48 protein-coding genes and 1 tRNA gene (1 of these 49 running past the window's edge) are annotated in these 57,671 nt (G+C 35.4%); 27 read left to right on the top strand and 22 right to left on the bottom strand.

Translation table 11 applies throughout. The annotated features are described in order from the left end of the window. From BW932_RS13195 to proS, 4 genes are all read right to left on the bottom strand, one after another. Positions 1 to 387, bottom strand: the 5' portion of a protein-coding gene (locus tag BW932_RS13195) for a nucleotide exchange factor GrpE (protein ID WP_076388351.1). 153 nt of this gene lie to the left of the window's left edge; only the first 387 of its 540 coding nucleotides appear in the window; it begins with the start codon at positions 385 to 387; the stop codon falls past the left edge of the window. Positions 388 to 716: 329 nt separating this feature from the next. After that, on the bottom strand, positions 717 to 2,057 hold the full coding sequence (locus BW932_RS13190; protein ID WP_076388349.1) for an Nramp family divalent metal transporter: 1,341 nt from the start codon (positions 2,055 to 2,057) through the stop codon (positions 717 to 719). A 115-nt stretch (positions 2,058 to 2,172) separates the two neighbouring features. Continuing rightward, on the bottom strand, positions 2,173 to 3,483 hold the full coding sequence (locus BW932_RS13185) for an OmpA family protein (protein WP_076388347.1): 1,311 nt from the start codon (positions 3,481 to 3,483) through the stop codon (positions 2,173 to 2,175). Positions 3,484 to 3,629: 146 nt separating this feature from the next. After that, the gene (gene proS, locus BW932_RS13180) at positions 3,630 to 5,105 is read right to left on the bottom strand and encodes a proline--tRNA ligase (protein ID WP_076388345.1); all 1,476 of its coding nucleotides are present in this window, start codon (positions 5,103 to 5,105) and stop codon (positions 3,630 to 3,632) included. 152 nt (positions 5,106 to 5,257) lie between these two features. Here proS and BW932_RS13175 point away from each other — a divergent pair, with 152 nt between their 5' ends. Both BW932_RS13175 and BW932_RS13170 read left to right on the top strand, forming a co-directional pair. After that, on the top strand, positions 5,258 to 6,283 hold the full coding sequence (locus BW932_RS13175) for a hypothetical protein (RefSeq protein WP_076388343.1): 1,026 nt from the start codon (positions 5,258 to 5,260) through the stop codon (positions 6,281 to 6,283). Positions 6,284 to 6,317: 34 nt separating this feature from the next. After that, positions 6,318 to 7,724 (top strand): OmpP1/FadL family transporter, encoded by a 1,407-nt coding sequence (locus tag BW932_RS13170; protein WP_076388341.1) that lies wholly within the window; start codon positions 6,318 to 6,320, stop codon positions 7,722 to 7,724. A 73-nt stretch (positions 7,725 to 7,797) separates the two neighbouring features. Here BW932_RS13170 and BW932_RS13165 read toward each other — a convergent pair whose 3' ends face one another. Next, positions 7,798 to 8,490 (bottom strand): ZIP family metal transporter, encoded by a 693-nt coding sequence (locus BW932_RS13165; protein WP_076388339.1) that lies wholly within the window; start codon positions 8,488 to 8,490, stop codon positions 7,798 to 7,800. Positions 8,491 to 8,499: 9 nt separating this feature from the next. Next, positions 8,500 to 9,246, bottom strand: coding sequence for a class I SAM-dependent DNA methyltransferase (locus tag BW932_RS13160; RefSeq protein WP_076388336.1), 747 nt, complete (start codon positions 9,244 to 9,246; stop codon positions 8,500 to 8,502). Positions 9,247 to 9,336: 90 nt separating this feature from the next. On the opposite strand from BW932_RS13160, the gene BW932_RS13155 reads away from it, so the two are divergent. From BW932_RS13155 to prmA, 3 genes are all read left to right on the top strand, one after another. After that, positions 9,337 to 10,500, top strand: a complete 1,164-nt coding sequence (locus BW932_RS13155; RefSeq protein ID WP_076388334.1) for a THUMP domain-containing class I SAM-dependent RNA methyltransferase — start codon at positions 9,337 to 9,339, stop codon at positions 10,498 to 10,500. A 79-nt stretch (positions 10,501 to 10,579) separates the two neighbouring features. Beyond that, a complete protein-coding gene (locus tag BW932_RS13150) occupies positions 10,580 to 11,611 on the top strand; it encodes a glycosyltransferase (protein WP_076388377.1) in 1,032 nt (343 codons plus the stop codon). A gap of 198 nt (positions 11,612 to 11,809) precedes the next feature. Beyond that, positions 11,810 to 12,637: a 50S ribosomal protein L11 methyltransferase gene (gene prmA, locus BW932_RS13145; RefSeq protein WP_076388332.1), complete on the top strand. Its 828-nt coding sequence runs from the start codon at positions 11,810 to 11,812 to the stop codon at positions 12,635 to 12,637. 30 nt (positions 12,638 to 12,667) lie between these two features. Here prmA and BW932_RS13140 read toward each other — a convergent pair. Continuing rightward, a tRNA-Arg gene (locus tag BW932_RS13140) sits at positions 12,668 to 12,741 on the bottom strand. A 45-nt stretch (positions 12,742 to 12,786) separates the two neighbouring features. On the opposite strand from BW932_RS13140, the gene BW932_RS13135 reads away from it, so the two are divergent. Genes BW932_RS13135 through BW932_RS13125 form a run of 3 tightly spaced genes read left to right on the top strand, consistent with a single transcriptional unit; the run spans position 12,787 to position 16,587 of the window. After that, entirely contained in the window at positions 12,787 to 13,833 is a 1,047-nt protein-coding gene (locus BW932_RS13135; protein WP_076388330.1) for an ABC transporter substrate-binding protein, read from the top strand. A gap of 55 nt (positions 13,834 to 13,888) precedes the next feature. Continuing rightward, positions 13,889 to 14,533, top strand: coding sequence for a monofunctional biosynthetic peptidoglycan transglycosylase (gene mtgA, locus BW932_RS13130; RefSeq protein ID WP_076388327.1), 645 nt, complete (start codon positions 13,889 to 13,891; stop codon positions 14,531 to 14,533). Between the two features lie 17 nt (positions 14,534 to 14,550). Continuing rightward, positions 14,551 to 16,587, top strand: coding sequence for a recombinase (locus tag BW932_RS13125; protein ID WP_076388325.1), 2,037 nt, complete (start codon positions 14,551 to 14,553; stop codon positions 16,585 to 16,587). On the opposite strand, the gene BW932_RS13120 is transcribed toward BW932_RS13125, so the two are convergent. The 4 genes from BW932_RS13120 to BW932_RS13105 all read right to left on the bottom strand — a co-directional run bounded on the left by BW932_RS13120 (position 16,565) and on the right by BW932_RS13105 (position 20,803). Then, positions 16,565 to 16,855 (bottom strand): hypothetical protein, encoded by a 291-nt coding sequence (locus tag BW932_RS13120; RefSeq protein WP_076388323.1) that lies wholly within the window; start codon positions 16,853 to 16,855, stop codon positions 16,565 to 16,567. The two genes, BW932_RS13125 and BW932_RS13120, sit on opposite strands and share 23 nt — an antisense overlap. Then, positions 16,852 to 17,958 carry a DNA replication/repair protein RecF gene (gene recF / locus BW932_RS13115; RefSeq protein WP_076388321.1) on the bottom strand — a complete coding sequence of 369 codons (1,107 nt, stop codon included), beginning with the start codon at positions 17,956 to 17,958 and terminating at the stop codon, positions 16,852 to 16,854. The genes BW932_RS13120 and recF overlap by 4 nt, the downstream gene beginning before the upstream one ends. 255 nt (positions 17,959 to 18,213) lie before the next feature. Further along, positions 18,214 to 20,016: a POTRA domain-containing protein gene (locus tag BW932_RS13110; protein WP_245820748.1), complete on the bottom strand. Its 1,803-nt coding sequence runs from the start codon at positions 20,014 to 20,016 to the stop codon at positions 18,214 to 18,216. 25 nt (positions 20,017 to 20,041) lie between these two features. Next, the gene (locus BW932_RS13105) at positions 20,042 to 20,803 is read right to left on the bottom strand and encodes a UbiA prenyltransferase family protein (RefSeq protein WP_076388319.1); all 762 of its coding nucleotides are present in this window, start codon (positions 20,801 to 20,803) and stop codon (positions 20,042 to 20,044) included. Between the two features lie 58 nt (positions 20,804 to 20,861). Here BW932_RS13105 and BW932_RS13100 point away from each other — a divergent pair, with 58 nt between their 5' ends. The 9 genes from BW932_RS13100 (at position 20,862) to BW932_RS13060 (ending at position 33,833) form a co-directional block, all read left to right on the top strand. Further along, entirely contained in the window at positions 20,862 to 26,714 is a 5,853-nt protein-coding gene (locus BW932_RS13100; RefSeq protein ID WP_076388317.1) for an alpha-2-macroglobulin family protein, read from the top strand. 245 nt (positions 26,715 to 26,959) lie between these two features. Beyond that, a complete protein-coding gene (locus BW932_RS13095) occupies positions 26,960 to 28,366 on the top strand; it encodes a TolC family protein (protein ID WP_084566528.1) in 1,407 nt (468 codons plus the stop codon). 73 nt (positions 28,367 to 28,439) lie between these two features. Then, positions 28,440 to 29,399 (top strand): HlyD family secretion protein, encoded by a 960-nt coding sequence (locus BW932_RS13090; protein WP_076388315.1) that lies wholly within the window; start codon positions 28,440 to 28,442, stop codon positions 29,397 to 29,399. A gap of 26 nt (positions 29,400 to 29,425) precedes the next feature. Further along, complete coding sequence (locus tag BW932_RS13085; protein ID WP_076388313.1) at positions 29,426 to 30,643, top strand: ABC transporter permease; 1,218 nt, start codon at positions 29,426 to 29,428, stop codon at positions 30,641 to 30,643. Between the two features lie 176 nt (positions 30,644 to 30,819). Further along, positions 30,820 to 31,719: a 3-hydroxyacyl-CoA dehydrogenase gene (locus BW932_RS13080; RefSeq protein ID WP_076388311.1), complete on the top strand. Its 900-nt coding sequence runs from the start codon at positions 30,820 to 30,822 to the stop codon at positions 31,717 to 31,719. A gap of 86 nt (positions 31,720 to 31,805) precedes the next feature. Next, a complete protein-coding gene (locus BW932_RS13075; RefSeq protein ID WP_076388309.1) occupies positions 31,806 to 32,366 on the top strand; it encodes a Crp/Fnr family transcriptional regulator in 561 nt (186 codons plus the stop codon). A 49-nt stretch (positions 32,367 to 32,415) separates the two neighbouring features. Next, positions 32,416 to 32,871: a DUF1569 domain-containing protein gene (locus BW932_RS13070; RefSeq protein ID WP_076388307.1), complete on the top strand. Its 456-nt coding sequence runs from the start codon at positions 32,416 to 32,418 to the stop codon at positions 32,869 to 32,871. A gap of 29 nt (positions 32,872 to 32,900) precedes the next feature. Beyond that, positions 32,901 to 33,371, top strand: a complete 471-nt coding sequence (locus BW932_RS13065) for a hypothetical protein (RefSeq protein ID WP_076388305.1) — start codon at positions 32,901 to 32,903, stop codon at positions 33,369 to 33,371. A 15-nt stretch (positions 33,372 to 33,386) separates the two neighbouring features. Continuing rightward, on the top strand, positions 33,387 to 33,833 hold the full coding sequence (locus BW932_RS13060; RefSeq protein ID WP_076388303.1) for a VOC family protein: 447 nt from the start codon (positions 33,387 to 33,389) through the stop codon (positions 33,831 to 33,833). A gap of 206 nt (positions 33,834 to 34,039) precedes the next feature. Here BW932_RS13060 and pcaF read toward each other — a convergent pair whose 3' ends face one another. The 5 genes from pcaF to BW932_RS13035 all read right to left on the bottom strand — a co-directional run bounded on the left by pcaF (position 34,040) and on the right by BW932_RS13035 (position 39,602). Next, on the bottom strand, positions 34,040 to 35,254 hold the full coding sequence (gene pcaF, locus BW932_RS13055) for a 3-oxoadipyl-CoA thiolase (RefSeq protein ID WP_076388301.1): 1,215 nt from the start codon (positions 35,252 to 35,254) through the stop codon (positions 34,040 to 34,042). 89 nt (positions 35,255 to 35,343) lie between these two features. Further along, positions 35,344 to 36,108, bottom strand: a complete 765-nt coding sequence (locus BW932_RS13050) for a hypothetical protein (protein ID WP_076388299.1) — start codon at positions 36,106 to 36,108, stop codon at positions 35,344 to 35,346. A 93-nt stretch (positions 36,109 to 36,201) separates the two neighbouring features. After that, on the bottom strand, positions 36,202 to 37,299 hold the full coding sequence (locus tag BW932_RS13045; protein WP_076388297.1) for an MBL fold metallo-hydrolase: 1,098 nt from the start codon (positions 37,297 to 37,299) through the stop codon (positions 36,202 to 36,204). A gap of 394 nt (positions 37,300 to 37,693) precedes the next feature. Continuing rightward, positions 37,694 to 38,527 carry a twin-arginine translocase subunit TatC gene (tatC, locus tag BW932_RS13040; RefSeq protein ID WP_185113923.1) on the bottom strand — a complete coding sequence of 278 codons (834 nt, stop codon included), beginning with the start codon at positions 38,525 to 38,527 and terminating at the stop codon, positions 37,694 to 37,696. Positions 38,528 to 38,642: 115 nt separating this feature from the next. Beyond that, the gene (locus BW932_RS13035; RefSeq protein WP_076388295.1) at positions 38,643 to 39,602 is read right to left on the bottom strand and encodes a KpsF/GutQ family sugar-phosphate isomerase; all 960 of its coding nucleotides are present in this window, start codon (positions 39,600 to 39,602) and stop codon (positions 38,643 to 38,645) included. A 225-nt stretch (positions 39,603 to 39,827) separates the two neighbouring features. On the opposite strand from BW932_RS13035, the gene recQ reads away from it, so the two are divergent. The 5 genes from recQ (at position 39,828) to BW932_RS13010 (ending at position 43,327) form a co-directional block, all read left to right on the top strand. Further along, the gene (gene recQ / locus BW932_RS13030) at positions 39,828 to 42,032 is read left to right on the top strand and encodes a DNA helicase RecQ (RefSeq protein ID WP_076388293.1); all 2,205 of its coding nucleotides are present in this window, start codon (positions 39,828 to 39,830) and stop codon (positions 42,030 to 42,032) included. Positions 42,033 to 42,041: 9 nt separating this feature from the next. Further along, the gene (locus BW932_RS13025) at positions 42,042 to 42,431 is read left to right on the top strand and encodes a hypothetical protein (protein ID WP_076388291.1); all 390 of its coding nucleotides are present in this window, start codon (positions 42,042 to 42,044) and stop codon (positions 42,429 to 42,431) included. 126 nt (positions 42,432 to 42,557) lie between these two features. Further along, positions 42,558 to 42,740: a hypothetical protein gene (locus BW932_RS13020; protein WP_076388289.1), complete on the top strand. Its 183-nt coding sequence runs from the start codon at positions 42,558 to 42,560 to the stop codon at positions 42,738 to 42,740. A gap of 27 nt (positions 42,741 to 42,767) precedes the next feature. Beyond that, positions 42,768 to 43,013 (top strand): hypothetical protein, encoded by a 246-nt coding sequence (locus BW932_RS13015; protein WP_076388287.1) that lies wholly within the window; start codon positions 42,768 to 42,770, stop codon positions 43,011 to 43,013. Then, positions 43,004 to 43,327 carry a hypothetical protein gene (locus BW932_RS13010; protein WP_084566527.1) on the top strand — a complete coding sequence of 108 codons (324 nt, stop codon included), beginning with the start codon at positions 43,004 to 43,006 and terminating at the stop codon, positions 43,325 to 43,327. Before BW932_RS13015 ends, BW932_RS13010 begins: the two co-directional genes overlap by 10 nt. Positions 43,328 to 43,402: 75 nt before the next feature. On the opposite strand, the gene BW932_RS13005 is transcribed toward BW932_RS13010, so the two are convergent. After that, the gene (locus tag BW932_RS13005) at positions 43,403 to 44,053 is read right to left on the bottom strand and encodes an NAD(P)-dependent oxidoreductase (protein ID WP_076388285.1); all 651 of its coding nucleotides are present in this window, start codon (positions 44,051 to 44,053) and stop codon (positions 43,403 to 43,405) included. A gap of 72 nt (positions 44,054 to 44,125) precedes the next feature. Next, positions 44,126 to 44,536, bottom strand: coding sequence for an Rrf2 family transcriptional regulator (locus BW932_RS13000; RefSeq protein WP_076388283.1), 411 nt, complete (start codon positions 44,534 to 44,536; stop codon positions 44,126 to 44,128). 169 nt (positions 44,537 to 44,705) lie between these two features. Here BW932_RS13000 and BW932_RS12995 point away from each other — a divergent pair, with 169 nt between their 5' ends. Further along, positions 44,706 to 45,779 carry a glycosyltransferase gene (locus BW932_RS12995; RefSeq protein WP_076388281.1) on the top strand — a complete coding sequence of 358 codons (1,074 nt, stop codon included), beginning with the start codon at positions 44,706 to 44,708 and terminating at the stop codon, positions 45,777 to 45,779. A gap of 79 nt (positions 45,780 to 45,858) precedes the next feature. On the opposite strand, the gene BW932_RS12990 is transcribed toward BW932_RS12995, so the two are convergent. Next, positions 45,859 to 46,053, bottom strand: coding sequence for a hypothetical protein (locus BW932_RS12990; RefSeq protein WP_076388279.1), 195 nt, complete (start codon positions 46,051 to 46,053; stop codon positions 45,859 to 45,861). Between the two features lie 451 nt (positions 46,054 to 46,504). Here BW932_RS12990 and lpdA point away from each other — a divergent pair, with 451 nt between their 5' ends. From lpdA to BW932_RS12975, 3 genes are all read left to right on the top strand, one after another. After that, the gene (gene lpdA / locus BW932_RS12985; RefSeq protein WP_076388277.1) at positions 46,505 to 47,908 is read left to right on the top strand and encodes a dihydrolipoyl dehydrogenase; all 1,404 of its coding nucleotides are present in this window, start codon (positions 46,505 to 46,507) and stop codon (positions 47,906 to 47,908) included. Between the two features lie 330 nt (positions 47,909 to 48,238). Then, positions 48,239 to 49,243, top strand: a complete 1,005-nt coding sequence (locus BW932_RS12980) for a T9SS type A sorting domain-containing protein (RefSeq protein WP_084566526.1) — start codon at positions 48,239 to 48,241, stop codon at positions 49,241 to 49,243. Between the two features lie 319 nt (positions 49,244 to 49,562). Next, a complete protein-coding gene (locus tag BW932_RS12975) occupies positions 49,563 to 50,453 on the top strand; it encodes a DUF4476 domain-containing protein (RefSeq protein WP_076388365.1) in 891 nt (296 codons plus the stop codon). Between the two features lie 107 nt (positions 50,454 to 50,560). Here the strand turns inward: BW932_RS12975 and BW932_RS12970 are convergent, their stop codons facing one another. Further along, the gene (locus BW932_RS12970; RefSeq protein ID WP_076388275.1) at positions 50,561 to 51,577 is read right to left on the bottom strand and encodes a catalase family protein; all 1,017 of its coding nucleotides are present in this window, start codon (positions 51,575 to 51,577) and stop codon (positions 50,561 to 50,563) included. A 101-nt stretch (positions 51,578 to 51,678) separates the two neighbouring features. Between BW932_RS12970 and BW932_RS12965 the strand changes: the two genes are divergently transcribed. Then, positions 51,679 to 52,512, top strand: coding sequence for a CvfB family protein (locus BW932_RS12965; RefSeq protein ID WP_076388273.1), 834 nt, complete (start codon positions 51,679 to 51,681; stop codon positions 52,510 to 52,512). On the opposite strand, the gene BW932_RS12960 is transcribed toward BW932_RS12965, so the two are convergent. Together BW932_RS12960 and BW932_RS12955 are read right to left on the bottom strand one after the other, a co-directional pair. Then, entirely contained in the window at positions 52,513 to 53,592 is a 1,080-nt protein-coding gene (locus BW932_RS12960) for a tetratricopeptide repeat protein (RefSeq protein WP_076388271.1), read from the bottom strand. It lies immediately after the preceding gene. Between the two features lie 3 nt (positions 53,593 to 53,595). Then, complete coding sequence (locus tag BW932_RS12955; protein ID WP_076388269.1) at positions 53,596 to 57,462, bottom strand: DUF7948 domain-containing protein; 3,867 nt, start codon at positions 57,460 to 57,462, stop codon at positions 53,596 to 53,598. Between the last annotated feature and the right edge of the window lie 209 nt (positions 57,463 to 57,671).

Here is a 57,671-nt window from a genome sequence, read left to right as displayed (position 1 = left end):
AGCGTTAACTTCCATTGGTTTCAATCCTTTTTCCGTCAATTTATTTCTGAATTTTTGATAGATCAGTTCTACGCCCTGCAAATCAGCTTCGTTGGCGTTTTTAGCCATTTCCTTTAATGCTCTTTCGAAATCATCCAGAACTCCAAGCATCGAAATCATCATGTCCTGATTCGCGTACTGGAAGAAATCCATTTTTTCCTTGGCCGTTCTTTTTTTATAGTTTTCAAATTCAGCAAAAAGACGAATGTAGCGATCTTTTTCCTCTGCCAAAAGTTCTTCCGTAGAAGGTGCAATTGTCACATTTTCTACCGTTTCCTTTTCAGTTCCCTCGTTCATTTCCCCAGAAGTATGCAATTGATCGTCCTGTATATCTTGATTTTCTGACATAATTTTATTTTTTTAATATCCATCAATTCGCAAAGATTTTGCCAAAGAACAATTTAGGACAATTCGGCAGACAATGGCTTTATGCACGCTCTAATAACAGGAAATTTTAGCAGAGAAAAGAGGTAGAATTTACCAATAAAGTTTTCACGGAAGTTAAAATTGAATGAACGACCGACATTATCTTAATCAAAAGGGAATCAATCGTGGTGAACTTTAGCGCGAAATATTTAATTATGATCAATGAGCAATCGAAGTTGAACTTTATGCCGCAAAAAGGAAAATTTCTCCATTGTCTTTAGTTGAAATATAATCCGGTGCGTAAAAAGCCTTTAATGGGAAGGGAAAAAAGTCTGAAACAGAAGATGTAAATTAAGAATAAGAATAATTCCTGCGATTACCCACACTAAAATTTTCAACCATAATTTATTCACAAATTCGCCCATTTTTAGCTTTGATCCAGTAAACATGACCAAAGGAATGACAGCGAAACTCAATTGCATAGAAAGAATAACCTGACTCAAAACCAGCAGATCAGTCGTTCCTTTTTCCCCGTAAAGAATGGTAACAATCAGCGCAGGAATTACCGCAATTAATCGCGTAATCAATCGTCTCAACCACGGTTTCAAACGAATATTCAGAAAACCTTCCATTACGATTTGTCCTGCCAAAGTTCCCGTTAAGGTAGAGTTCTGTCCAGAAGCGAGAAGGGCGACTGCGAAAAAGATACTTGCGAAAGTGGTACCCAAAATTGGCGTTAACATTTTGTGCGCATCATGAATATCAGCAACATCTTTATTTCCTGTCATATGAAAAGTAGCTGCGGCAACGATCAAAATGGCGGCATTGATAAAAAATGCCAGGAACAAAGCAACACTACTGTCAATCGTCGCAAATTTGATGGCTTCTTTCTTCCCTGAAGGAGTTCTTTCGTAATTTCTGGTCTGTACAATGCTGCTGTGCAAATACAGGTTGTGCGGCATTACGGTCGCCCCCAAAATCCCGATCCCAATATACAACATGCCTGGATTGGTGATGATTTCTTTTTGAGGAACAATTCCCGCTAAAATGGGAAAGATATCAGGTTTACTCAAGATGATTTCATAAGCAAAACACCCGAAAATCACGACGATCAGACCAGCAACAATACTTTCAATCACTCGAAAACCTTTGGCTTGCAGAAATAGAATTAGAAACACATCTACAATGGTAATCGCAACTCCCCAAGTTAGTGGAATGCCGAAGAGTAAATTTAAGGCAATTGCAGAACCGATCACCTCTGCCAAATCACATGCAGCGATTGCAATTTCGCAAAAAATCCATAATATAAAATTGGTCGTGGGATTAAAATGATCTTTACAGGCTTGAGCCAAATCTCTCTCCGCAACAATTCCTAATTTTAAAGATAAATGTTGAAGAATAATCGCAAAAAGATTTGAAATTAAAATAACCGAAAGCAAAGTATAGCCGAATTGGGCGCCTCCTGCAATATCTGTTGCCCAGTTTCCGGGATCCATATATCCGACTGCAACCATTAAACCAGGACCGGCAAAAGCCAGGAGTTTCCGCCAAAACCCTGCATCTTTGGGAACATTGACACTGGAGAAAACCTCAGGTAAAGAGTTTGAAGATCTTTCCTTTCTCCAACCCTGCTTGAGGAATTTTGAAGTCATAGAATTATTGAATGTTAGATTAGTCTAACAAATCTAAGGAATTATATTTAGGGCACAAAATTTAAACAAAAAAAATCCCGACCGAAGTCAGGATTTAATTGAAGTATTTTGAAGATTATTTCGAAAATCTTACGGCCATTTTTCTGTCAACTTTTCTTTCTTCGTTAGAAGCTGTTGCAGCAACAGTAGCTTGTTCGCTACCATATCCTTTAGCATCGAGTACTTGCGCACCTACACCTTTGTCAGATAACCATTTTTTAATATAATCTGCTCTTGCTTGAGAAAGTTTCACATTGCTCGCTTCATTGCCCACTTTATCAGTGTAACCACCGATTTTAATTTTTGCATCCGGGAAAGCTTTCAAGATGGCTAATAAATTATCCATTTGTTCTTGTGAACCAGCTTCTAATTCAGTAGAAGAACCCATTTTAAAGTTAACTTTATCGAAATTGTACCATGTACCTTTTAAAGCAGCGTCATCAGCAGCATTTTTGTAGCCTCCAGATTTCAAGAAAGAAATCATTGAATCTTCCATTCCACCTTTGTATCCTTTGATGGTAACACCATTCAAGTCGATTTCTGCATCTGTCTTTGTTGCAGTCGCTGTAGCAGCTGTAGCTGTAGAATCTGCGGCAACATTTGCAACAGTAGAGTCAGTTACTACTGCGGTAGAATCTGCTGTAGTAGTGGTTTCTGTTGCAGGTTTTTTATCGCATTGTTTCCATAAGAACCAAGCGGCAAGACCAAGTAATAATAGAGGCAATAACCATTTCCAAATGGATCCGCCTTCATTATTGTCATCATTTTTGTTCACATTTACGTGAGTGTTTCCACCTCTGTTTACGTCAATTTTCGGCGCATCAAAAGAAGATACAGAAACTTTCTCTTTTATTGCATCTACTTTATCACTTCCGAACCAGTTTCCTAATCCTAAAGTAGCCATTGAAAGACCTGCAGGAAGTAAAGAAGAAACAATTCCTTTTTGATCCCCTAATAATGAGGTTAATCCTGAAGCTCCTAAATTATTATCTGCTGCATATTTTCCTACGGATCCTAGAGTAGCTCCAGTTACCATATTTAATAAAGAACTGGATGATGAATTGCTAATTCCAGAAAAACTAGAAATTGCATTAACCAATCCTCCAACTTTATCACCAAAAATAGCAGAAAGTACTGTGGTAATCAGTGAATTATTAGACGAACCACCCAACAAGTTACCAAGGATTCCACTAGAAGCGGCTCCAGTAATTGCGTTTAATACCCCTGGTTTGTCAGCATTATTTGCCATACCACCAACAACTGCAGGTAATAATGCGCTAATTGCTTTAGAAATACCAGATTCACTTTCTCCTAACTGTGTGGCAGCTTGAGAAACTAGAGCAGGTCCTAATTGACCTTTAATAAGATCGATGATGTTTAAAGACATAATAGTTTAATTTTAAAATTAGTAAAACAAATATAAATCAATTTAATGAACAAATAGCAAATTCATAAAAATTTTTATAAAGTTTAGCATAATTATTCTTAATTCAGCTTAAACATTGAATTTTTAATAAAGTTAAATTATTTGTATTAATAGGCTTTTGCGAAAATAACTCTTTGTTTAGAGGGTTTTTTAGAAATTAATGAGATGCCGTCTTCAAATGTATTTTCTAAAGGAATACATCGAATGGTGGCTTTTGTTTCATTTTTAATTTGTTCTTCTTCTTCGTCGGTTCCGTCCCAATGTGCAGAAATAAAACCACCTTTTTCTTCTAGAACTTTTTTAAATTCTTCATAAGAATTCACCTCGGTAATGTGCTCCTCTCGATAATTTAATGCTTTTTTGTAGATATCTTCCTGGATTGTTTTAAGAAGATTTTCAATATAAACTTCGATGTTTTCTAAAGGTTGGGTTTCCTTGGTCAAATTATCTCTTCTTGCGATCTCAACGGTTTGGTTTTCTAGATCTCTTGCACCAATTGCAATTCTGATCGGAACACCTTTGAGTTCATATTCTGCAAATTTCCAACCAGGTTTATTCTCCGTTCGGTTATCGTATTTTACAGAAATTCCTTTCTCTTTTAATTTTCTTTGAATTTCAAATGCGACTTCATTGACCTGTTGTAATTGTTCATCCCCTTTGAAAATAGGAACAATCACAACTTGAATAGGAGCTAAACTTGGAGGCAAAACCAATCCCAAATCATCAGAATGAGTCATAATTAAAGCGCCAATGAGTCGAGTAGAGGTTCCCCAAGAAGTTCCCCACGCATGTTCGATTTTCCCTTCTTTATTAGTGAATTTCACATCAAAAGCTTTTCCGAAATTTTGTCCTAAAAAGTGCGAAGTTCCTGCCTGAAGCGCTTTTCCGTCTTGCATTAAAGCTTCAATACAATAGGTTTCATCTGCACCCGCAAATCTTTCAGATGGTGTTTTAATACCACGAATAACTGGAATTGCCATGAAATTTTCTGCAAAATCCGCATAAACTTCTAGCATTTTTTCTGTTTCTTCGATTGCTTCAGTTTTGGTAGCATGTGCGGTATGGCCTTCTTGCCACAGAAATTCTGCGGTTCTTAAAAATAACCGTGTTCTCATTTCCCAACGCACTACATTCGCCCATTGGTTAATTAAAATCGGAAGGTCTCGGTACGATTGGACCCAGTTTTTGTAGGTATTCCAAATAATGGCTTCAGAAGTTGGTCGAACAATAAGCTCTTCTTCTAATTTTGCCTCTGGATCTACAATTAATTTTTTGGGATCATTTGGATCTGTTTTTAAACGATAATGGGTGACAACGGCGCATTCCTTCGCAAAACCTTCTGCGTTTTTTTCTTCGGCTTCAAATAAACTTTTAGGAATAAAAATGGGGAAGTAAGCATTTTCATGACCCGTTTCTTTGAATTTTTTATCCATCTCATCGCGCATTTTTTCCCATATTGCATAACCGTAAGGTTTGATGATCATGCACCCGCGAACTCCGGAATTTTCTGCCAAATCTGCTTTAACTACCAGTTCATTATACCACTTGCTATAATCTTCTGCTCTCGAGGTCAATTTTGCCATTATAATATATTATTTTATCTGTTGATTTAACTTAGTGAAGCTCTTTGAATCTAATCTAAAAAGCGTAATTTTACTCAAAATTTATCCGTTTTAATTGGTATACTTTTGGTATAAATTGCAAATATAAATTAAATTAAACTTTTCACCTTATCATGAAAAAAATTACTTTTAAAAACTTAGTCAATTTGCTGAAATCCAATGGGCTTTTGGCAGTTGCGGGTGGATTACTCTTAATGTCCTGCGGTAGTCAAATGGGTTACACTGAGACCGATGGAGTATATTACGATCCAAGCAGAGATACGTTACCGGAAGGAACTGTGATGAACAGCGGAAATAGAGTAGGCGAATATTATGATTATCAAGCAACTGACAGTACCAATAAATATTTGAATACAGACAACAGGAATGAAAATTGGAGAGATAATTCCACTTCTGATTGGGGGACTTACAATGGTACAGACACCTATTATAATGATTCTTCTTGGGGTTATCCTTATGGTTTTTATTCAGGTTTTGGTTTTGGAATGAGTTTCGGTTGGGGTTCATCTTTCGGCTTTGGCGGAATGTATGATCCGTGGGGTTATAATCCATATTATGGGTATTACAGTCCTTTTTATGGGTACCACAATCCTTACTATGGTTACTACAGCCCTTATTATGGCTACTATAATCCTTATTATGGTTACAGTCCTTATGGTAATGGATATTACAACAGTTATAATGGAGGTTTCATAAATAAAAGAAGTGGCAGTGATGGTTCGTTTAACAATAGACGAAATTCTTCTAACAATGTACGATCAAACAATTCGGAAAATTCAGGTTTTAGAAATAACCCTTCCAATACAGGTATTAGAAATAACAATAATAATTCAGGCGGTTTCAGAAATGATGTGCCAAGAAACAATTCTCCAAGAATAAATAACGGCAATCAAAATCCTAGATACAACACGCCAAATAGCACAGATCCTAGAATAAGAACACAATCTCAACCGTACAATTCGCCGAGACCAAACAATTCACCGAGACAAGATGCTCCAACCTATCAACAACCTACTAGAAGCAATGATGGTGGTGGTTTCAGATCAGGTAACTCCAGCGGTGGATTTAATTCGGGAAACAGTGGTTCCTCAAATTCTGGATCCACAAGATCTTCTGGAGGTGGTGGATTTAGAAGATAATAGTTAAAAATTCATTTTAATAATATTTAAGAAAATGGTCAAAAAATCCTTACTGGTTTTGAGTATCTCTGTTGCATATTTTGCAAATGCTCAAGATGTTTCAACAATTAGAAACACGGTAGAAGTCTACTCTAATTCATCTCTGAATGGTTCTTCAAAATATAACTCGATGGCCGGCTCGATGGGAGCTTTAGGTGGAGATGTTTCTGTCCTCAATTCAAATCCTGCGGGTATCGCCGTAAGTATAGCGAGTGAATTTTCCGGAACTCTATTTATCGAAAGTAATACCAATAAAACTTCCTATGGTGGAAGTACTTTAGACTACAAAGTTAACAAGACCAATTTAGGAAACACCGGCGGAATCGCAGCTTTTCAATTAGATTCGACTTCTCCTTGGAAATTTGTAAACGTTGCAGTTAATTATTCTAATCAGTCCATTGAAGATTATTCTGAAACTCCCGGAAATAGCAATATAGTATATGATATTGAAGATAATACTGGTGCTGTAATAGACAATCTTTCTTTCGCCGGACATGCCTACAACAGATACGGAAATCTATCTAAAATGTCGGTCGGATTTGGTGGTAATTACGATAATAGAATCTATGTCGGAGCTGGATTGAATTTTCATAGCGCAGCGGTAGATCAATATGATACCGCCGCATTTACGGATAAAACAAACATTACCGATGTTTATAACAAGCAATACACTCCATTTTCAGAAACATCCAATGGTTTTTCTGCAACACTCGGAATCATCGGTAAAATTAATCATCAATTAAGAGTTGGCGCCTCGCTTGAATCTCCAACTTGGTGGAATATTGAACGGATTTATTCTGAATATGCAAATTCTGCATCCGGCGATGGAACTTACTCAGAGAGTAGAAACCTTTCTACACCATTGAAAGCTACAGTAAGTGCAGCTTTTGTCGCAAATAAAAACTTCGCGATCAATGTTGATTATTCATTAGGACTTACAAAAGCCAAATATACAGTAGAAGGACCTGCAGAAACCGATTTAAATCAATTGATATCAAACAACGCCAAGAATCTTTCTGAAATAAAAGTAGGTGCAGAGTACAGAATCAGTGATTTCAGATTACGAGGTGGGTACGCTTTTGCTTCGAACCCCTTCAATAGCATGCAGATCAGTTCCGTTCAAGATAATGGTGGAGCGGCAAATACTACTTATAACAACTTATTTGGTGGTAAAAGAAATACAATTGGTGCCGGAATTGGGTATGATTTCAAATCATTTTATATTGATGCAGCGTACCAAAATATAACTTCAGAATATAGCAGTCCTTTCATTCAAGGTTCTTTTGCGAAAAATACTGGTTATTTCTCCGATCAATATGTCATCAATTCAGATTCATCCATTGTATCGAAGGTGAAAAATAAAAAAGATAATTTCTTTATTACGTTAGGTTGGAAATTTTAAAATTGAAAACCCGTTTAAATTCTTAAATCAAAGCTTCGAAGAAATTCGGGGCTTTTTTTTTAGGTCTAAATTTTTAATGTTGATGAAAAAGGTGACCTGTCATAGCAAGCAAAATTCCGAGCGTAACAAATCCAATTTTCTGCCAGTCAACATTGTGATTCTTGTTGCTTTCAAAAATAATCACCGAGGAAATATGAAGGAAAATTCCACCCACTAAAGCAAGGAAATAAACTTTTAAGTTAGGATCGAAATATTTTCCCAACAGCAATCCAAGCGGTGAAGCAAGCGCAAAGAGTGCAATAATTAAAAAAGAGGAAGCCGAGAACGATTTGTTTTTAACCAAAAAAGCGCCAAGAATAAAAGAAATAGGAATGTTATGAACCAAAATCCCCGTAAGATAGGGACTCAACAGCTCCTTTTCATTGGCTAAAGGAATTCCCTCCAAAAATGCATGAACGAAAAGTCCAACCATTAAAGCCAAAGGAAGGATGTTTTTCCCTTCTGTATGATGATGGAAATGACCGTGTTCAAATCCTTTGGTCAAATTTTCGAGCAACATTTGCAATAAGACACCACCAATTACCCAAATTCCGATATTGTGATGTTCCCCAGAATACACTTCAGGAAAAACCTCATTCAAACAAATGGTAATTAAAAATCCTGCACTTACGATCAAAAGATTTTTCGCAAACTTCTCCCGTTCTCCAAAAAATTTCCCCAGAAAAACGCCAATCAGAACGCTTAAAATTAATAATAAAATAATCATCCTTTCGCCTTAATTTTGTTGCCTTTTTCGAAAAACATTGATGCAGCGTGGTGAATTTTCCAGATCAAAATCACTTAGCTGATAATTACCGAAGATTTTTACCCTTTCAAAACCAAATTCCTCCGCATAATTTTTTATTGCGTCTAAAGTATGGAGTTTTACTTTTTCAAAGTAATCAAAACGTTGTCCGTTATCTGTAAAACTGATGTCTTTAATGATGTGTTGGTTTTCAATTTTCTTTTTAATTGTAAATTCTATTCCTTCTTTTGTTTTTATTTCTTCCTTAAGCAAGGTGTTTTCTACCCATTTTGCATTCAGAAAGTCTAAAACAAAAAAACCACCATCATTTAAGATATTAGAGATTGATTGAAAAATTTTCTTGTCATCTTCTTCCTTTTCAAAATAGCCAAAACTGGTAAAAAGATTAAAAACTGCATCTGCTTTTTCGCTGGAAATTTGTGGATAAATTTCGTTTCGCATATCGTGAACCGCAAATTTTAAACCTGAATTTTCAAACTTTTTGTTGTGCGAAATGCTTTCTTTCGACAAATCTAAACCCAAAACTTCATAACCCAATTGATTCAAAAAAACAGAATGTCGCCCTTTTCCGCAAGCTAAGTCTATAATTTTAGAATCTTTAGGAATATTTAAGTAGTTGATTAATAGAGTAATGAAGTTTTCTGCTTCTGCAAAATCTCTATCTTTATAAAGAATGTGATAATAAGGAGTATCAAACCAAGTTTCAAACCATGCCATTGTGCAAAATTAACTAAATTTGCCGAAATAACTGAGCAACTTGATCGGAGGTTTTTACCAAAGCCAAACAGAGTGTGCCAATAATGAATTATGGATACAGAAAATATTAAAATACAGATCAAAACTTTTTTCGGTCTCGAAGAAATTTTAGCAGAAGAAATCAAAAAACTCGGTGGAACCAATGTAGAAGTGAAAAACCGCGCCGTGAATTGCGAAGGAGATCTAGGATTTCTCTATAAAATTAATTATTCGGCAAGAACTGCACTGAAGATTCTTGTTCCCGTTCTTACTTTCAAAGCTTGGGACGACAATCGTTTTTATGATAAACTTTTCGATTTTCCGTGGGATGGAATTATGACAGTTGATCAAACTTTCGCCATTGATACAACGATTTATTCGGATCGATTTTCGCATTCGCAATTCATGTCTCAAAAAATGAAAGATGCGATCGTTGATTTCTTTAAATTCAAATACAACAAAAGACCAAGCGTAGATACGCAACAACCTGAGATCAAATTACATCTTCATATCGATCGAGAATTGGTGACCATTTCTTTGGATTCTTCCGGCGATGCTTTATTTAAAAGAGGGTATAGAAAAGAGCAGGGTGAAGCGCCCATCAACGAAGTTCTCGCTTCCGGAATGTTGCAACTCGCAGGTTGGGACGGAAAAGGAAATTTCCTCGATCCAATGTGTGGTTCCGGAACTTTACTCATCGAAGCAGCCATGATCGCCATGGATTTACCAGCTCAAACCTTCCGCAAAAGATTCGGATTTCAGAACTGGTTGAATTATGACGAAGAATTATTTAAAACCATCAAAGAAGTTCGACTGAATCGTGTTCGCGAATTCACCGGAAAAATTGTTGGTTATGATATCGATTCCAACATGTTGCATGCGTCTAGAATTAATATCGAATCCGCCGAAATGGAAGATATAATCGAAGTAAAAGAACAAGATTTTTTCGAATCGAAGAAAGATTTATTTCCATTATTAATGGTTTTCAATCCGCCTTATGACGAAAGAATTGAAATTAATGATGACCAATTTTACAAAAAAATAGGCGACACCTTCAAAAAATCTTATCCAAACACTTTAGCTTGGCTCATTTCCTCCGATTTAGATGCCATGAAAAAAGTCGGTTTAAGACCGTCAAGAAGAATCAAACTTTATAATGGAAAGTTAGAATGTCGTTTCCTTCAATTCGAAATGTATGAAGGAACGAAGAAAATTCATAAATTAGAAGGTAAATAATTTGCTAATGTTTTGAGGTGTTAATGAGATGATTTTCAATCATCAAATCATCACATCGACAAATCAACAAATCATCACATTGAACACCATCTCAATCATCATCGCCATCTACAACCGAAAAGACGAACTTTTCGAACTCCTCAATTCCTTATCTCATCAAACCGATAAAGATTTTGAGGTGATTATTGTCGATGATGGTTCGCTGATCAATTTACGTCCAACTGCAGAACTTTTCCAGGAAAGTTTAAAGATAGAATTCTTTCGAAAAGACAATTCCGGTCCCGGTTTATCCCGAAATTACGGTGCAAAACGAGCGAATCCCGATCCCGAAAACTTTCGGGACTATCGGGAGAACTGGCTCGTTTTCGTCGATTCCGATGTGATTGTCGAAACGGATTACATTCAAAATATCAAAAAAAATCTTACCGAAATTCCGTGTGACGCTTTTGGTGGTGCAGACAAAGCCCACAAAGGTTTCAATCTCATGCAAAAAGCCATTTCCTATTCCATGACTTCCGTTTTTACAACAGGCGGAATTCGGGGCAGTAAAACAGCCGTCACCAAATTCCAACCACGAAGTTTCAACATGGGCGTAAGAAAATCGGCTTTCGAAAAAGTGGGTGGTTTTTCCGAAATGCGCATTGGCGAAGATCCAGATCTTTCCATGAAATTGTGGGAAAACTCTTTCACCACAGCATTTTTCGACAATATCGGAGTGTATCACAAACGTCGCGTCGATTTCGGGAAATTCTCCAAACAAGTGTATCAGTTTGGTTGCGCTCGTCCGATTTTGAATCAGCGTCACCCAAAATTTGTCAAAATATCATTTGCTTTTCCTTCATTTTTTTTGATTGGTTATCTTTTAGGTTTTATAGAATATTTTTTCTTCCAAAAAGGCATTATTTTAGGATTTTATGGTCTTTATACTTTTGTCGTATTTTTCCATGCTTTGCTTCAAACCAAAAATATCAGCATCGCTGCAATGGCGATTATTTCTACCTATATTCAAATGTTTTCGTATGGTTACGGTTTTCTAAAATCCTGGATTTTACTCAATATTTTCCGCCAAAAACCTGAAGAAGCATTTCCTTCACATTTTCATCAATCCTAATTTTTATTTGGGCGCACATCCCGATAGCAATCGGGACCGCCCTCCGTTCCCGCTTTTTTTATTTTTTTGCCAACGCGCAACCCTTTCAGCGTTTGGAACGCTGAAAGGGTTTTCCACCCAAAAAAAATAAAAAAGAGCTCCACTCAGGTCGGGTCGCAATTTTCGCTTAAAAACCCTATTTTTGCAAAAAGTTTTTACATGAATAATTATCTAGAATTTAATTTTAAAATAGAGCCTCTTCAACCTTGGAACGAAATTTTGATGGCAGAACTCATCGAAATCGGTTTCGACAGTTTTACCGAAGAACACGACGGAATTTTGGCTTATATTCAAAAAGAAACATTCAAAGAAGAAGAACTCAAAGAAGTTCATTTGCTTCAAAATCCAGAAATCCAGATTTCTTATACCTTTCAAGAAATGCCCAATATCAACTGGAATGAAGAGTGGGAAAAAAACTTTTCACCCATAAATGTTGAAGATAAAGTTTCTATTCGTGCAGAATTTCACGGGAATCAAAACTTACCACACGAAATCATCATTCAACCCAAAATGTCTTTCGGCACCGGTCATCACGCCACAACATATTTGATGATCCAACAAATGCTCGACATAGATTTCGAAAATAAAACCGTTTTAGACATGGGTTGTGGAACTTCAGTTTTGGCCATCTTCGCAAAACAACAAGGTTCCGGAAAAACCGTTGCAATCGACATCGATGAATGGTCGGTAGAAAACTCCATCGAAAATGCGGCGAGAAATAGCGTAGAACTAGAAATTTCGCAGGGAACAGCAGAACATTTAGGAGGCGAAAACTTCGATATTATTTTGGCGAATATCAACAGAAATATTTTAATTTCAGATATTCCAACCTATGTTTCTGTTTTAAATTCTGGTGGACAATTACTCCTTTCCGGTTTGTGTTTCTTCGATGTAGATGATATTTTGGAAGTTTGTACGGCTCAAAATTTAACTTTGCAAAAGAAATTGCAACGAGAAGAATGGGTTTCTCTGTTATTGGAGAAATAAAAAAAACCTAGCAAATTGCTAGGTTTTCAGTGACCTCGACTGGATTCAAACCAGTAACCTCCTGAGCCGTAATCAGGTGCGCTATTCAGTTGCGCCACGAAGCCGTTTTTCGGTCTGCAAATATAACAATTTTTTATCCCACCCCAAAAATGAAACGCTATTTTTTATTATTTTTTCTCATTTTTTTGCTTTTTGCCTGTAAAAAAGAAACCAAATTAGAGCAAAACGATTGGCAAAAAATATCGCAAAATGTTGAAATCAAAAGTGATGGCCATTTTTTGAAATTAAAATCTGGAAAATTTAATTATAAAATTCCCACTTCAAAACTGCCTTTTAAAAGAATAATGCTGCTCAATGCAAGTTTGGTAGGGTATTTTACAGAACTTTCTTTAGAAAATAAGATCATCGGAATTTCGAGCCCGGAATATGTTTATTCTAAAAAAATTCATCAATTATTAAAAGAAGGAAAAATTCAAAACATCGGTAATGAACAGAAGTATGATTTAGAAAAAATAATCGCTTTGAAACCAGATGTAATTTTTACCAATTATATTGCGAGCTTCGATAATACCTACGATTTAATAAAGAAAAACGGCATAGAAATTATTTTTCTGGATGAATATTTAGAGCAAAATCCTTTAGAAAAATCAAAATATTTACTTGTCATCGGCGAACTTTTAGGGGTTCAAAAAGAAGCCACTGTAAGATTTAACGAAATAAAGAATTCCTATGATTCGCTAAAAATTCTGGCTCAAAGCTCATCCGTTAAACCAAGCGTATTGGCGAACGAAATGTACGGAAATGAATGGTTTTTGCCCGGTGGAAAATCCAATTTGGCAGCCTTTGTTTTGGATGCAAATGCAAGTTACATCAATGCTGGAAATCCTGATTTTAAAGCAGTTCCCATGAGTTTTGAAGAAGTATTTGCAAAATCTCAACAAGCACAATATTGGATTAATGTCGGAAACCATCAAACCAAAAAAGAATTGCTACAAATCAATCCAAACTACGCCAAAATGAATGTTTTCAACACCGGAGAATTATATACGCTGACCGGAAAAGAGGAGCGAAAATCGAATGATTACTTCGAAAGTGGCGTGGTTAGAGCTGATTTGGTATTGAAAGATTACATCAAAATTTTTCATTCCGAATTGCTTCCGAAGTACAATTTAACATACATGAAAGCTTTGAAGTAAATTATATTTCTATTTTTGCACCATTAAATATTGATTACTCACAGACGAAACAACCATGTGGAAGAAAATTAAAAGACTTGTTTTTATTATTATTTTGGCGAATATCCTTTTTATTTTTTGGGGTAAATTTTTTAATCCTCCCATTACGCTGACTCAAATCGATGGTTTAATAGAATACGGGAAATTAGAACGAGATTATATTTCGTACGATGAAATGGGTTCTAACGTGAAAAAAGCCGTTATCGCATCAGAAGATCAGGCGTTTTTTAGTCACAATGGCTTCGATTACAAAGCCATTCAAAAAGCCATTGCGCACAATGAACAAGGAAAAAAATTACGCGGCGGAAGTACCATCTCGCAGCAAACCGCAAAAAATATTTTTCTTTGGCAAGGAAGAAGTTATATTCGAAAAGGTTTTGAAGCCATCTATACCTTCATCATCGAATTAATTTGGGGAAAAGAAGTAATCCTCGAAAGGTATTTGAATTCCATTGAAATGGGACGCGGTGTTTTCGGTGTTGAAGCTGCTGCTCACTATTATTTCAATAAAAATTCGAATGATCTTACCAAATCTGAAGCAGCCTGGATTGCCGCAATCTTGCCTAATCCAGCAAAATATGACCCGAAAAATCCTTCAGCATATCTAAACAAAAAGCACAACTGGATTATGCGCCAAATGAATAATGTGACTTTGAAATAAATTATCTTTGTTGCATTATGCCAATTTATAGTCAAAAAATAACCGATATTAAAACTTTGCTGGAACAATATTTCAGTTTCCGAAACGAGACGAAATCATTGGAGCCACTTTCTGAGTTAATTCGAAATCTTCGGCAAAATGATTTCGAAGAAATTCTGGGTTTTTTGCGGACTAATCACGAAATCACCAAAAATTTCAGTTACTACATTCATAACATCTTCAAGGATAAGGAATTTAACTTATCATTGACCGAAGCTAATATTCTATCCGAGAATGCTTTTTACCCGGAATTTAAAAAAAGGCTTCTGAATAAAATTTTACCTGCAGTTGAAAACGAAAATACCATTTGGTTTTTAGTCGACACTGTTTCGGTAAGACCTTTGCGGGATCTTCAATATTTTAGAAATTTAAAAGAAGAGCAATTATCAGCATTTTTTAAATTGTTGGAAATCGATGATTTCATTACGCATCATCAGGTAAAAATGGAACTGCTTTTCGCAATGAATATTTTAGCATGGCGCGTTATCGGAAACGCAATGGATGTTGAAGTGGTGAATATGGCACCCGAATATAAAAAGTTCGATAATCCTTTGGTAGCTCTTCAAAACGAGCTCGATATTCTGAATGAAAATTATAAAAGCAATCCCGATTTTTCACTTTCCACCAAAGATGAGCATTATAAGCAGATCAAGGTTTATCTGCAACAAGGTTTAGATTTTGTGAATCTGGCTTTCAAAAATGCATCGAAATACGGAATTTCTGGTAAAATTAACCAATCACTTCTCAAAATAAGACAACAACTCGACCGGATGTATGAAATTCTGGACGTAATGGTTGTGGTTGAAAATGAAGAACCGGTTGTGAAATCCAAACAGCTGTTTTTCAATATTTTAGAGTATAAATCTCACAAGACTAATCTGCGGGATTTGATTGCAGACAGCACGACTTTGATGTCTCATCTCATTACCAATCACACGGCGCAAACCGGCACGCATTACATTAGTTCGAGTCGTCGGGATTACCTGCAAATGTTTTTGAAAGCGAGTGGTGGTGGAATCATCGTTGGTTGTCTTGTGGTTCTGAAATTATTTTTTGGTTCTCTTCCTGGAAGTGATTTTTCGCACGCCATATTGTATGCTTTTAACTACGCGATGGGTTTTACCATGATTTTTCTGATGAATTTTACTTTAGCAACAAAACAGCCTGCAATGACCGCTGCGACGATGGCTAAAGTGCTTTCAGAAGGAGAAAATACGCATAAAAATTATGTTGATTTCGCGCATTTGGTTTCCAAGGTTTTCCGGACTCAATTTATTGCATTTATGGGAAATGTTTGGCTTGCTTTTCCTGTAGCTCTCATTCTGATTTATGGGTTAGATGTTCTTTTTCAACAAAATTTTGCAGCTGAAAAAGCGACCAAGTTGCTTCAGGATCAAGATCCATTTCATTCAAAAGCGATTTTTCATGCCTGTATCGCTGGATTTTTTCTCTTTGTTTCCGGGATTATTTCGGGGAACGTCGCGAACAGTTCTGTATTTTATCATATCCCTAAACGTATTGCCAAAAACCCTTTTCTCAACTATTTTCTTGGGGAAAAAAGAGCAAAACGCATTTCAGGATATTACACCCGAAATTGGCCAGGAATCGTATCAAATATTTGGTTTGGCTTTTTCCTGGGAATAACAGGACCGATTGGTTTATTTTTAGGATTAGATTTAGATATCCGACACATCACATTTGCCGCTGGAAACGTAGCTTTAGGATTTTACGGAAAAGGTTTCGATGTGGATTATTACACTGTTTTCTTAACCATAACGACTGTTTTTATCATCGGATTTTTTAATTTCGCCGTGAGTTTTGGGTTGTCGATGATTTTGGCATTTCGTTCGAGAAAGGTGAATTTTGGAGAAGTAAGAGAAATTTATCGCGAGATTTTCAGGTATTTTATGCGGAATCCGTTGCGGTTTTTCTTGCCAATAAAATCGGAAACATTAGATATTCGCGCACAGGAAATGGTCGATAGTACAGTGGCTACAAAATCTGAAGATCACTAAAATCTGCTTCCGGAAACTGTTCCTTAAATTTGTTAAGAAAAAATGTTTTCCGCATTCTGAAATCATTTTTTAGCAAAGGAGATTTAATTTTTATTTCTAATATTTTCTTGCGCAAATTTACGGATTCTATTTCCTGAAAAAGGGCATCATTCAAATATTCATGAAGAAAATCCTTTACTTCAAAAGCCAATAATTTATCTTCAAAACCGTATAATTTTGCAAATGATTTCACGAGTTCGGAAGATTGGTATTCTCTCTTTTTTTTCATGACAGTTCGAAGATTTTACTTTCCTCATTGATCCTTTTTACCACATTTTCTGTTCTTTCTTTGTTGGTATCCGTGATAAATATTTGTCCGAAATGTTCCTGATTCACGAGTTCGATCAGTTGAGAAACTCTAGAATCATCCAGTTTATCGAAGATATCATCGAGCAAAAGAATGGGCGTTTTTCCCGTCAGTTCTTTAATTCTGTTCATCTGAGAAAGTTTTAGCGCGATCAAAAAAGATTTTTGTTGACCTTGACTTCCGATTTTTTTTAATGAATTTCCATTCATTTCAAAGATCAGATCATCTTTGTGAATTCCTTTGGAAGTGTAGGTTAAAATTCGGTCTTTTTCTAAATTTTCGGCAAGTAAACTCCGCAATTTTTGATCGGGTTCCGATTCATCGAAACCTTCCTGCAAATGAGATTCATAATGCACCGTGACTTTTTCTTTCGCGTTGGAAATCGTTTCGTAATAACTCTGAATTAAAGGCAAAATAGACTGTATAAATTGCTGTCTTTTCTGAAATATTTTCGTGCCGAATTTTACCAATGGCTGGTTGTAAATTTCTAAATTATCAGCATCGAAATATCTGTTTTTTGCAAAACTTTTAAGCAGTGCATTTCGTTGCTGAACCGTTTTTTGATATTGAATGAGGTTGAAAAGATATTCAGAATCGGTTTGTGAAATCATTGCATCCAAAAATCGTCGCCGACTTTCCCCTGAATCTGAAATTAAATTCGAATCATACGGTGAAATCATGACGCTTGGTAGAAAACCAATGTGATCCGCAATTCGATCATAAGATTTATCATTTTTTTTAATGATTTTCTTTGCCTCTTTTGGTTGCTGAACTTTTATGATGTTTTGCTTTTCGCCGTCATCAATGGTTCCTTCGATGACAAAAAAGTCTTCGTCGGTTCTGATATTATTTAAGTCGGTATTGCCCAAGAAACTTTTTGCAACCGACAAGTAGTGAAGCGCATCGAGAATATTGGTTTTTCCGACGCCATTATTTCCGACGAAACCGTTTATTTGAGGTGAAAAATCAAAACTGCGTTCGGAATGATTTTTAAAGTTGATAAGGGTTAATTTTTTAATAATCATAATCCTAAAATGTTTTCGAGTTTTTCAGGGTTTTGATAATTTTCCCAAAATGAAATGATAAAAATAGTTTTCAGAGCGGATTTTATATTCTAAGCAATTACCAATTTCCAAGATTTTAAATCTGATTTCGTTCGGAAATTTCATGGATTATTCTGCTCGAATTACTTTTCAGAAATGTACTATTTTCTATCGCTCGAAATTTCGGTAAAGGTAAAAAATTCATTTTAGAATGCCTTAAGAAAAGCCTTTGAAATATTAATGATCAAAATTTACAAAATGCGGAATGTCGGTTCCAAATGAATTAATCGGAATCATATCGTTGCGATAACTGTTGAAGTCAAATGCAGGTTTGTTATCAAAAGGTACATTCGGATAATACACCAAGGAAACCTTAATGTTATTGAAAACCAAATACGGATTATTAATGATCACACCAATCCCGAATTTGGAATTTGTTTTCGCAGAGAATAATTTCTGGTTAGTTTGCGAAAGCCAACCTAAAGCGACAATACTGTACGGACTGAAGTGGAAGTTTTTCCAGGTTTTATTAATGTAAAATTGGGTTTGATATCTCAATATTAATTTTTTTGTACCAATGAAATCACCGCTATTAGTCGGGAATTCGTTTTGGTTAGAGATGGTAATACGGTCTTTGTAAGTAGAATTGTACATTTCGCTACCCCACGCAAAAGTTGGAGAAAAGAAATGTCTCACTTTGCCGAATTTCAAAGCGTGCAAATTGGTAAAGTATGCGCCTTCAAATCGAAAGGAATCGCTGTTTTCAGTGGCTTCATTAAAAAATCTTCCATATTCGGCTTTTACCGTAAAATATCCCCAATTGATAAAACTTCCCACGGCTGCAGAAATTCCAGCATACGGCGTTATTTTAGTGCTTCTTTTCATTAAACCCGACGTAATCCCAAACGATTTTCCGTAAGGAATATCTTCTGGTAGATTGTATTGGAAGATATTTTTTTTAACCGAAAATTTTCTTTCTACATAACTTGCGGAGGCTAAAAAACTGTTGTAGGTTGCAAAGAAGTTTTGCGAATCGGTAATCGGGCGATCTTTGTACTGGTAATTCTGAAATCGTCCCCAAACTGCGATATTCCTGGATATTTCAGTGCGGTCACCGAAAAACACAGGAAACTGATAACCGCCCCATAAATCTTGATTGTACACCTTGATCTGAACTTCAGGGAAAATATCGGTGTTTTCCACGGGCATCAAAACTTTTCGCATGAAATATTCAAAGGTAAATCCTCCCGCCCATCTCGTGAGTGGAGAAAATAAATCCCGTCGAGCACTGAAAGTAATTTTTTCATTTTTTAAAAAGTCCTGTTCTGCAGAAATTCCAGCATCGATAAAGGTTCCGAACATATTATAGGCGGTATAACTTCCGTAGATTTTGTTCTGTTTTTCTTTAAAATCATTCTCATACAAAAAACTAATTTCATGTCCTAAACCCAGAAGATTTTCTTCCGTAATTCCTGCGCCGATCTTACTTCCGGAGATGCTTAAGCTTGGTTTCAAACTCCAGGAATCTAAAACTTTTACCATCACATCCACAGAATCTTTCGTAGCAGTACTGTCGATAATACTGATGTTTACTCGATTCACAAACCGAAAGTTTCGCAAAGCTCGTTCAGATTCATATAATTTTTGAGCATTGTACGGTTCTCCTTTTTTAAAAAGAAGATAATTTTGAATGGTAGATTTTTTAGAATCAATATGAATGTGGTCTGCAAGACGATCGTACCATGTAGCATTTGAATTTTTATCAGAAATCTTATATCCAAACGGATCAATTGTTTTGATCACAATATTTCTGATTATTTTTCCATTATAGACATTTTGCGAATGTTCTTTGGTTCGCGATTCCACTGAAACCGAATCTGCTTCTCGCCGAAAGATGAAGCGGTGAATGAATTTGGTGGATTTTCTCTGATCTGAAAAATTTTCGATTTTGGTATAAATCGAATCCTTTTTCTCTTGTGAAGAAAACAAAGAAATACCGAATAAGATTAGAATTAAAGGAAAAATAAATTTAGATTGCAATGGGGAATTTTTGTGAAATTGAGTATCAATTAATGAGCCAACTCATCATTAAAAATAAAAACGGCATTCCGCTGCAACTCTCTACCCAAAATGAAAAATAGGAGTCTTTATTCGAATTTTCTGAAAAATAGATCAGAATAAACGTAAAAACAGCAGTGATGAAAAATGCGAAGGAATATTCCGTTTTCAACGCGTAAATGGAAATCATTAAACTGATGAAAATGAGAAAATATGCGAAATATTTGGTGTTCTGAACTCCAATTAATTGCGGAAAAGTGACGACCGTATCACAATTCATATCCCGAATATCAAAAGGCAAAACGAGAGCGGTAATGAAAAGCCAACTGATCCAAAAAATTTTCGCATTAAATTCGGGTAAAATCAACCAAGAATTGATCAATGCCCAAGTTAAACCCACATAAAAAATCTTGAAAAGCGGAATTTTCCTTACAAAAAATTTAAGAAAAGAACTGTCATATAAAAGTCCCAAAACCACGATGATCACCCATTTGATGAGTCGGTTTTCATTGTGATTATAAAGAATTAATGCTGCCGAAATGATTCCACAAATCACATTGAAAACTAGAATTTTATAAAAAAGCTTTCCCGTATTTTGATATTTCGTGTACATATAACCGCTGAAATAAGTGATAAAAATAAGCGCAATGGTCGGAGTTTTGATGATGTTCTGCTCGAACATAAAGAAGACTGCAAATAAAGTTCCCATTAAGGAAACAAATATTTGACTGTCGATGAAATATTTTTGTAGTAAATTTAAGCTGTACATTTTCGCAATCCTTCAAGGGAATCAAAACCGGCGAGGTTTCAAATAAGAAAACAAATCTATGAAAAATAAAATTTTTGCCATGATCCTTTTCTGCGCTACTTTCACGCAGGTTTTTGCTCAGAAATATTATGACGGGCAATGGAAAAAAGTCATTGAAAACTACCATTCCGGTCAATACAAATCTAATCTTCCGATCATTTTAGACATTCAAAAACAAGCCATGAAAGAAGAAAACGCCATTCAGTTAATTCGGTCTTTAAAAGCAGAATTCAGCATTATCAACCAAACGTATGATGATACGCAAAATGATTCTTCTACGAAATTCTTCAGTAAACTTCAGGGTTTGGATAAAAATTTAAAAGGTGATGACCGCTTGGTTTTTGATGTTTTATTAGGCGAATTTTTCAGTGATTTTTATCATCGGAGCCAGTGGGAAATCAATCAGCGAACCAACATCAACAATCAGGATCTGTCTCAAATTGAAACGTGGTCAAAATTGGATTTTAAAAATTATTTAGGCAAACATTTTTCAGCCTTGAACACAAAATCGGGCGACTTGAAAAAAGTCCCGATGTCAAAATACAAAATCATCTTCGAAGAAACCGAAGATCTGGATTATTTCCCGACTTTATTTGATTGGAATGCGATGAAAGAAATCGATTTTCTGAGCAATTCCCAACTTTTCACTCCCAATGAATTAAAAGAAAATCAGCCGAAAATTGGCGGAATTTACAGCGAATTGATTGCTAAAAATGAGGGGAATTCTAAACTCTATTTTCAGCATCAAAAATTAAAAGATGACTGTGCAATTTCTAAGTGTAAAGACAAAATTCAGCAGCTTCAAAATCTGGTACAATCGCCTGTAAAAGGGGATTACAAAGTGTTAGTTGTCGCCGAAATCATTGACCGATTAACCGCTGATCAAAAGTACAGTGAAGCTCTTGTTTTGATTAAAAATACCAAACAGGAATATGCAAATTCTACCTTTATAAACAGTATTTTAAATCGGGAAAATTCAATTCTTCAACCCAATTTGACGATTCATTTCGAAAATCACACCCAATCCGAAAAATCAATTCATTTGGTTGCCGAAGCGAAAAATGTTTCAAAATTCTCTTTAAATATTTTCGAGGTAAAAAACGATGAGCAGAATTTCTTAAAGTACGTCGCCAATCAATACGACAAAAGGCTTTTTTCTGCGGTGAAGAAAAATTTGGTCAGAAAAGAATCTTTCAATTTAGAAAATTTAAATGATTACAAAACGCACAAAACTTCTCTGGAAATCAAACCACTTCCTTCCGGAATTTATTTGGTTGAATATGTGGTAGAAGGCTCAATTCAGGAGAATTTCTATTTTATTGCAACCAAATCCAGAATTATTTACAGCAAAAAAAATGATCAGAAAGTAACTGATAATCAATTACAGATTGTTAACCGCGAAAATGGAAAATCTATTTCTAATAATGATCTGAAAATTTTCGAATCCGCTGACCAAAAAACGGCAACATTTTACAATACGAAAACGGATCAAAATGCAGTTTTTAAATTTCCGGTTTCCAAAGATCAACGGTATTACCGCACCTATTTGGTGCTTCAACCCGCCACAAATGACTATAATTTAATGCAGGTTTATGGCGATCAATATTACAATGAACCAAAAAAAGGAGAAGAAAAAAATCTTTCTCAGATATTTATTGACCGTGGAATTTATCGTCCCGGACAAATTGTGTATTTCAAAGTGATCAATACCAAACTGTCGATGGGTAAAGAGTCTGTTGCAGTTGGAACCAAGCAAAAAATAACGCTGAGTGATGCCAATGGCGAAGAAATTTCTTCTCAACAATTCACGACGAATGAGTTTGGTTCTTACCACGGAAGTTTTACTTTACCGAATGGGAAACTGAACGGTGAATTTTCTTTGGATGTTGATTCTGATAATTTAAACGATGATGCCACGAAATATTTCAAAGTTGAAGAATACAAACGTCCAAAATTTGAAGTGACTTTCGAACCCATCAAAGAAGAATATAAATACGGGCAAACCGTAGAATTAAATGGAAAAGCGATGATGTTTTCCGGCGTTTCTTTGAGCAACGCAACCGTGAATTATGAAATTAAAAAACAGAATATTCGATGGAGATATTTCTGGTGGTATCCACGCGGAAACGATAATCAAAATTCTATTTTGGGCGAAGTTAAAACCAATGATAAAGGTGAATTTACCATTAAAATTGACCTTAAAAAAGATGAAACATTAGAAGGAATTCAGATCGATAATTATGAAGTTAACGCTTCTGTGACGGATATCAATGGCGAAACGCAATCTGCGACGGAAAATGTAAAAGTCGCTTCCGTTTCTCATTACATCAAAACCGATGATATTAAAGATTCTTTCAACGATGAACAAATAAAGGTTAAAGTTGAGACGAAGAATTACAATGATCAGAATTTAAAGAAATCGTATCAAGTAAAATTATCTAAACTTCAACCAAAAGAAAGGATTTTCCGCACCAATTTTGAAAATGAAATTCAGGATATGCCGAAACTTTCGAAAGCAGAATTCATTCAGAAATTCCCACACGATTATTTTTCCAAGGAAGAGAAAGAATGGAAAACTCAATCTGTCATTCTGAACGGAGAGAAACGAAGTGAAGAATCTCTCGATCTTGGAAAACTTTCCGCTGGAAATTACAAACTCGAACTCTTCAACATTGAAGGAAAAGATACCATTAAAACAGAAAAAACTTTTGCGGTTTATGATAAAAAATCATTGTCAGATTCTCAAAAACCTTTTCTGAAAGTCATCCATCCAAAAACCGAATATCAACGAAACGAAAAAGCGAAGATCTATGTTTATTCGGCAATTCCGGATGCTTTGGTGAAAATTTATAAGCAAAATGGAAATGGCGAAACTGTCACGGAGCAAACATCCTTTAAAAATGGCGTTTTGGAATATGAAGTTTCGTTCCCGAAAGATGAAAGCATCGATCAGATCAATGTTCAGTTCCAGTTGGTAGCTTTCAACGATGTGAAAACCGAATCGGTGAATCTGAAAATTATGTCTGATAAAAAACCGTTGCGAATCGAAACTGTAACTTTCCGTGACAAACTACAACCGAATTCCAAAGAAAAATGGACGGTGAAAGTTCTTGGGGTAGATAAAGAGAAAATCAATGCTGAAGTTTTGGCGAATATGTACGACAAATCTTTGGATCAGTTTGCCGTAAATTCTTATTCGTGGCAGCAATTGTATCAGCGATATTTTTTGATGAATTCTTATGGAATTAATGAAAATCTTTCTCAGGAATTTTACAACAGACGCGTTCCTTATTTGGAGCAGAAAAGTGTGAATTTCCCAAATTTCAATTGGTTTGATGGTGGAATTTATGGAATCCCTTTGATAATGAAACAGTTGGAAACCTCTGCAGGCATAATGAATCAAGAAGGTGTGAAAAAAGCAAATTACGCTGCGCCGCCACCACCACCAAGTACAGCAGCCAAAGCAGAGGTCGCAATGGATGCTGTAATTGTTACCGCTTTAAGTGGAAAAGCGAGTGGAATTGAAATATCAAAGAGAGAAAATCTTGACAAAATCCCAGTTCGCCAAAACTTAAACGAAACCGCGTTTTTCTATCCCAATTTAATGACCGATAAAGACGGAAATGTCACCTTCGAATTTACGTCTCCAGAAGCATTAACGCAATGGAAACTGATGTTTTTGGCGCATACCAAAGATGCACGTTCTGCAACTTTAGAAAAATCAGTGGTTACTCAAAAAGAGTTTTCCGTAACGCCGAATTATCCACGTTTTTTACGCGAAGGCGATGAATTGAATCTGCAATCGAAATTGTCGAGTTTGGTGAGTAAACCTTTAAGCGGAACTGCGCAACTGCAGATTTTAGATGCGTTTACGAATGAAGATATTTCATCAAAATTTAATTTAAAGGATACTCAAAAATCCTTTGAACTAAAAGAAAACGGAAATGAAGTGGTGAACTGGACCGTGAAAGTTCCAAATAACGTTTCTTCCATTATATTTAAAATTGTGGCAAAAGCGGGTGATTTTTCCGATGGTGAACAAAAAGCAATTGCCATTTTACCAAACAGAATGTTGGTTACGGATGCAGTTCCGATTTTCGTAAAAGAAGGACAGACGAAAACGTTTACTTTAGAAAATCTGGCGAAAAACACTTCTACCACTGCAACAAACTTTTCAAACACGTTGGAATTAACAACCAATCCAATATGGGAAATTATGTTTGCGCTACCAAGTTTAAAAAATGACACGAATAATTCTGCAGATGTGGTCTTCAATAAATGGTTTGCTGATGTTTTGGCTTCCGAAATTTTTAAAGCCAACCCGAAACTAAAAACGGTTTTTGAAGAATATCAAAGCAAAGGTTTACTGAAAAGCAGTTTGGAGAAAAACCAAGAGTTGAAACAATTGTTGTTGGAAGAAACTCCATGGGTTTTAGAAAGTAAAAACGAAACCGAACAAATGGAAAAATTAGCGCGTTTGTTCGATGCGAATACGATGCGGAATTCCATTAACGATGATTGGAGCGAATTACAGAAATTGCAAAATCCAGACGGTGGATTTTCCTGGTATCAAGGTTATCCGAGTTCCTACTATAATTCGCTGTACATCCTGAAATCATTAGGAAAAATAAATGAATGGTTAAAAGGAAATGTCGCAGATTATCAATCTTCGGAACAAAAAGAAATGGTTGCAAAACTGATTGGTTATGTTGATTCAGAAGTGAATAAATATGGGCAAATTAACAAGAAAGACGTGGTGAATAATTTTGTACTCGATTATTTGGATACCAGAAATTATTGGGAAAAGCAGTATCCTTTAAATACCAAAGGAAAAGCGCTCAAAAACGCGGTCATTGCGAAAGCGAAAACAGAAAAGATCACCGATTTCACCTTCTTCGGATTGCACCGATTGGCGATGTTGTTTGATGATTACGGAATGAAAGATATTTCTAAAAAATTCCTGACTTATTTAAAAGAAACATCCACCGATAGTCAAACGCAGGGAATTTACTGGAAACAAAATCTGAACGATTGGGGATGGTATAATTCCAAAACCGTGAATCATGCAGGAGCTTTGGAAGCATTTAATAAATTGACTCCAAACGATGAAAAAATGATTGAGGAAATGAAAATTTGGCTCATCACGCAGAAAGAAGTAAATTCCTGGGGAAGTTCGCGCGGAACAGCAGAAGTTATTTTCACGATTTTAAATTCCGGCAAATCCTGGACTTCCGCAGAAAGCGATAAAGCCACGATAATTTGGGGCGGAAAAGAGCTTGTAAATCCTGATACGAAAGCGACAGGATACGTGAAATCTACTTTGAAAAATGAAGAGATTAATAAAAATTTAGCAACCGTTACGGTCACAAAACCCAGTCCTGGAATTGTGCAAGGTGGTTTATTCTGGCAATATTATGAAGATTTAGATAAAATAAAATCTTCTGAATCTTACCTTTCCATCACGAAAGAATTGTACAAAAAAGTAAAAACCGTGAATGGGGAAGAATTGGTAAAAATTGCAGAAAATGCTCCACTAAAAGTCGGCGATAAAGTGACGGTAAGAATGATTTTGAACACCGATAGAAACTTGGAATTTATTCATCTGAAAGACATGCGTGCTGCAGGATTTGAGCCGCTAAATGTGATTTCGGGATACGAATGGAAAAATAATTTAGGCTATTACCAAAGCACAAAAGATGCGTCCACGAATTTCTACATCGAATATATGCGAAAAGGAAAATATGTTTTCGAGTACGATTATATCTGCAATGCTTCTGGAACTTTCAGCAACGGAATTACGACTTTGCAAAATTATTATGCACCGCAAATGAATGCGCATACGAAAGGAACCACGGTTACGATTTCCGACTAATTGCTATTCCTTTTAATGATAAGTAAAGAAAAGAAAATAGATGAAAGATAAAAGAATTACAATCAGTCGTCTAAACCTCTAAAATATATTGTTAAATATTTGTTAGTCTTTAAATCCGTTTCAATTTTGAGGCGGATTTTTTTGGGTCTGAAAAATACGTGTATCCAATACGTTTTTGACAAATGTCAAAGGAATGCCTTTTTATTAGCCGCACCTTTGTACCATCAAACAAACAAATAGAGAAAATGAAAACCTTAACACATAATCTGGGCAAAATGCTGCTCTTTTTTCCGCTGGTTTTTTCTGCCCAACAAGCACCAAATTTACAGGAACTGATTCAAAGCGCTTTGAGTAGTGATGGAACTTTGACCCAACAAAAACTGGAAAATAAATACACCCAACTCGATGATCAAAAACTAAAAGATGTATTTCTTCCAAAAGTTGATATTTCGGGAAAAGCCGGTTATCTTTATGCAAGTGCGCATCTCAAATCTCCGGAAATTGGCATTCCACCAATTCCAGGTGTTTTTCCGGGTGCTCTCATTCCAGAAGGTCAACTCAATAATAACCTGAATATTTCCGGACTTTCTGCTTTAGCAAAAGCCGAAGCAAGCGTTCTTTTGTATTCTGGCGGGAAAGTAAAATATTTGAAAGAAGCCAATAAGGAAAAAAGTATTTCTGAAATTTTATTAATGGATAAAAGCCGCGATGAGGTCATCACAGAGGTTTCAAAAGCGTACGATCAAATTGCTTTGGTTCAGGAATCTAAAAAAGTGTTAGACGAAGCGAAAAAACGTTTAGATATCAATCGAAAAACGGCAGATAAAGCTTTAGGATACGGTTTGATTACACCATACGATCATAAAAAAATCGAATTGGCACAAGCAAATCTCGATTCTAAATTGGTGGAGTATGAAGGAAAAAAAGAATTGTTACTCACGCAAATCTATTTATTAACAGGCATTGAACGGGAAAGAATCGCGCTGATTGAACCAAAACTGCAAACGATTTCCTACGAAGTTCTCAATCAAAATATCGAAAATAGAGTAGAACTAAAAGCTTTAGACCACGGAATTAAAGCCACAGAATTTAAAATTAAAGCCGAAGAAAGATGGTGGATTCCAAAAGTTCAGGCACAAAGTTCACTGAGCTATTTTGGCTTGTTCAACAGCAATATTGCGACATCCAAAGAATTGTTACCGAATACCGGAAAGAAATTGGATATGAATCCTGCAAATACGAGTATCTTTCCTTTGTTTCAAGCAGGAGTTGGTTTTAAGTGGGATATTTTTGACGGAAATGAAGGAAAACATCAGGTTGAAAAAGCCAAAATCGAAAAAGAGATTTTAGAAAACAAAAAACGCGATGCTTCCAAAAAACTGAATCTGAATTTAGCCAACAATCAAACCAATTACACGATTGCAAACACGCAAATTAAGTTGAAAGAAAAATCCCGAGAAATTGCAAAACAAGGTTTAGAACAGGTGGAAAAAGAATTCCGATATGGAACCAAAACTTCCTCCGCTTTGATTGATGCGGAAAATGATTTGGAAAATGCAGAACTAGAACTGCAAACCGCCATTTTTAATCAAAGAAGAAGTGCAATTGAGTTGATGAAATCTACACAGAATTTACAGATTGAAAAGCTTTAATACAAAATAGACGAGTAGAAAATAGATTTTAAGAGAAAAGAAAAAGACGCAAAAATTCAAACAAACAAACAAAATGAAAAATACGGTATTAAAATCTTTAGCCTTGGTTAGTATCATCACACTTTGGGGCTGCAAAGAATCAAAACCTGAACGGGAAATTGTGGGGAAAACGAAAAAAGAAATCGTTTCCTTTTCCCCAAAAATTACAGGAAGAATTTTAAAAATTAATGTAGAAGAAGGACAAATCGTAAAAGTTGGCGACACTTTAGCAATTTTAGATGTCCCTGAAGTTTCTGCAAAAATTGCTCAGGCAAGAGGCGCAACTTCTGCTGCAAATGCTCAGGTTCAAATGGCGAAAAATGGTGCAACTGCCGATCAACTTCGCCAGTTGAAAGCCAAACAAAAAGGTTTGCAGGAACAGTTTCAGTTTGCACAGAAATCCTTTAACCGGGCAAAAAATATGTACCACGACAGTTTGCTTTCTCCCCAAAATTACGATGAATATTTTGCGAAATTTCAAGGGGCAAAAGCACAGTTGGATGCAGTAAACGCCGAACTTCACGATGTTGAAACAGGAACGCGTTTCGAGAAAATAGAAATGGCGCAAGGTCAGCAAAATCAAGCGATGGGTGCATTGCAGGAAGCAAACGTGGCCTATTCTGAAAAATACATCATCGCAACCAACGATATGGAAATTGAAACCATCGCTTTGAACAAAGGAGAATTGGCAACCGCTGGTTATCCGCTTTTTACAGGTTATATTCCCGATACTTCTTACTTCCGATTTACCATTCCGGAATCTAAAATCGAGAAATATAAAAAAGGAAGTACAGTAAAAATGATGGTGAATTACAGCAAAAAAGAATTTTCTGGTAAAATTGTAACGATCAAACAATTGGCAAGATATGCAGATATTACTACCGCTTTCCCCGATTACGAACCGGAAGAAGCAATATATGAGATTAAGGTAATTCCAGAAAATCAACAGGAAGCGAAAGATATTTTGGTGAACTCAAATGTGACTTTAAAATAATGGCAGATTAGATTAAATCTCACAAAATGAAACAAATAAATTATTTATTAAAAAGGGAATTTCGCCTGTTCTTCACCAACAAAACCATGTTGTCGGTTTTTTTTATGGCGCCTGTTTTTTATGCTTTGCTGATTGGTTTTACTTATCAATCGGGGAAAGTTGAAAATATTCCCGTGATTTTGGTGAACCACGACAATACTCCTTTGTCGAATCAAGTAGTGGAAATGTTGCAAGACAGCAAATCGCTAAAAATTCTTAATTACATCAGTGAACCAGCCAATCTGAAAGACGAAACCATCAAAACGGAAGCAGCCGCGGTGATTGTAATTCCGGAGCGTTTTGAAGCCATGATGCTGCAAAAAAAATATCCTGAAGTCAATGTTTATGTAAATACTTCGAATGTTTTAACCGCCAATTTTGCAACCAAAGCCATTCAACAAATATTGGGAACATTTTCTGCGGGTGCTGAAATTAAAGCTTTACAGAAAAAAGGAATGAACGCCGATATTGCAAAAACCCAGTTCGAACCGTTCAAAGCAAATTATATTACACTCTTCAACACGACCAGTAATTACCTGATTTTTATGTGGCCTGCAATGATGGCGGTTGTTTTGCAACAGGTAATTTTACTCGCAATGGCGGTTACATTTTCCGAGGAATTTAAAAGAGAATCTTTCCTAAAAGATTTTGCCGGAAAAGAAAAATATGCAATCGTGGTGATGACCATCAAATGTCTCCCAATCTGGATTTTTGCGAATTTCAATATTCTCTTTTTTTATCTGTGCAGTTTGTATTTCAAAATTCCAGCTCCGGATCATATTGGAAATTTTTTCTTGCTCACCGCAGCTTTCGTGATTGCAGCAACCAATTTGGGTGTTTTGGTAAGTATTTTAGTTCCAGATGCCTTGAAAGCGACACAAATTTTAATGGTGATTGCATCTCCAGCTTTTATTATTAGTGGATTTACTTGGCCGTCTTATGCGATGCCAGAATTTATCAAAAGTTTTACGGCGATCATTCCTTTAACGCCTTATTTAGAAGCTTTAAAGATCATGGTGGTACAAAATGGTTCTGATTTTTTAACCAAAAAGCATTTGGTTCACCTATTAATTTTAGGTTGGGTTTATTTTATTTTAGGATGGGTTGCTTTAAAAATTAAAATTCATTTTTTAATGAAAAAATATAAAATTTCTCAAGATTTGATTGAGAAAGATGGAGTGGAATTTATTTCTGTTGAAGAATGATTCCAAACTAAAAAGATAACAGTTTTCATGCTGTTTGTTTGTTGGGAGCGTCTGGATTTTTACAATCTGGACGTTCTTTTTTTTTGTACATTTTTGATATATATCAAGTGATTAACCTTTTATTAGTTGCAACTTTGAAGTACAATTTGGAGTAGAAAATAATAAAATTTAAAAAAATGAAAATAAAAAATGTGACCATTGCAGGAAGTGGAGTTTTAGGTTCTCAAATTGCCTTTCAAGCAGCTTTTCACGGATTTCATATCGTTGTTTTTGACATTAATGAGAAGGTTCTGGATAAAGCTAAAAATAGTTTTCAAATTCTAGCAGAAAATTTCAAGAAAGATTTGAATGCAAGTGACGGACAAATTGAAGCGGCCTTCGAAAGAATTTCTTATTCCACTGATTTAAAAGAGGCGGTAAGTGATGCCGATTTAATGATCGAAGCAATTCCGGAAAATCCCGCAATTAAAACAGAATTTTACACCAAATTGGCGCCACTTGCACCAGAGAAAACTATTTTTGCGACCAATACTTCTACCTTATTACCAAGTATGTTTGCAGCAGTTACGGGAAGACCAGAGAAGTTTTTATCGCTGCATTTCGCCAATGAAATCTGGAAACACAATACCGCAGAAATCATGAGTCACGCCACAACAAACCCCGAAGTTTTTCAGCTTGTTGTAGACTTTGCAAAACACATAGGAATGGTTACTTTGCCGCTCCACAAAGAACAACCTGGTTATATTGTGAATTCTCTATTGGTTCCGCTTTTGGATGCTGCGACCAGTTTATTGGTAAATGATGTCGCCGATGTAGAAACCATTGATAAAGCTTGGATGGTTTCAACTGGCGCTCCAATTGGTCCATTTGGAATTTTAGATGTGGTAGGAATTACAACAGCATACAACATCAATTCCATTAAATTCGAAAAAACCAAGAGTGAAACTGCCGGAAAAGTGGTCGATTTTTTAAAGAAAAATTTTATCGATCAAAATAAACTCGGACTTTCAACTTCGGAAGGTTTCTATCAATATCCAAATCCTGCGTTTAAGGAAGCAGATTTTTTGAAACCCTAGAAAAGTGTTGTGAATTTTCACCTATAAAAAGAACGTTCCTTATTTTAGAACGTTCTTTTTTCGTTAAATTCGCAAAAAAGCTTTCCATGGAACTTATCGACGCTCTTCCTCTAAATCTGAAAACCAATAAGGATATTGAAAAATTCTTATCCGAAGATTTTCAAACCAAAGATTTCAAAAAGGCAGAATTAATCAGTAAACAGGATCAGTATAATAGAAATGTCTATTTCATAAAGAATGGTTTGGTGCGCTCTTTTTACTACGAAAACGGAAAAGAAATCACAACCAAATTTTATACAGAAGGAAATTTGATGGCAAATACCGATACGCTTTTTCAAAACAATCCCACGAGATATAATTTTGAGGCCATCGAAGAAAGCACCGTTGAATTCTGCAATTATGCGAAACTCGAAGAATTGTGTGCTGTATCTTTAGAGAGTGCCAATTTCAGCCGTTTTGTTTTAGGGAATATTATTACGCAAATGACGGATCGCATTTCTACCCTCCAGTTTCACACCGCCAAAGAAAAGTATCTTCGATTAATCCACGAAAATCCCAATATTATCCTTCGTGCACCTTTAGGAATGATCGCTTCTTATCTTGGAATTTCTCAGGAAACTTTAAGCAGAATCAGAAGTGAAATTTAATCGAAATATTCCTCTAAAAAATTCTATTTTTGTTAGATAAAACTAAACTATGCAAGATATTTTTAACACTAAAGATGCACAAAATTACATCGACAGAATCAATAAACTTACCCCAGAAACAATAGGGAAGTGGGGAAAAATGACGGTGGATCAAATGTTGGCGCACTGCAACGTAACTTATGAAATGGTCTATGAACCGCAAAAACATAGAGCGCCGAGTGGAATTGCGAAATTCATTTTAAAGAAATTTGTAAAGCCCAAAGTCGTTGGAGAAAAATCCTATTCTCAAAATTCACCTACCGCACCCCAGTTTTTAATTAAAGAACGCCAAGATTTCGATTTAGAAAAAAAACGATTGATCGGCTTTATCCAGAAAACACAGCAATTGGGAAGAGAAGCTTTCGACGGCAAAGAATCTTTTTCTTTCGGAAAACTTACCGCCCAAGAATGGAATAATATGTTTGCGAAACATCTCAATCATCATCTCGACCAGTTTGGCGTTTAGTTTTTCCCCTCCATTTTAAAAACACGACCATGAAAAAATATCTACTCTTGCTCAGTTTCATTAGCGGTTTTTTCGCTGCTCAAATGCCAAATATTTCCAGCGTTTGGATGAACAATTCCCAACCTTATGTGGGAACAATCACTGCCCAGAAAATCCCGATGAAGGTGAAAATCAATATTTCTGAACAAGATAAGAAGAATGATCAGGAATATTTCATCTCTGGTTTTTCTTTGGTTGAAACGACGCACACCAATTTCGAAGGCAAACTGAAAATCACAAAATATAAAGTAGGCAATAAAAGAAATACTGTTTTCGGTGAATATCAATTTGCAGAAGAAGGCGCGGGAAAACATTCCGGCGTTTTGAAAGGAAAGTTTATTTACACCTTTTTATGGAACAAAAAAACCGAGAAAATTGAAAACCAATTCATAGAATTTATCGGGAGTTGGAAAAGCTATGACGGCAAATTAGATTACCCAACCAACTGGAAAAATCAATAATTAAATCAGAAAAAGATGGCAACAATCAACGCGTATTTAACCTTCGACGGAACTTGCGAAGAAGCATTCAATTTTTACAAATCCGTTTTCGGCGGTGATTTTCCGATGGTAGGAAAATTTGGCGATATGCCGCCACAAGAAGGAATGCCACCAATTTCCGACGAGGTAAAAAACAGGATTATGCACATGTCGCTCCCCATTTCTGCGGAAACCGTTTTAATGGGAAGTGATACCATGCCCGGAATCCACGATCACCAAGTCGGTAATAATATTTCCTTATCCATCAACACCGATTCTCGGGAAGAAGCGGATCATGTTTTCAACGGACTTTCTGCGGGTGGAAAAGTTTCGATGCCTTTATCAGACACTTTTTGGGGCGCTTATTTTGGTATGTGGACCGATAAATTTGGCATCAATTGGATGGTGAATTACGATGATCCAGCGAAAGTTCAGGTGCATTAATTTTTTTAGGAGCAAGAAATCCCGATAGCTATCGGGATCGTTTCTTACAAAACCCGTCCCGCTTTCCACTTTATCTTTTTTTCGTCGTACCGCCTCAAAAAAGGATGCCGTTGCAATCGGGGCTAAAACATCATTTTGGTGGTCTAATAAAAACAAAAGCTGCTGAAAATTTTCAGCAGCTTCTTTAATTTTTGAGGTTTGATATATTACCTATTTTCATTCTCCAAAATCACCGCGTAACCTTGTCCAACACCAATACACATCGTAGCCAATGCATATTTTCTACCGGATTTATTCAATTCCAAAGCCGCAGAATACGTAATTCTGGTTCCGCTCATTCCAAGTGGATGACCGAGTGCAATTGCACCTCCATTGATATTGACGCGTGGATCATCGTTCGCCAATCCCAGTTCTTTTAAAACCGCAATACTTTGCGCGGCAAATGCTTCATTCAGTTCGATCACATCAATCTGATCCAAAGTCAGATTGGCTCTTTTCAACGCTAATTTGGTAGCATCAACCGGACCAATTCCCATAATTCTGGGTTCAACGCCTACCACTGCGGAACAAACAATTTTTGCCAAAGGTTTTAAATTGTAATTTTTTACCGCTTCATCGGATGCAATAATTACTGCAGCTGCTCCGTCATTTAAACCCGAAGAATTTCCTGCCGTCACCGATCCATTTTCTTTCAAAAATGCAGGTCTTAGTTTTCCTAAAATTTCTAAAGTTGAGGTCGGTTTGATGAATTCGTCTTTATTAATGATGATCGGTTCTCCTTTTCGTTGCGGAATTTTAATTTCCGAAATTTCTTCAGCCAATCGTCCGCTTTGCTGTGCTTTGGTGGCTTTCATCTGGGAATTCAAGGCAAATTCATCCTGTTCTTCCCGGGAGATTTGAAGCATTTCAGCTAAATTTTCTGCCGTTTTTCCCATGGCATCAATTCCGTACATTTTTTCCATTGCAGGATTTACAAATCGCCACCCGAAACTGGAATCATACATTTTTTGATCCGTTGCAAAACCATTTTCAGATTTCGAAAGCACATAAGGCGCTCTCGACATTCCTTCTACACCACCTGCAATAAAAAGGTCACCTTCACCGGATTTTATCGCTCTCATCGCCTGAACAATCGCGCTCATTCCTGAAGCACACAACCGATTCACTGTTTCACCCGGAACATTCATAGGAATTCCCGCCAAAAGTAAAGCCATTCTCGCCACATTTCTATTATCTTCTCCGGCTTGATTGGCGCAACCAATGATCACGTCATCAATTTTATCGACAGGCAAATCCGGATTTTTTTCGATCAAACTTTTCAATACTGAAGCCATTAAATCGTCGGTTCTTACTGCAGCCAGACTTCCTTTGAAATTTCCAATCGCAGAACGGGTTCCGTCGATGATATATGCGTTTTTCATGTTTGTTTTTTAGTAAGCGTAAATTTAGGAAAATTTAGGAAGGAAACAATTTGAGAAAATCAGGTCGATTTTTATCCTGTGTCCAAATATTAATTCGCAGTTTTTTTGTAAAATATTTTGATGCCGCTGCTAAGAAATAATAGTCCTGCAAAAGCTAAAGCAGTACTATAAATTGCTGAACTTGCTTCTCTATTAGCAACTGCAATTGCGATCAATGCCCAAACTGCGACCAAAGCGAAGATCGGTGCATTTTTTTTCCAGGTCATGAAAAGATGAATGATAGACGCGATTACCATTAAAATAATCGTCCAGTTCACCTCCGAAATTCCCCAACCGTTCCAGCCAATTTTGGTGAGCCAAGCTGCGGTTGCCGCAATCAAAGCAACACTTACCCAACCGGAATAAATTTGAAACGGAATATTGATCCACCACTTTTGAGCTGCATTTTTATGATAAGGCAACGCTTCCTTTAAAATGATTAAGAGAGCAACTAAAGAAATAAGCAGCACAATCACCGACAAACCGGTAAATCCGTAAAGCCAAGTGACGATCCACGCGCAATTTGCGACGCAGGAAATAACAAACCACCAACCGATTTTTTCCACAAAACCATCGACCTCATTTTTTGTGGGATTAAATAAACTTCGACCGGTGTAAATTACAAATCCCAATAACAGCAGATAAATAAATCCCCAAATCGAAAAAGCATAACCAGCCGGAGTGAATAAATTGTGGTACTGATTGGAAACATTTCCTATCGTTTTTCCATTAAAAATCCCAGTATTGCTGAGATAATTGAAAATGACAGTAAAAATCAGAAAGAAACCGTTTGCAATTTGTAGGTATTTTTTCATTGTTTTGAATTTAAAATTGGTAAAAAAGAGGCTTAGAATAAAACTGAATCGAAAGTACCAATAATAAAGCGAAATTTCAAATGAGCACTTTACTTAATCATATTTTTTCCACCATTTTTCATAAACTTTCGCATCGTCTTCCCAATGTACCATTTCGCCGATTTTTGGGGTGATTAATCTTTGATTTTCCTTTTCATTTAAAGTAGTAATTTTTTCCAGTGGTTCTTTCCACGAATGAAGTGCGAGTTCAAATTTTGAATTATGAACCGCGATGACGCGTTTGGTTCGAAGGTTTTTAGCAGCGATCAAAAATTCTTCCGGCATCATGTGAATGTAGCGCCAATCTTTGTTGTACTGTCCGTTTTCGAGAATAGCCAGATCAAATCCGCCATATTTGTTTCCAATTTTTTCAAAATGATCATCAAAACCGGAATCTCCGCCTATGTAGATTTTTCTGTTTGGAGTTTCAAAAACAAAACTTGCCCAGATTGCCTGATTTCTTTTAAAAGTTCTACCTGAAAAATGTCGCGCTGTTTCTGCATACACCTTAAATCCATTTCCTAAATCGAAGTTTTCGCCCCAATCGAGTTCGATTATTTTTTTCGGATCATAATTCCAATATTCCAAATGTTCCCCGGTTCCTAATCCAGTGATGACCTGTTTTACTTTGGGATGCAGTTTTTTTACGGTTTCATAGTCTAAGTGATCCCAATGATCATGAGAAATTATCAAATAATCGAGTTCCGGAATATCTTCTGCGGAGTATAAATCAGCGCCATCAAATGCTTTCGTCGTAAAACTTACGGGTGAAGCATTTCCACTAAAAACGGGATCTACGAGAATTTTTTTGCCATCAATTTGAATAAAGTAGGAAGAATGTCCCATCCAAACGTAAATATTTTGGTTGGGATCAAGATTTTTCAAATCAGTTTTGGTGAACTGGAAATTTTGCTGAGGTTTTGCATGTCCATTTTTACCGAAAAGAAAACGAAACATCACTTTTGTCATCGAGGCATCTTCGGCAAGTTGCGGTGTAAAACTTAAATTATCAAACTGTCCTTTTTTGTAATGCGGCGATTTTTGAATGCGCTCCAAACGTTCTCCTGAAGGTGCTTTTCCAAATTGCGGTTGTTGCATGAAAATGAAAACAGCCACCGCGAAAAGTGCTGCAACAATAAGAAGTGTGATCATGGATTTTTTTAATAAATTCAAAATTGTAAATTAAATTTTTAGTCTTTGATAAGAACGATCAAGAGCGATTTTTACTTTAAAAAATATTTTCAAATGTAAATTAAATTAGAGAATTCCTACGGTTAGGTTTAGATTTTTTATTCTTGATTTCAATGAGGAGAACTTTAATCAAATCAAAAAAAAAGATGATGCACGAAAATGTAGGATTTACACAAAATGGAAATGCTGCTTTCGCTATGTTTTGATGCATAAAAGGGTGGAGAATTTTTCAAAACTCAGGAAAGATTTTCAAAAGCAAATTTTCACCAATAGCTGGACCGAAATTATCGGAAAAACACAGACAAATAGATAGCGAAATAGTAAAAAAAAACGGACTGAAAAGCCCGTTCTTATTTTATTTTTTTGGAAGATTGGATGTCGCCTCCAGATTCCGTCGTTCTAATTTTTTAAAGGTATATGCACTCATTAAAATACTAAATTCATATAATAAAAGGAGCGGCAAAGCAGCCATCACCATGCTTAAAACATCAGCAGGAGTTATGATTGCTGCAACAACCAAAATTAATACGATTGCATGACGACGGTAGGTTCTCATGAATTTTGGCGTCAAAATTCCGATCGTTGTAAGAAAATAAACAATCACAGGAAAAAGAAAAACAACTCCCATTCCTAAAACGACTTGCATAAATAGAGTGGTGTAATCACTCAAATCGAAAAGCTGTACGATGGAATCTGAAATCTTGAAAAGCAGTCCAAAATTAATGGCAAAAGGTAAAATAAGGAAATAGCCACATAATATACCCAACATAAATAGGATCCACACAAAATTGATGATAAACACAGAATTTTTTCTTTCGTTCGGATGCAATGCAGGTGAAATAAAACGCCATAATTCCCAACTGATATAAGGAAAAGACAAGACCATCCCGCCAAAAACCGAAACAGCCATCATGACATTGAACTGTTCAAAAAGTTTTTTCTGCTGTACTGCAAAATGACCGGGCAAAGTAATGCTGTCGTGACCAAGAATTTCGCGCGAATAGTGATTCACAACTCGAAAGGTAAAAAAGTCATTTTTGGTTGGACCGAAAAAAATATGATCCATAATCCAATTCACATTAAATCCAATAATAATCCCACCGATAATAATAGCGATCACTGAGCGGGTTAAGTGACCTCTCAATTCTCCAATGTGTCCCCAAAAGGACATTTCTTTTGCCTCGCCCACGAATTTTTTATTTTTAAAGTTTTAAAGCTGCGAAATTACTTATTTAAAAGTAAAGAATATCGTATCGCCCCCGTTTTTATTAATATACGAGAAGCAGGTTCGATAAGATTTTTTTTTAGATAATTCCTTCGTCTAAGAGACGGTGAATATCGATAATGCCGAAATATTTATCATTTTCGGTGACGATTAATTGTCCGATATTTTTATCTTTCAAAATAGCCATTGCTTCTTTTGCCAAAGCATTTTTATCAATGCTTTTCGGGCTTTTGCTCATAATATCTTTTGCAGAAATTTTTGAAACGTCTTGATCACTCATCAACATTCTGCGCAAATCACCATCAGTAATGACACCGATAATCTGGTCCTGTTCGGTCACCACCGTAATCCCGTGAGAAGAACTGCTGATAGAAATGATAATTTCTCGGATGTTCGCATTTTCGGAGACTTGCGGTTTTTGAGAAGACAGAAACTGGTCCACTTTTGCGGTAAGGTTTTTTCCTAAACTTCCACCCGGATGAAATTTTGCAAAATCACTTTCTTTAAAATTATTCATTTCCATCAAACAAACGGCTAAAGCATCTCCCAAAGCCATTTGAACCGTGGTAGAACTTGTAGGTGCTAATTTAATAGGGCAAGCTTCTTTTTTTACGGAACTGTCTAAAATAACTGCAGAAAATTCCGCCAATTTAGAATTTAAATTTCCGGTCATTCCGATTAATGCTGAAGAATAATCCTTTAAAAAAGGCAAAAGATTGACGATTTCTGGCGAATTCCCTGAATTAGAAATACAAAGCACAACATCGGTTTTTTGGATCACGCCCAAATCTCCATGAAGTGCTTCGGAAGCATGCAAAAATTGAGAAGGTGTTCCCGTTGAATTTAATGTAGCCACAATTTTATTTCCTACATGAGCAGATTTTCCAATTCCGACAATGATTAGTTTTCCTTTAGAAGAATTAATGATTTCTACCGCTTTCAGAAAATTTTCATCGATGCGTTGTTTGAGGCTTTCGAGTTCGGAAATTTCTATACTGATGGCTGTTTTAGCGATTTGAAGGATTTCGAGATGAGTCATTTCTGTAATTTACCAGTCAAAAATTTGTTATAAAGTAGAACACCCTTTTTTACATAACATTCAAATTAAAAAATCAATTATGTTTTTTTCGGGAATTATTCTTTAACTTTGGGTAAATGCAAATTTAACAAACAATTTTAGATGTAGCGCTAAAGACGAAAATAATTGTGTCACAATTGGGTTTCTTGGCGTTAAATCTGTAGCTATAACAGTGAAAACGATCAAATGAATACAAAAAATACCGATTTATCAAAAGAACTCAAAAAATATTTTGGCTTCTCCAAATTTAAAGGTCAACAGGAAGAAATTATAAAAAATTTACTTGAAGGTAAAGACATCTTCGTTCTCATGCCTACAGGTGGTGGAAAATCATTGTGCTATCAACTTCCTGCGCTTATTTCAGACGGAACTGCGATTGTAGTTTCGCCCTTAATCGCGTTGATGAAAAATCAGGTCGATGCCGTAAACGGGCTTTCTTCCAATGAAGGTGTAGCTCATGTGTTGAATTCTTCTCTTAATAAAACCCAAACCAAACAGGTTTTTGATGATATTAAAGCTGGTAAAACCAAATTATTATATGTTGCACCTGAATCTTTAATTAAAGAAGAATATATGGAATTTCTTCGTGATGTAAAGATTTCTTTCGTAGCGATTGACGAAGCGCACTGTATCTCCGAATGGGGACATGATTTTCGACCGGAATACAGAAACTTAAAAATAATTATCGATAAAATTGCTGATGTTGCCGTAATCGCTTTAACAGCCACTGCAACGCCAAAAGTTCAAGATGATATTCAGAAAACTTTGGGAATGAGCAATGCTTTAGTTTTTAAAGAAAGTTTTAATAGACCCAATTTATTTTATGAAGTTCGCCCCAAAGTGAATATTGATAAAGAAATCGTAAAATTTGTAAACACACACCAGAAAAAATCGGGAATCGTATATTGTCTGAGTCGCCGAAAAGTGGAAGAGTTTGCGCAACTTCTTCAAGTCAATGGAATCAATGCGCTTCCTTATCATGCAGGTTTAGATCAAAAAACCAGAGTTGCCAATCAGGATCGCTTTCTGATGGAAGATGCAGACATCATTGTAGCGACCATCGCATTCGGAATGGGAATCGACAAACCCGATGTTCGATTTGTCATCCATTATGATATTCCAAAATCTTTGGAAAGTTATTATCAGGAAACAGGAAGAGCTGGACGAGATGGTGGAGAAGGAATTTGTTTGGCGTTTTATGACCCAAAAGATATTGAAAAACTAGAAAAATTTCTCGCGCAAAAACCGGTTTCAGAGAGGGAAATTGGTCTTCAGCTGCTGAATGAAGTTGTTGGTTATGCCGAAACTTCGATGAGCAGAAGACAGTATATTTTAAATTATTTCGGTGAACAGTTTGATCCTGTAAACGGTGATGGAGCGATGATGTGCGACAATTCTGTAAATCCCCCGAAACTTAAGGATGCAACAAAAGAATTAAAATTGGTGTTGACTTTGGTTAAAGAATTGGAAGAAAAATTCCGAACCAAAGACTTAATTTTTATTTTGGTAGGAAAGGAAAATTCGGTGACAAAATCTTACAAATTAGAAGCAACAAAACATTTTGCAATCGGTAAAAATGAAAATGAAAATTACTGGAAAACCATCATCCGACAAGCAACAGTTCAGAATTTTTTACAAAAAGATATTGAGACGTACGGCGTTTTAAAATTGACAGAAAGAGGTCTCGAAGTCGTTGAAGGAAAAGACAAGAACTCTTTTATGATCGCAGAAGACAGAGAGTATGATTTGGCGCAATCCAAAGCAGATTCTGATCAGGTTCAGGTTCAACAAAGTGGTGGTTTAGATCAGGTTTTGTTCGGTCAATTGAAAGAACTTCGAAAAACCGTGGCGAAGAAAGCCGGAATTCCACCTTACACCGTTTTTATGGATCCGAGTTTAGAAGATATGACGGTTCAATATCCGACCACCATTGAAGAAATTGGAAAAATTTATGGGGTTGGAGAAGGAAAAGCCAAAAAATTCGGGAAAGATTTCGCTGATTTTATTAAGAAATATGTAGCGGACAATGCAATCGAAAGAACGCAGGATATGGTTTTGAAACAAGTTGCCAATAAATCTTCACACAAAGTTTTCATCATTCAAAGCACCGACAAGAAAATTGATCTTGAAGACATTGCAAAAGCTAAGAATCTTTCAATGGACGATCTTTTGAAGGAAATGGAACGCATTGTTTATCAGGGAACTAAATTGAATATCAATTATTACATTGACGAAAATTTTGATGAAGATGTGGTGGAAGAGTTCATGGATTTTATGAAAGGAAGTGAAAGTGACAGTATGAAAGTTCTTTTGGCAGAATTCGGTGACGATTTGAGTGATGAAGAAGTGAGAATGCTGCGAATTAAATTTATTTCAGATGTAGCCAATTAATAAGTTGCCATGGAAAATTCAATGATAGAAATAAAAAACGATTTAATTGATTGGATTGAAAATACTTTTGATTTAGAAATTCTTCAAAAGGTTTTGGATTTAAAAAAAGATATTGCATCGTCTTCATTAATTTCAGACATCAATTCTGAGACGATTGAAAAAGATGATTTCGATCAACAATTTGCTGCGGGAATGAATTCTGATGAACTTTTGGAAAATATCGTTGCTCACATTGAATCGATCGCCTCGGAAGAACCTTCTTCAGTGGTTTCTGATGTTCAACCGAAATATCCTGTGAAAGATGATTTTGATGAGCGATTTTCCCAAGGAATAAGTGGAGATGAGCTTTTGGAAGACGTTTTTGCACACATAGATTCATTACCTTGTAAAGAAAAATAATTTTTTCTAAAAGTATTAAAATCTATCTGAAAGATTTGGTAGATATTCTTTATTATCAAAATTATTTTGGTTTCAAGAAAGATGCTAAATTATATGTGCAAGAAATTGTTTTATACATTAATAATTATGATTTCGAAATTAATAATAAGAAATACTCCCAAAAAATTTCAGAAATTAGGTAAAAAATATCTTCGCTACAAAGCCAATAATCAAACATTCTGGTATATTTTCTTCGATCAAAAAGAAGGAAAATTTCTCATTAATTATATTTTGAATAATCATTCACAAGACTTTCCGGAATTATTGTAAATTTGCTCAAAGTCAAAAATTTAAATCATGGAAAATCCAATTTTTGAAATTAAAAAAGAACTCATCGAATGGATAAAAAACCTTGATGAATTGGAAATGATGCAGGAATTATTAGATTTAAAAAATTCTGAAAATTCTGTTTCAATAGTTTCAGATTTGAAAAAAGAATACGCTGTGAAAGATGATTTCGATGAGAGGTTTGCAAAAGGAATTTCAGCTACAGAAATGCGAAGAAGAACGATGGAGCACATCAACAATCTGCCTTGGAAGTAATTATTGTTTACAAAGATGAATTTGAATATCAAATTAATGAACTGATTGATATTTTAATAGAGCGAAAATATTTTGCTTTTAAAGATTCAGCAGTAAATTACACCAATAAAATATATGATTTTATTGAAAACAAGATCAACTTTCTAATTTCCAAAAAATCTCCCAAAAAATTTGAAAAATACGGCAAGAAATATCTTCGCTACAAAGCCAATAATCAAACTTTCTGGTACATTTTCTTCGATCAAAAAGAAGGAAAATTTCTCGTCAATTATATTTTAAATAACCATTCACAAGACTTTCCGGAATTATTGTAAAAAAAAATCTCTCAAACGTTGTCAAAAGTAAATGATAGACAAAGTTTAAGAGATTTAATTATAAAATATTTCTTTCTAATAACCCGCTGTGAAACGTTTTTTCAAAAATTTATTTTGTTCCAATTCATCAACCAAAGCAACGGCAACATCTTCCACAGACAAAACGCTTCTTCCGTTTTCATCAAAAACCGGATTTTCCAAAGCCGTTCTGTAAACTCCTTTTCGAATTCCCGCAGTTCCGGGATGCATTTCTATTGCAGGCGAAAAGAAAGTCCAATCTAAAGTTTCATTTTGTTTGATTTCATTCAAATAATCTCTCGCAGCCAAAGCTCCGGGTTTAATGTCTGCCGGAAAATCCGAACCATCAACTATTTGATTTCCATCGATAAACAAACTTCCTGCACCACCAACAGTGATAAACCTTTTTACACCAGATTTTTCTACCGCTTTTTCGATATTTCTGCTTCCGTTTAAAAAGTCGTTGTACAAATTTGGGTTGGTCCAACCTGCATTAAACGTGTTGATTACGGCGTCATTGCCTTGTAAAGCTTCAGCAAGTTCATCAGTATTATTTACATTGACGCTTTTTGCCGTTACATTTGCATTTTCCGATACTTTTGAAATATCTCTCACAATCGCTTCCACAGAATAACCTCGGTTTGCTAATTCTTTTACAACTTGGGTTCCAACAAATCCTGTTGCGCCAATTACTGCTACTTTTTTCATATTTAAAAATTTATTTTGTTAATAATTTAGATTAATTGTAATGCGTTTTGTTACATTTATGTTAAAAATTTTTTAGTCGAATTGATTCATAAAATCAGAAAGTTTTTTATTCATTAAAAACTGTTGAACTACATTTTCTGTTTCTGAAAATAATACATTCAAATTTTTATTAATGTCTTTCCCAACAGTGCATTTCGGGTTTGGATTTAGATTTTTCTTTCCCAAAATTTCCGAGTTTCTCACTACTTCGTAGATTTCTGTAATACTAATTTCTACTGCATTTTTTAAAATTCTCGCACCGCCATCTTTTCCTTGTCGGCTTTCTATCAGACCAAATTTCTTCAGAATAATCAATTCTTTTCTTACAATTACGGGATTAATATTTATGCTTCCTGCAATCCATTCCGATGTTAGAAATTTTTCTGGCTCTTTCGCCAAAAGCGTCATGATATGAATGTTCGTTGCAAATCTTGTGTTGTTCATCGAGTGCAAATGTAAGAAAAATATTTAATGTAACAAATTTTATTACAATTTGGTTTAGTTAAAATTTTAACCGAAAAGAAAATCAATTTCAAATAAGTGAAAATGCTTTGATAGCAATCTAATTTTTTACTATTCAAAAAACTTCGAGTATTTTTGTTATTTACAACTTATGAAAAAAATCTCCATCATTTTTATTCTTCCCGATTTAGAAACCGGCGGCGCAGAAAGAATTGCAACCACGATTGCGAATCATTTGCCCCGCGAAAAATTCGAGCCGAAAATACTTTTATTAAGGAAAGAAGGCGGTTATTTGGAATTGCTAAAAGAAGATGTAGAAATTATCGACCTTAAAATTCAAAGAATCCGAAATTCTTTAATCCCAATTTTAAAGGAAATTAAAATCCGAAAACCTGATATTGTTTTCAGTGGTTTTGGCGAAATTAATGCGTATTTGTCTTTATTCATAAAGCTTTTCCCGAAAACGAAATTTATTGCCAGAGAAACCAATGTTGTTTCGCAACATGTTACGAGAAAAGAAATTCGTTTTTTCTATAAATTTTATAGCAATTTTCACAAAATCATTTGCCAAAGCGACGATATGCAAAATGATTTAATTGAAAATTTTAAAATAAAAAAAGAAAAAATCATTAAGATTAATAATCCTGTCGATTTTGATTTTATCAATGAGAAATTGGAGATTTCAGAAAAGCCAGAATCTTTCAAAGAAGGTTTCAAAAATGTTGTATCCATCGGAAATCTGTCTTCTAGAAAAGGTTTTGATAATTTACTGAAAGTTTTTAATCATTTAAAAAACGAAAAAATTCTGCTTCATATTTTAGGCGATGGACGGGACAAAGAATTGCTGCATCAAATGAAAACCGATTTGGGTTTAGAAAATGTGCTTTTTCACGGACAGCAAAAAAATCCATATCAGTTTTTAAAATTCGCCGATCTTTTTATCCTTTCCTCGCGCTACGAAGGTTTTCCAAATGTTTTGTTGGAAGCCGGAGCTTGTGGAACGTATTCTTTAGCGAATAATTGCAAAGGTGGAATTACGGAAATTATTCAGCCGAAAATTAACGGTGAAATTTCTGATATCGAAAATCCGGAAAAATTTGCAGACAAGATTGTTTCTATCTTAGCGGAAACGCATGATTCGGAAGAAATAAAAAATTCAATAAAATCGCGGTTTTCGAAGGAATTGATTTTGGAAAGGTATGAGAAATTGTTGCTTGATCTGTAGGTAGTTATTAAGGGAAATTTTCCGTTTTATATTACTTATTTTTCTGATTCGCTTTGCTATTCGTGTTCAATATTTGTCATCAATAAAGCGTTGGGATTATAACAAAAACCAAGTAGAACAAGATTAAAAATATTCCAGCCCAAAAAATAATTATTCCTGTATCTCCACTTGATGCATTTCCATAAGTATTTACTGACCAAAATATATGGGTCAGGATAAGCGCTAAAAATCCAAATAAATGAGCAATTAATGTTTTCTGAATATAGTTTTTCATCGTTTTAAGCAGTATTTGTAAATATATGAATTTTAATAATTTTTAATAGGAGTTGCTTTTTAGTTATACCTTGACTCAAGTATATTACAGAGCTTAAATTTTTATAAAAAAGAATTCATTTTCTAAGAATTCCCAATCTTATAGCCCTGATTGCAGCGGCATCCTTTTTTGCATTGCTCACATTTTTCTTTTGATCAATAAACTTTCTTGCAAAAAAGATATAGCGGAAAGCAGGTTCCCGGCTCCTCAGAATTATTTGCAATTAAATTCTGAGATTGCTTCGTCATTCGTGCCTCATTCCTCGCAATGACAAAAGCCTTATTCCTGGCGATGACAAAAGCCTCATTTCTCACCAAGACAAATGTTGCAAATCTCCAAATAATCCCACCTTTGAAAGCGAAAATATTTCGTAAATTTGTGCTACTTTTAATTCAATCATAAAAAGATAAATATGAGTCAATTCGATGTTACCATAATCGGTTCTGGTCCAGGTGGATATGTTGCTGCGATAAGATGCGCACAATTAGGTTTCAAAACTGCAATAATCGAGAAATATTCCGTTCTGGGTGGAACTTGCCTGAATGTGGGCTGTATTCCGAGCAAAGCGCTTTTGGATTCTTCAGAGCATTTTTATAACGCCAAACACGATTTTGCCAATCACGGAATCATCATCAATGATCCTGTCGCAGATTTGGGCAGAATGATTGAGCGCAAAAGAGAAGTGGTAGATCAAACTACAAAAGGCATCAACTTTTTGATGGATAAAAACAAAATCACCGTTTTTGAAGGCGTTGGAAGTTTTGAATCCGCAACTCAAATCAAAGTGACAAAAAATGATGGTTCAACAGAAATGTTGGATTCTAAATATACCATTATTGCAACAGGTTCTAAACCGAGTACTTTGCCTTTTATTACTTTAGATAAAGAAAGAATTATTACTTCCACAGAAGCATTAGAACTGAAAGAAATTCCGAAACACCTGATCGTAATTGGTGGTGGTGTAATTGGATTGGAATTAGGTTCTGTTTACAAAAGACTGGGTTCAGAAGTAACCGTGGTAGAATTTATGGATAAAATTATTCCAACCATGGACGGTGCTTTATCGAAGGAGCTGAACAAAGTGTTGAGAAAACAAGGCATGAAATTCAACCTTTCTACAGGCGTTCAGTCTGTTGAAAGAAACGGCGATACCGTAAAAGTAACGGCGAAAGATAAAAAAGGCGAAGAGGTTGTTTTCGAAGGTGATTATGTGTTGGTCGCAGTTGGTAGAAAACCTTATACAGAAGGACTTGCTGTTGAAAAAGCAGGTGTTGATCTGGATGAAAGAGGAAGAGTAAAAGTTAACGAACATTTACAAACCAATGTTTCGAATATCTACGCGATTGGTGATGTTGTAGTGGGTGCAATGTTGGCTCACAAAGCTTCTGAGGAAGGAACTTTGGTGGCAGAATTAATCGCTGGACAAAAACCACACATCAATTATAATTTAATTCCGGGCGTAGTTTACACATGGCCAGAAGTTGCAGCTGTTGGAAAAACAGAAGAGCAATTGAAAGCGGAAGGTGTTGCCATAAAAATTGGTAATTTCCCGATGAGAGCTTTGGGAAGAAGCCGTGCTTCAGGTGATGTTGATGGTTTCATCAAAGTAATTGCTGACGAAAAAACCGACGAAATTTTAGGCGTTCACATGATCGGAGCAAGAGCGGCAGATTTAATCGCAGAAGCGGTTGTAGCGATGGAATACCGAGCAAGTGCAGAAGATATTTCGAGAATGTCTCACGCACATCCAACGTATGCAGAAGCGATGAAAGAAGCGGCTTTAGATGCGACGGGGAAAAGAGCGTTGCATTTTTAGGTTGGTAGAAAGTAAAATGTACAAAGTAGAATGTACTATTAATATTTTAGATATTACAAAAGAGAAGTTTCGGCTTCTCTTTTTTTTTGTTTTCTATTAATGAAAATTACGACTGCAAAAATCAATCATTTTGAATCATTTCGGTTGGTGCGGCTGAAAAAGATGATTGTGCTTAAAGGGTTAAAAATTCGGAAAGTTTCCGATGTTATTTTCCCTTTGATTATCAAATCTTTCATCTGTTTAAAGCTGTAATTGTTAAAAATTCACAAATAAATGCATAATTTTATAAGGGAAATGTAATTATGTAGTAACTTCGTTGTAAATAACAAAATGATGAAAAATATTTATTTACTGGCGATGACTGCGTGCAGTTGTTTAGCCTTTTCCCAGACCACGCTTACCAAAGCAGCAAATGATTACTTAACCGGAAACTCGGTAAATAGCAAAAATCTTCTCGGAACCCCCGATAATTCTTCTTCTGGTGCAAACACTACGTTTGACAACAGTGCATTGACCGATGGTACGAATGTGATCGCGCAGGTTTCTACGCCAACTCCCGCGGATATTGCAACTTTTCCTGGAACCACCGTAAAATTCGATGATGGAAACGCAAACTTGATTTACTACAAATCTTCTGCGTCGCAATTAGAAATTACTGGCGCAGTAGTAAGCGGCGCAACTTTAAATTTTATAGGAGATAACGGGATCTTTCTGAAATTCCCAACAAGTTTCGGAAATACCTACACCGATACCGCAAAAGGTACCTTTACCAGTACCGTTGCATCGGGATTATTCAAAGGAACGATAACCACTACCGCAGACGGAACGGGGTTGCTTTTACTCGGTACAAAATCCTATTCGAATATTTTGCGCTTAAAAACCGTGCAGACTTATAACCTTTATCAAAGTACCGATACCAATTATCTTTTCGCAATCGGAACGTTGGTAAGTACCTTTTACACGTATTACGATAATTTAAACAGATATCCGCTTTTCACTGCCACTACTGCTACGATTTCGGTACCACTTCTGAGCATAAACCAAACTTCAAATGTCGCGGTAGGACAAGCAAGTCCGACCTTGGCAACAAATGCTGCCACTGTGAAAAATAAAGTTCTGGTCTTTCCAAATCCTGTCATCGATGAGCTTTTTTTCGCCGGAAATTTCAGCAATTTCGATACCCTGAAAGTCCGAAGTATTGATGGTAAATTATTAATGATACAACCAATTAATTTAGGAAAAACAAACTTAAGTGCTTTACCGGCTGGAACTTATATTTTGCAACTTTCTGGTAAAAATGAAAAAGACCAAACCATTCAAATCATTAAAAAATAATTTTAGATTTCGTGGGATTAATTTTTTTCAGTCTTTCGATGGTTATAATAACGAATAATGAAAAAAAGTTAATGAAAGTAAGAGAAGTTTCGGCTTCTCTTTTTTTTTGTTTTGAAGTGATGGGAATTGAATTTGTAAATTGTAAAATTTCACGTGTTGAATTCGCTTTGATGAAGTTTTTAAAGTAAGGTTAAAGTGGTTTTGAACCAATTCGTAAATAATTTGTTTATTTGCATTTATTCAATGAAATTAGGGGGTAGAAGTGTTTTTTGGCATCATAATAGAGGCGTGTTTTACTACAACTTTAAAAAGTAAAAAAATGAAAACAATCTTTACTATTGCCATCTTATTATTGAATCTTACCGTTTTTGCACAAGAGGCTGGAAAAGCGGGAGAACTTCTAAAAAATGAAGCGAAAAGTTCCGAAATGCAAACACAACGCAATGATGGATTTCGGAAAAGCAACGACAAAATTTCGGAGCAATCCAACAACAGAATCACTCCAAGTTTTAAAAATCAAAAACCGACTGGAAGTACTGATTACCGCTGGAATTACAACTACGGTAATTCTGAAGTATTTGTAAGAATTCCACTAAACGGAAATTTTACCATAGAAATTGGTGAGCAAATGATGAGTAATTCTACAGGGAAATTCAGGTTTTTTGAATTAAGAGCGGGAAGTGTTCCGATTTCGATTTATGATAACAATTTTTTGATCTACAGAACGAGGCTCAACGTGAAAAACAACATGCGATTGGTTCTGGATTTCTTTCCAAACCAAGGATTGTATCTTCTGGGGAACTATCCCGTTCAAAACCAATCTTATGGCGTGAATGAATGGGACGATATTTGGAATAATCCTTACGGAAACCAAAACGGAAATTGGAACGGAAATGAGGGCAACGGAAATTACTACGCAAACGTGATGAATAATGGGGAATTTGTAAGGTTCATTAATGCTCTCAAAAGAAATGCGAGTTTCGACAAAGATAAAATCGCAATGATTTCATCTGTATCGAGAAACACTAATTTTACCTCATTGCAAATTCAAACTTTGCTAAAAGCGATGTCTTTTGATGATAATCGATTAGAAGTTGCAAAAATGTTATACCAAAATTGTGTCGATCGCCGCAATTATTTTGTGGTTCATGAAGCCTTTGATTTTGATAGTGCAAAAAGAAAACTCGACGATTATATTTCTAGATTTTAATTAAAAAAGAGAAGTTTCGGCTTCTCTTTTTTTGGTTTTTATCTAATGATGTTCCTTTTAAAGTAGTGACTTTTTCAGTTTTGAAAAACTAATTGGTCGATTATCCTTCAGCTTTTTCCTTTTCCATTGATACGGTTTCGTGTTGCAATCGAGGCTTCATAAATTTTTTTTCTGATTTGCTGTATTTTTCCGACCGGCTGCAGATTTTCAGCATTTTCAAACGGATTGAAATTGAGATTTTCAATTTCTGAATTTGCGGAGTCTAAAGCAGATTCCTGTGGAATTACAATGGTACCCAAAATGTGTTCTGGCGCGTTTTTCCACTTTTTCATTAAATCATTTACAGGTTGATCGGCTAAATTTTCGCAGAGTTGGACCGTCAATAAAAAATTTAAATCTTGCAGGGAAATGCATTCATTAATTGCATCTCGCTGTTTTTCATTTTTTCCAATACCGGAAAGGTTACGAACTGGTTTTAAGCCAATCTTCATGATGTAATCGCCGATTCGAAAGCATCCAATTCCGTCGAAAGGAAAGGAAAAGAAAAAGTCGTTTCGTTTCGGGATAAATTGGAGAATTTCCTTTACCAAATCTACAGAAAACATGGAACCGAAAAGAGCGACACTGTTTTTGATCAGCGACGGAACATCGAGGATTGAAACTAGAAAATTATCATGTTTTGTCACCAAAAATGTATTTACTGATCTGAAGAAATTGAGAAATACTGAAGGAGAATTGGTAGGAAATAAAGGAAAATTCACCAGTGGAAAATTCGCATCCTGTCCGTTTACATTTTTTATTTTTAAAGAAAATCCATAGAGCGGCGCATCTCTTCCTTTTTTATTGATCACCAAATTTCCATTGGAAAAGCGGGCGAAAAGTTCGTATTCCTTTTGATCAAAGATCTCCGTCAGAAATTCCGGTAAGTCGTCTGAACGCTTTAAAAACCCTTTTGCAGTCGCATATGTTTTCGCATGAGCATCTCTTGTTGCGTAATCGACTTTACTAATTTTTGAAGAGCTTTCGATGAATTTTTCCACAGATTGAACGGCTTTATTTAAATCGGCGGTTTCTGCTGCAGAAAGTTGGTCGAACTCGGGTTTATATTTCAGGAGGGTATTCATGAATTTTTTCTTTGGAAGTAGCAACAACCATTCCCGAAAATTCGCCAGAAAATACGTTATCTTTGCACTTTATTATTACTCACTTTTACTAACTAGTCATCATGAACATCGGAAAAACTCAATTATTAAAAATCGCGGAAAAAAATTATTCAGGTTTATTTCTGGAAGATGCAGAGGGTGAAAGAGCTTTTCTCCCTAAAATATTTGCCTCCGAAGATGCAGAAATAGGTGATGAAATGGAAGTTTTCGTTTATCAAGATGATGATAAATTAAAAGCGACGACTGAAAAACCCAACGCGGAAGTGGGCGAATTTGCCATCATGACTTGTGTACAAAGTTTACCAACGGGTGCTTTTATGGATTGGGGAATTATCAAGGATTTATTTGTTCCTTATAAACAGCAGAAAGCGAAAATTATTGAGGGAAAAAGATATTTGGTTTACGTTTATGTGGATGAGTTTCTGGATTTGATTACCGGAACTACAAGGTATAAAAGAAATCCACACTACGAAAATCTGCCTTTGCAAAGAGGAGAAAAAGTGCATTTAATGGTTGCAGGTGAAAGCGAATTGGGGTGGAATGTGGTGATCAACAAACAATATATTGGATTGATTTACACTTCTGATGTGTACAAAAAACTCTTTCCTTTGAGCGAAGAAGTAGGCTTCATTAAATCCATTCGCGAAGATGGAAAAATCGATGTTTCTTTACAACCAGAAGGCTACGAAAACATTGATGAATTCCAGAAAATCATTTTAGATAAACTTGAAATCAATTACGGTTTGCTTTACCTTTCCGATCAATCTACGCCAGAAGAAATTAAAGACGAGCTTCAAATGAGCAAAAAGAATTTCAAAAAAGCAATTGGCGGTTTGTATCGCGATAAAAAAATTGAGATCTTGGAGGATAAAATTAAATTGATTGCAGAAGCGTAATTATTTTACACATTTTTGATTGAATTCTTTTATTGCAGGTTTTTGACCTTCATCGATTAGAAATTGGTAAATCTCGCAAGCTTTTTCTATGTTGTGAAGTCTAAAACTGATTTCTGCAAAATTATAATAAGCATTTAAATTTCTTTCGTTGCTTTGAATTGATTTTTCGAAAAGACGAGCCGCATCTTTCAATTTATTCTTTTTATAAGCTTTTACTGCAGCTTCGAAATAATCTGCACTTTCTACGTTTGGACTTCCGAGGGTGATTTTATTACTGGGAACTAAGTCGTAATCTGCAATATTTAAAGAATATATTTCACCGAAAGAAATAAGGGTTTTTTCAATTTGGTAGAATTGTAAATACGAAAATGGAACTTTTATAAATTTAAAATCACGGAACTGCGAAACATCCCAGTCATTAAAATTACCGGTCAGATTACTTAATACATTTTTATTTTCTACCTTAAATTCAGGATTGAAATCTTCTAAAAAACCTTCTGCTTTTCTATTTTTTACATCTAAAAGTATAAATCCATTGAGTCGAAAATTCTTTCGCTTATTTTCTGGCAACGAAACCATTTTTGCAGATTTAATATCTTTTTTTGAAAGTTTATTTTTGAAAGGCGGATTGAGAATTGGATTGGAAATCAAAGTGTCTTTTCCTTTAAATTGCGCAAGACGTTGTTGTTTTAATTTTTTTAAAGACACCAAATAATATCTGGTTAAATCATTCTCAGCTATGTTTTTAATGCTTTGAGAAAGAATTAAGGAATCTTTGTTCAATTTTTCTATTACCAAAGCTGATTCTGGTGAGGTTTGCATTTCGTCGTTCCGTAAAACATAGGGAATTGGAGAACTTTGTTTTTGCTGCAATTTGTTTATTTCATCAAAGCGATACGAGTCTTTATCGATTCGGAAACCGTAATTGAGAAAATAAGTGGGTTTTTTCAAAAACGGTTTACTGCCATCTTTCATTTCTATTTTTACAGCATACCAATCTTGATACAAATTTTTAGAATCTATTTGTGCAGAAAGAAAACCAATTTTTACTATCAAAAATAAATAGAAGATCTTTTTCATTGTTTAATTTCTGTTTTTAAGAAGCAACCAACCGTTTAGCAATCGGCCATCCGAAACTTTGATGACATACCAATAATTTCCCGTCGGCAATTTTCTAGAGTTGAAAGTTCCGTCCCATTCAAAAGCTCCGTTTGTGATTTTCTGTAAAACGGTATTTCCGAAACGGTCAAAAACTTTAACTTCCGAATTGGGGTAATTTTCTAAACCCGAGATTTCCCAAGTATCATTCATTCCATCTGCATTTGGCGTAAAAATATTGGTGACATTAAAAATGCTAAAATTCATAGACCCAATAATGCAACCCAATTTTGTTTGCACATAAACCGTGTAATTTCCGTTGGCTAAATTTTGAAAAACATTAGAATTTTGCCAGTTTAACTGATCTAAAGAATATATGAAATCGCCAACAGCAGACATTTGTACGGTTGCCGTATTATTTACAATTTGAACTCCGGTAATATGTGCCAAAACAGATTTCGTAACTTTGATAATGGTAGAATTTTGACAGCCAAACGTATTTTCAACTTTCAAAATATAATCTCCTGGGGTAGAAACTACCAAAATTTGTTGGTTAGAAATCACTTTCGGATCATCGGTTCTGGTCCATTCGTAGGCGATTATTCCATTTCCACCTGCATCAAGAGGTACAGATTGACCATTGCAAAATTCTACTTTTTCAGGAAGATTTAATGGTGGTTTTGGATCCAAAGTTAAAGTCAGTTTCACAAAATCAAAACATCCTAAATTATTGGAGATTTTCACATTGAAAATATTGGCGCCCAAATTTAAAATCGCATTTGAAGGATCAGCAATTACTTGATTTGCAGCATTGAAAAATTCAAAAATATAAATTCCGGGATTTGCAATTAAATTTCCTTTATAATTGATGAGGTTTTCAATTTTCGTATTTGAAGTGGTCGGATTACAAATTGCCATTGCGTAATCATTTGCAGGAATTCCGCCATTTTTTACAATGGCAGTTACGGAAAGTTTCTGCGTGCTTTCACACCCGTTTACAGTTTGAGTGGCGAAATAGGTTTTCCCGTCTAGAAGTAGAGTTGTGGTCGGTAAAATGTTTCCCGATGCATCAAACCATTTGATGTTTTGTCCCGTCACCAAGATATCGGAAATTTTCGGCAATTGCGCAGAACAAAAAGTTTGGGAACCGTTTCCTGTTGGTGCAATTGGATCATTAACGGCGATTGTAATTTCAGTTTTCGCACTTTCACAACCGTTTAGAGTTTGCGTTGCATAATATTTTGTTCCATCGACTAAAAGCGTATTTGCATTTAAAAGGTTTCCGGCTGCATTATACCATTTAATGGAGGTTCCTGAAATTTGAATATTAGAGATTTTGGGATTATTAATGAGACAGAAATTTTGGGCAGCATTTCCCGTTGGAACAGGTTCGCTAACAATTGTTACATTTTGATTTTGCGTGGAAATATTTCCGTTTCCGTCATCATATTTCCAATGAATTATATAATTTCCGGGTAAAGAATATTGAAGCGGATCTGTAGTTATTCCCACGATATTTCCTACGCAATTATCGGTTGCAGTTGGGATTGTGGAAATGACGGTTTTACAATTTCCTGTAATTGTAAGTAAGTTTGCGATGTCTGGAATTGGGGCGGTTTTGTCTTCTACTTTTACTTCTACATTGAAGGTTCCGTCGCAACCACCTGTACCAGAAATTACGCAAGAGTAAATGCCATCCATTGCTGCAGTTGCATTCAGAATAATTGGGTTTTGAGCGGAAGAAATGAATCCATTCGGACCAGTCCAAGAGTATGATGTTCCGCCGGAAGCTGAAAGGTTTATAGTTGAGTTTAGACAGACAGGTGAATTAGAAGATAATAATGTCACAACAGAAGTACAATCAAAAAATTTAGCAATATAACCATCCGTGGAATTATTGATCGATTGAAAAGCTCCTGGTGTTGCCATTCCAGAAATATTAGAAGTAGCGCTCCCAACCATGTAGATGTAGTTTTTTGAATCTCTCCGGATAAATGCAGCTCCAGTAGATCCATTTCCTCCATAAAATGTACCCCAAACTTTGTTTTCATTATTGTCGTACAGCATCATTATAGATTTGTTGCTGAATCCTGTTGATGTTTGATAAGCATCGGGAGTTGCAATATTGGGTTGGTTTGGATAAGAACTTCCTCCAATAAACAGATTTCCAATAGGATCGAAATAACCGGTTAAATCTTGATTATAAGGTAAAAGAAATTGGTTGTTTGAAACTATGGCGTTAGTATTTACATTATATTTTAATACACTTCCGACATAATTATTATTAATGATCGGCCATATTTTATAAAATACTTTAAAAATTCCATTTTCAAATTTACAGGCAATCGGTAAATCCGCTCTTGCATCGCCAAAATAGGAAATTTGCTTTGAATTTAAATCTGAATCAAAATGCATCAATAATAAGTCCCTGTCTCCGCCAAGAGAATTTTGTAAAGAGTTTTGCGTAGAAATTCCAGTAGATTCTGTTTGTCCGATAGCGTAGATATCAAGGGAACTATCATCTGAAAAATCAGAAATGTAGGAAAATTTTCCAGAAACTGTATTTTGAATGATATAATTTTTTTGAAAAATTCCATTCAAGTCAAACTTTTCAATATAAGGTTTAGAAATATTATTTTGGGCTATAGCACCTCCAATGTAAAAAAAACCATTTTTAACCAGGATATCGTAAATTAATTTATCTGAAGCAATATGATGAGTCCAAATGTAGGTTCCGTCTTTTCTAAGTTTTAAGACTTGCTGATCATTAGCTTTTAAGAGAATATAAAGATTGTCTTTATCAAAATCTAAAGCATTCAAAGACCCATAGCTTATCGTGTTATCTAAATAACTCCCCCAAATTCGGTGTCCATTTTCATCAAATTTTGCAATATATCCGTCCCAAGTCCCCGTGAATGTAGTAATGTAAGCACCAGAAGTTGCCATATAATTATCATAGCTCATCGTCATTCCTCCGAGATACAGATCGTTATATTCATCTATTTCCAATTTTTCCATAGTATCATATCCATTTCCACCATACAATGTTCCCCAAATCCTCGTCGGAACCGGATCAATCACCACCACTTTATCAAAAACATCTCTATCAGCATTAAATCCATAAACTCCATTTCCTAAATCTTTAAAACCAACATTAATCGATTTTTTTAAATTTCCGGCTTCTTCCCAAGAATGTGGAATATTTTCCTGCATTTCCCCGAAACGAAGATTCATAATAAGTTTTCCGTCTTTTAATTTTGTTGTTGCTCCTTTAAATTTGAGTTGAATATCAGAAATTTTTCCACCGGGATTCACGATGAAATTATATTCAATCGGCTTTAAAGTATCTTTTGGTTGAAAGAAAACCAAATCAATATTTGAATAAAGATTTTGAAAGGTGATTTTTTCGTAACGGTGTACGTTTTCTACGCCTTTTGGACGGTTCGGAATGTTGTAATAATTGTCATAATCCACCGATTTACCTTCAGCAATAATTTCTGGATTTTTATTGGCACCTACAAAATCGATATCAACACGGTGATATTCATATTTTAAATCGTATTCTGTTTTTAGTTTATTTTTTTGAGGCAAATCACTTTCTCTTCGTTTGGATTTTTTTTTCGGGACTTTTTTAACTTCATAAACATCATAAGAAAATCCATCATTCTTAATCTGAACATTCAATCCATCCGAATTGAAAAGATACTGAACCGCAGGATTTTGTTTGCCGTCCTGATCTACAATTTGACCTTTGTTCTCCGTAAAAGAATACGCTGAAGAAGTTTTCAGTTGTTGACTGAAAATTGAGATTGAGAAAGAGAACAGAAAGAATAAGAGTAAAAATTTTTTCATTAAAAGGATTGTCCACAAATATAATTTATTCTGCACTCTTTGACAAAAGCAAATTGCTGAAAAACAAATCGATTGATTTTTCTTCTAAGAGAAAAAATCATTCTGTAACAGCAAAAAGAATGCGTCTCACAACAAAAAGTGATGCGGATTTTTATTTTCATTAAAATTCGATATGCGTTTGAAAAAAGGAAAAGTTGTCCTCTTTAGGC

It is taken from the genome of Kaistella chaponensis (assembly GCF_900156725.1).
In the GTDB taxonomy this organism is placed as follows: Bacteria; Bacteroidota; Bacteroidia; order Flavobacteriales; family Weeksellaceae; genus Kaistella; species Kaistella chaponensis.
Note: the sequence above shows the minus strand (reverse complement) of the source record. Positions and strands in the feature narration are given on the sequence as shown.

Coding starts and splice junctions, on each gene's coding strand:
- BW932_RS13190 (WP_076388349.1), bottom strand. CDS start 2,057: ATGACTTCAAAATTCCTCAAGCAGGGTTGGAGAAAGGAAAGATCTTCA.
- BW932_RS13185 (WP_076388347.1), bottom strand. CDS start 3,483: ATGTCTTTAAACATCATCGATCTTATTAAAGGTCAATTAGGACCTGCT.
- proS (WP_076388345.1), bottom strand. CDS start 5,105: ATGGCAAAATTGACCTCGAGAGCAGAAGATTATAGCAAGTGGTATAAT.
- BW932_RS13175 (WP_076388343.1), top strand. CDS start 5,258: ATGAAAAAAATTACTTTTAAAAACTTAGTCAATTTGCTGAAATCCAAT.
- BW932_RS13170 (WP_076388341.1), top strand. CDS start 6,318: ATGGTCAAAAAATCCTTACTGGTTTTGAGTATCTCTGTTGCATATTTT.
- BW932_RS13165 (WP_076388339.1), bottom strand. CDS start 8,490: ATGATTATTTTATTATTAATTTTAAGCGTTCTGATTGGCGTTTTTCTG.
- BW932_RS13160 (WP_076388336.1), bottom strand. CDS start 9,246: ATGGCATGGTTTGAAACTTGGTTTGATACTCCTTATTATCACATTCTT.
- BW932_RS13155 (WP_076388334.1), top strand. CDS start 9,337: ATGGATACAGAAAATATTAAAATACAGATCAAAACTTTTTTCGGTCTC.
- prmA (WP_076388332.1), top strand. CDS start 11,810: ATGAATAATTATCTAGAATTTAATTTTAAAATAGAGCCTCTTCAACCT.
- BW932_RS13135 (WP_076388330.1), top strand. CDS start 12,787: ATGAAACGCTATTTTTTATTATTTTTTCTCATTTTTTTGCTTTTTGCC.
- mtgA (WP_076388327.1), top strand. CDS start 13,889: ATGTGGAAGAAAATTAAAAGACTTGTTTTTATTATTATTTTGGCGAAT.
- BW932_RS13125 (WP_076388325.1), top strand. CDS start 14,551: ATGCCAATTTATAGTCAAAAAATAACCGATATTAAAACTTTGCTGGAA.
- BW932_RS13120 (WP_076388323.1), bottom strand. CDS start 16,855: ATGAAAAAAAAGAGAGAATACCAATCTTCCGAACTCGTGAAATCATTT.
- recF (WP_076388321.1), bottom strand. CDS start 17,958: ATGATTATTAAAAAATTAACCCTTATCAACTTTAAAAATCATTCCGAA.
- BW932_RS13105 (WP_076388319.1), bottom strand. CDS start 20,803: ATGTACAGCTTAAATTTACTACAAAAATATTTCATCGACAGTCAAATA.
- BW932_RS13100 (WP_076388317.1), top strand. CDS start 20,862: ATGAAAAATAAAATTTTTGCCATGATCCTTTTCTGCGCTACTTTCACG.
- BW932_RS13095 (WP_084566528.1), top strand. CDS start 26,960: ATGAAAACCTTAACACATAATCTGGGCAAAATGCTGCTCTTTTTTCCG.
- BW932_RS13090 (WP_076388315.1), top strand. CDS start 28,440: ATGAAAAATACGGTATTAAAATCTTTAGCCTTGGTTAGTATCATCACA.
- BW932_RS13085 (WP_076388313.1), top strand. CDS start 29,426: ATGAAACAAATAAATTATTTATTAAAAAGGGAATTTCGCCTGTTCTTC.
- BW932_RS13080 (WP_076388311.1), top strand. CDS start 30,820: ATGAAAATAAAAAATGTGACCATTGCAGGAAGTGGAGTTTTAGGTTCT.
- BW932_RS13075 (WP_076388309.1), top strand. CDS start 31,806: ATGGAACTTATCGACGCTCTTCCTCTAAATCTGAAAACCAATAAGGAT.
- BW932_RS13070 (WP_076388307.1), top strand. CDS start 32,416: ATGCAAGATATTTTTAACACTAAAGATGCACAAAATTACATCGACAGA.
- BW932_RS13065 (WP_076388305.1), top strand. CDS start 32,901: ATGAAAAAATATCTACTCTTGCTCAGTTTCATTAGCGGTTTTTTCGCT.
- BW932_RS13060 (WP_076388303.1), top strand. CDS start 33,387: ATGGCAACAATCAACGCGTATTTAACCTTCGACGGAACTTGCGAAGAA.
- pcaF (WP_076388301.1), bottom strand. CDS start 35,254: ATGAAAAACGCATATATCATCGACGGAACCCGTTCTGCGATTGGAAAT.
- BW932_RS13050 (WP_076388299.1), bottom strand. CDS start 36,108: ATGAAAAAATACCTACAAATTGCAAACGGTTTCTTTCTGATTTTTACT.
- BW932_RS13045 (WP_076388297.1), bottom strand. CDS start 37,299: ATGATCACACTTCTTATTGTTGCAGCACTTTTCGCGGTGGCTGTTTTC.
- BW932_RS13035 (WP_076388295.1), bottom strand. CDS start 39,602: ATGACTCATCTCGAAATCCTTCAAATCGCTAAAACAGCCATCAGTATA.
- recQ (WP_076388293.1), top strand. CDS start 39,828: ATGAATACAAAAAATACCGATTTATCAAAAGAACTCAAAAAATATTTT.
- BW932_RS13025 (WP_076388291.1), top strand. CDS start 42,042: ATGGAAAATTCAATGATAGAAATAAAAAACGATTTAATTGATTGGATT.
- BW932_RS13020 (WP_076388289.1), top strand. CDS start 42,558: ATGATTTCGAAATTAATAATAAGAAATACTCCCAAAAAATTTCAGAAA.
- BW932_RS13015 (WP_076388287.1), top strand. CDS start 42,768: ATGGAAAATCCAATTTTTGAAATTAAAAAAGAACTCATCGAATGGATA.
- BW932_RS13005 (WP_076388285.1), bottom strand. CDS start 44,053: ATGAAAAAAGTAGCAGTAATTGGCGCAACAGGATTTGTTGGAACCCAA.
- BW932_RS13000 (WP_076388283.1), bottom strand. CDS start 44,536: ATGAACAACACAAGATTTGCAACGAACATTCATATCATGACGCTTTTG.
- BW932_RS12995 (WP_076388281.1), top strand. CDS start 44,706: ATGAAAAAAATCTCCATCATTTTTATTCTTCCCGATTTAGAAACCGGC.
- BW932_RS12990 (WP_076388279.1), bottom strand. CDS start 46,053: ATGAAAAACTATATTCAGAAAACATTAATTGCTCATTTATTTGGATTT.
- lpdA (WP_076388277.1), top strand. CDS start 46,505: ATGAGTCAATTCGATGTTACCATAATCGGTTCTGGTCCAGGTGGATAT.
- BW932_RS12980 (WP_084566526.1), top strand. CDS start 48,239: ATGATGAAAAATATTTATTTACTGGCGATGACTGCGTGCAGTTGTTTA.
- BW932_RS12975 (WP_076388365.1), top strand. CDS start 49,563: ATGAAAACAATCTTTACTATTGCCATCTTATTATTGAATCTTACCGTT.
- BW932_RS12970 (WP_076388275.1), bottom strand. CDS start 51,577: ATGAATACCCTCCTGAAATATAAACCCGAGTTCGACCAACTTTCTGCA.
- BW932_RS12965 (WP_076388273.1), top strand. CDS start 51,679: ATGAACATCGGAAAAACTCAATTATTAAAAATCGCGGAAAAAAATTAT.
- BW932_RS12960 (WP_076388271.1), bottom strand. CDS start 53,592: ATGAAAAAGATCTTCTATTTATTTTTGATAGTAAAAATTGGTTTTCTT.
- BW932_RS12955 (WP_076388269.1), bottom strand. CDS start 57,462: ATGAAAAAATTTTTACTCTTATTCTTTCTGTTCTCTTTCTCAATCTCA.